50 protein-coding genes and 1 pseudogene (1 of these 51 cut by a window edge) are annotated in these 56,554 nt (G+C 72.0%); 26 read left to right on the forward strand and 25 right to left on the reverse strand.

Annotated features, from left to right (window positions below):
• A partial coding sequence (locus ACWEK3_RS13400; protein ID WP_453249708.1) for an ATP-grasp domain-containing protein occupies positions 1–705 on the reverse strand: 705 nt, incomplete at its 3' end.
• 186 nt (positions 706–891) lie between these two features.
• On the opposite strand from ACWEK3_RS13400, the gene ACWEK3_RS13405 reads away from it, so the two are divergent.
• Positions 892–1,908, forward strand: a complete 1,017-nt coding sequence (locus ACWEK3_RS13405; RefSeq protein ID WP_450547345.1) for a 2-dehydropantoate 2-reductase — start codon at positions 892–894, stop codon at positions 1,906–1,908.
• A 108-nt stretch (positions 1,909–2,016) separates the two neighbouring features.
• Here ACWEK3_RS13405 and ACWEK3_RS13410 read toward each other — a convergent pair whose 3' ends face one another.
• The 5 genes from ACWEK3_RS13410 to ACWEK3_RS13430 all read right to left on the reverse strand — a co-directional run bounded on the left by ACWEK3_RS13410 (position 2,017) and on the right by ACWEK3_RS13430 (position 8,178).
• Positions 2,017–2,271 carry a formate dehydrogenase subunit delta gene (locus ACWEK3_RS13410; protein WP_450547344.1) on the reverse strand — a complete coding sequence of 85 codons (255 nt, stop codon included), beginning with the start codon at positions 2,269–2,271 and terminating at the stop codon, positions 2,017–2,019.
• Positions 2,255–5,071 carry a formate dehydrogenase subunit alpha gene (fdhF, locus tag ACWEK3_RS13415; protein WP_453249709.1) on the reverse strand — a complete coding sequence of 939 codons (2,817 nt, stop codon included), beginning with the start codon at positions 5,069–5,071 and terminating at the stop codon, positions 2,255–2,257. Before fdhF ends, ACWEK3_RS13410 begins: the two co-directional genes overlap by 17 nt.
• On the reverse strand, positions 5,068–6,675 hold the full coding sequence (locus ACWEK3_RS13420; protein WP_450547347.1) for a formate dehydrogenase beta subunit: 1,608 nt from the start codon (positions 6,673–6,675) through the stop codon (positions 5,068–5,070). Before ACWEK3_RS13420 ends, fdhF begins: the two co-directional genes overlap by 4 nt.
• Before the next feature lie 2 nt (positions 6,676–6,677).
• Positions 6,678–7,148: a formate dehydrogenase subunit gamma gene (locus ACWEK3_RS13425; protein WP_450547342.1), complete on the reverse strand. Its 471-nt coding sequence runs from the start codon at positions 7,146–7,148 to the stop codon at positions 6,678–6,680.
• A gap of 277 nt (positions 7,149–7,425) precedes the next feature.
• On the reverse strand, positions 7,426–8,178 hold the full coding sequence (locus ACWEK3_RS13430) for an acyl-CoA dehydrogenase family protein (RefSeq protein ID WP_453249710.1): 753 nt from the start codon (positions 8,176–8,178) through the stop codon (positions 7,426–7,428).
• Positions 8,179–8,469: 291 nt separating this feature from the next.
• On the opposite strand from ACWEK3_RS13430, the gene frc reads away from it, so the two are divergent.
• Both frc and ACWEK3_RS13440 read left to right on the forward strand, forming a co-directional pair.
• Positions 8,470–9,699: a formyl-CoA transferase gene (frc, locus tag ACWEK3_RS13435; protein WP_361413995.1), complete on the forward strand. Its 1,230-nt coding sequence runs from the start codon at positions 8,470–8,472 to the stop codon at positions 9,697–9,699.
• Between the two features lie 3 nt (positions 9,700–9,702).
• Positions 9,703–11,859 carry an acetate--CoA ligase family protein gene (locus ACWEK3_RS13440; protein WP_450547340.1) on the forward strand — a complete coding sequence of 719 codons (2,157 nt, stop codon included), beginning with the start codon at positions 9,703–9,705 and terminating at the stop codon, positions 11,857–11,859.
• A 99-nt stretch (positions 11,860–11,958) separates the two neighbouring features.
• Here the strand turns inward: ACWEK3_RS13440 and ACWEK3_RS13445 are convergent, their stop codons facing one another.
• A complete protein-coding gene (locus ACWEK3_RS13445) occupies positions 11,959–12,642 on the reverse strand; it encodes a GntR family transcriptional regulator (protein ID WP_450537891.1) in 684 nt (227 codons plus the stop codon).
• Positions 12,643–12,882: 240 nt separating this feature from the next.
• Here ACWEK3_RS13445 and ACWEK3_RS13450 point away from each other — a divergent pair, with 240 nt between their 5' ends.
• On the forward strand, positions 12,883–13,056 hold the full coding sequence (locus tag ACWEK3_RS13450) for a hypothetical protein (protein ID WP_361413987.1): 174 nt from the start codon (positions 12,883–12,885) through the stop codon (positions 13,054–13,056).
• Positions 13,057–13,220: 164 nt separating this feature from the next.
• Here the strand turns inward: ACWEK3_RS13450 and ACWEK3_RS13455 are convergent, their stop codons facing one another.
• Positions 13,221–13,589, reverse strand: a complete 369-nt coding sequence (locus tag ACWEK3_RS13455) for a hypothetical protein (protein WP_450537889.1) — start codon at positions 13,587–13,589, stop codon at positions 13,221–13,223.
• A 281-nt stretch (positions 13,590–13,870) separates the two neighbouring features.
• Here ACWEK3_RS13455 and oxc point away from each other — a divergent pair, with 281 nt between their 5' ends.
• The 5 genes from oxc (at position 13,871) to ACWEK3_RS13480 (ending at position 19,101) form a co-directional block, all read left to right on the forward strand.
• Positions 13,871–15,604, forward strand: a complete 1,734-nt coding sequence (gene oxc / locus ACWEK3_RS13460) for an oxalyl-CoA decarboxylase (protein ID WP_453249711.1) — start codon at positions 13,871–13,873, stop codon at positions 15,602–15,604.
• A 561-nt stretch (positions 15,605–16,165) separates the two neighbouring features.
• Positions 16,166–17,038, forward strand: coding sequence for an NAD(P)-dependent oxidoreductase (locus tag ACWEK3_RS13465; RefSeq protein ID WP_453249712.1), 873 nt, complete (start codon positions 16,166–16,168; stop codon positions 17,036–17,038).
• 175 nt (positions 17,039–17,213) lie between these two features.
• Positions 17,214–17,447, forward strand: a complete 234-nt coding sequence (locus ACWEK3_RS13470; protein ID WP_361413975.1) for a hypothetical protein — start codon at positions 17,214–17,216, stop codon at positions 17,445–17,447.
• Between the two features lie 20 nt (positions 17,448–17,467).
• Complete coding sequence (locus ACWEK3_RS13475; RefSeq protein WP_453249713.1) at positions 17,468–17,929, forward strand: hypothetical protein; 462 nt, start codon at positions 17,468–17,470, stop codon at positions 17,927–17,929.
• Positions 17,930–17,973: 44 nt separating this feature from the next.
• On the forward strand, positions 17,974–19,101 hold the full coding sequence (locus ACWEK3_RS13480; protein WP_450537886.1) for a CapA family protein: 1,128 nt from the start codon (positions 17,974–17,976) through the stop codon (positions 19,099–19,101).
• Between the two features lie 128 nt (positions 19,102–19,229).
• Here ACWEK3_RS13480 and ACWEK3_RS13485 read toward each other — a convergent pair whose 3' ends face one another.
• Positions 19,230–20,684: a dihydrolipoyl dehydrogenase family protein gene (locus ACWEK3_RS13485; RefSeq protein WP_453249768.1), complete on the reverse strand. Its 1,455-nt coding sequence runs from the start codon at positions 20,682–20,684 to the stop codon at positions 19,230–19,232.
• Between the two features lie 216 nt (positions 20,685–20,900).
• On the opposite strand from ACWEK3_RS13485, the gene ACWEK3_RS13490 reads away from it, so the two are divergent.
• Complete coding sequence (locus tag ACWEK3_RS13490; RefSeq protein ID WP_453249769.1) at positions 20,901–21,638, forward strand: SDR family NAD(P)-dependent oxidoreductase; 738 nt, start codon at positions 20,901–20,903, stop codon at positions 21,636–21,638.
• Positions 21,639–22,258: 620 nt separating this feature from the next.
• Here the strand turns inward: ACWEK3_RS13490 and ACWEK3_RS13495 are convergent.
• Both ACWEK3_RS13495 and ACWEK3_RS13500 read right to left on the reverse strand, forming a co-directional pair.
• The gene (locus ACWEK3_RS13495) at positions 22,259–23,266 is read right to left on the reverse strand and encodes a 1-aminocyclopropane-1-carboxylate deaminase (protein WP_453249714.1); all 1,008 of its coding nucleotides are present in this window, start codon (positions 23,264–23,266) and stop codon (positions 22,259–22,261) included.
• Positions 23,267–23,275: 9 nt separating this feature from the next.
• Positions 23,276–23,947: a GntR family transcriptional regulator gene (locus tag ACWEK3_RS13500; protein ID WP_453249715.1), complete on the reverse strand. Its 672-nt coding sequence runs from the start codon at positions 23,945–23,947 to the stop codon at positions 23,276–23,278.
• A gap of 454 nt (positions 23,948–24,401) precedes the next feature.
• Between ACWEK3_RS13500 and ACWEK3_RS13505 the strand changes: the two genes are divergently transcribed.
• The 3 genes and pseudogenes from ACWEK3_RS13505 (at position 24,402) to ACWEK3_RS13515 (ending at position 26,453) form a co-directional block, all read left to right on the forward strand.
• On the forward strand, positions 24,402–25,607 hold the full coding sequence (locus tag ACWEK3_RS13505; protein WP_450537881.1) for a cytochrome P450: 1,206 nt from the start codon (positions 24,402–24,404) through the stop codon (positions 25,605–25,607).
• Positions 25,608–25,810: 203 nt separating this feature from the next.
• A pseudogene (locus tag ACWEK3_RS13510) lies at positions 25,811–26,167 on the forward strand (isochorismatase family protein); the annotation flags it as partial.
• Positions 26,168–26,210: 43 nt separating this feature from the next.
• Positions 26,211–26,453 (forward strand): hypothetical protein, encoded by a 243-nt coding sequence (locus ACWEK3_RS13515; protein ID WP_453249716.1) that lies wholly within the window; start codon positions 26,211–26,213, stop codon positions 26,451–26,453.
• Between the two features lie 41 nt (positions 26,454–26,494).
• Here ACWEK3_RS13515 and ACWEK3_RS13520 read toward each other — a convergent pair whose 3' ends face one another.
• The 4 genes from ACWEK3_RS13520 to ACWEK3_RS13535 form a co-directional block, all read right to left on the reverse strand.
• Positions 26,495–27,463 (reverse strand): LysR family transcriptional regulator, encoded by a 969-nt coding sequence (locus ACWEK3_RS13520; protein ID WP_450537878.1) that lies wholly within the window; start codon positions 27,461–27,463, stop codon positions 26,495–26,497.
• Positions 27,464–27,595: 132 nt separating this feature from the next.
• Positions 27,596–28,240 carry a hypothetical protein gene (locus tag ACWEK3_RS13525; RefSeq protein ID WP_450537877.1) on the reverse strand — a complete coding sequence of 215 codons (645 nt, stop codon included), beginning with the start codon at positions 28,238–28,240 and terminating at the stop codon, positions 27,596–27,598.
• Positions 28,237–29,964 (reverse strand): PHP domain-containing protein, encoded by a 1,728-nt coding sequence (locus tag ACWEK3_RS13530; RefSeq protein WP_450537876.1) that lies wholly within the window; start codon positions 29,962–29,964, stop codon positions 28,237–28,239. The genes ACWEK3_RS13525 and ACWEK3_RS13530 overlap by 4 nt, the downstream gene beginning before the upstream one ends.
• Before the next feature lie 238 nt (positions 29,965–30,202).
• Entirely contained in the window at positions 30,203–31,189 is a 987-nt protein-coding gene (locus ACWEK3_RS13535; protein ID WP_450537875.1) for an ArsR/SmtB family transcription factor, read from the reverse strand.
• Between the two features lie 335 nt (positions 31,190–31,524).
• On the opposite strand from ACWEK3_RS13535, the gene ACWEK3_RS13540 reads away from it, so the two are divergent.
• Entirely contained in the window at positions 31,525–32,871 is a 1,347-nt protein-coding gene (locus ACWEK3_RS13540; RefSeq protein ID WP_453249717.1) for an alpha/beta fold hydrolase, read from the forward strand.
• A 66-nt stretch (positions 32,872–32,937) separates the two neighbouring features.
• On the opposite strand, the gene ypfJ is transcribed toward ACWEK3_RS13540, so the two are convergent.
• Positions 32,938–33,822, reverse strand: coding sequence for a KPN_02809 family neutral zinc metallopeptidase (gene ypfJ / locus ACWEK3_RS13545; protein ID WP_453249718.1), 885 nt, complete (start codon positions 33,820–33,822; stop codon positions 32,938–32,940).
• A 212-nt stretch (positions 33,823–34,034) separates the two neighbouring features.
• Complete coding sequence (locus ACWEK3_RS13550) at positions 34,035–34,604, reverse strand: DoxX family protein (protein ID WP_450537872.1); 570 nt, start codon at positions 34,602–34,604, stop codon at positions 34,035–34,037.
• 244 nt (positions 34,605–34,848) lie between these two features.
• Here ACWEK3_RS13550 and ACWEK3_RS13555 point away from each other — a divergent pair, with 244 nt between their 5' ends.
• Entirely contained in the window at positions 34,849–35,046 is a 198-nt protein-coding gene (locus ACWEK3_RS13555) for an antitoxin (protein ID WP_453249719.1), read from the forward strand.
• A 180-nt stretch (positions 35,047–35,226) separates the two neighbouring features.
• Complete coding sequence (locus tag ACWEK3_RS13560; RefSeq protein ID WP_453249720.1) at positions 35,227–37,632, forward strand: FG-GAP-like repeat-containing protein; 2,406 nt, start codon at positions 35,227–35,229, stop codon at positions 37,630–37,632.
• A 56-nt stretch (positions 37,633–37,688) separates the two neighbouring features.
• Here ACWEK3_RS13560 and paaK read toward each other — a convergent pair whose 3' ends face one another.
• Together paaK and paaI are read right to left on the reverse strand one after the other, a co-directional pair.
• Complete coding sequence (gene paaK / locus ACWEK3_RS13565; RefSeq protein ID WP_453249721.1) at positions 37,689–39,035, reverse strand: phenylacetate--CoA ligase PaaK; 1,347 nt, start codon at positions 39,033–39,035, stop codon at positions 37,689–37,691.
• Entirely contained in the window at positions 39,032–39,463 is a 432-nt protein-coding gene (paaI, locus tag ACWEK3_RS13570; RefSeq protein ID WP_453249722.1) for a hydroxyphenylacetyl-CoA thioesterase PaaI, read from the reverse strand. The genes paaK and paaI overlap by 4 nt, the downstream gene beginning before the upstream one ends.
• A gap of 95 nt (positions 39,464–39,558) precedes the next feature.
• Between paaI and paaN the strand changes: the two genes are divergently transcribed.
• The 10 genes from paaN (at position 39,559) to paaE (ending at position 48,898) form a co-directional block, all read left to right on the forward strand.
• On the forward strand, positions 39,559–41,271 hold the full coding sequence (paaN, locus tag ACWEK3_RS13575; protein WP_450537868.1) for a phenylacetic acid degradation protein PaaN: 1,713 nt from the start codon (positions 39,559–39,561) through the stop codon (positions 41,269–41,271).
• Positions 41,264–42,487 (forward strand): thiolase family protein, encoded by a 1,224-nt coding sequence (locus ACWEK3_RS13580; RefSeq protein WP_453249723.1) that lies wholly within the window; start codon positions 41,264–41,266, stop codon positions 42,485–42,487. Before paaN ends, ACWEK3_RS13580 begins: the two co-directional genes overlap by 8 nt.
• Positions 42,484–43,239, forward strand: a complete 756-nt coding sequence (locus ACWEK3_RS13585; protein WP_361413925.1) for an enoyl-CoA hydratase/isomerase family protein — start codon at positions 42,484–42,486, stop codon at positions 43,237–43,239. Before ACWEK3_RS13580 ends, ACWEK3_RS13585 begins: the two co-directional genes overlap by 4 nt.
• Complete coding sequence (locus tag ACWEK3_RS13590; RefSeq protein WP_450537866.1) at positions 43,236–44,096, forward strand: 3-hydroxyacyl-CoA dehydrogenase family protein; 861 nt, start codon at positions 43,236–43,238, stop codon at positions 44,094–44,096. Before ACWEK3_RS13585 ends, ACWEK3_RS13590 begins: the two co-directional genes overlap by 4 nt.
• Positions 44,087–44,926, forward strand: coding sequence for an enoyl-CoA hydratase/isomerase family protein (locus ACWEK3_RS13595; RefSeq protein ID WP_453249724.1), 840 nt, complete (start codon positions 44,087–44,089; stop codon positions 44,924–44,926). Before ACWEK3_RS13590 ends, ACWEK3_RS13595 begins: the two co-directional genes overlap by 10 nt.
• Positions 44,927–45,087: 161 nt before the next feature.
• Entirely contained in the window at positions 45,088–46,101 is a 1,014-nt protein-coding gene (gene paaA, locus ACWEK3_RS13600) for a 1,2-phenylacetyl-CoA epoxidase subunit PaaA (RefSeq protein WP_453249725.1), read from the forward strand.
• Entirely contained in the window at positions 46,098–46,400 is a 303-nt protein-coding gene (gene paaB / locus ACWEK3_RS13605) for a 1,2-phenylacetyl-CoA epoxidase subunit PaaB (RefSeq protein WP_361413914.1), read from the forward strand. The genes paaA and paaB overlap by 4 nt, the downstream gene beginning before the upstream one ends.
• A gap of 13 nt (positions 46,401–46,413) precedes the next feature.
• A complete protein-coding gene (paaC, locus tag ACWEK3_RS13610; RefSeq protein ID WP_450537864.1) occupies positions 46,414–47,271 on the forward strand; it encodes a 1,2-phenylacetyl-CoA epoxidase subunit PaaC in 858 nt (285 codons plus the stop codon).
• Entirely contained in the window at positions 47,265–47,777 is a 513-nt protein-coding gene (gene paaD / locus ACWEK3_RS13615) for a 1,2-phenylacetyl-CoA epoxidase subunit PaaD (RefSeq protein ID WP_450537863.1), read from the forward strand. The genes paaC and paaD overlap by 7 nt, the downstream gene beginning before the upstream one ends.
• Positions 47,777–48,898: a 1,2-phenylacetyl-CoA epoxidase subunit PaaE gene (gene paaE, locus ACWEK3_RS13620; protein ID WP_450537862.1), complete on the forward strand. Its 1,122-nt coding sequence runs from the start codon at positions 47,777–47,779 to the stop codon at positions 48,896–48,898. Before paaD ends, paaE begins: the two co-directional genes overlap by 1 nt.
• Positions 48,899–48,955: 57 nt before the next feature.
• Here the strand turns inward: paaE and ACWEK3_RS13625 are convergent, their stop codons facing one another.
• From ACWEK3_RS13625 to ACWEK3_RS13650, 6 genes are all read right to left on the reverse strand, one after another.
• Positions 48,956–49,639 carry an adenosylcobinamide amidohydrolase gene (locus tag ACWEK3_RS13625; protein ID WP_450537861.1) on the reverse strand — a complete coding sequence of 228 codons (684 nt, stop codon included), beginning with the start codon at positions 49,637–49,639 and terminating at the stop codon, positions 48,956–48,958.
• 107 nt (positions 49,640–49,746) lie between these two features.
• Positions 49,747–51,255, reverse strand: coding sequence for a glycine betaine/L-proline transporter ProP (proP, locus tag ACWEK3_RS13630; RefSeq protein ID WP_450537860.1), 1,509 nt, complete (start codon positions 51,253–51,255; stop codon positions 49,747–49,749).
• 151 nt (positions 51,256–51,406) lie between these two features.
• Positions 51,407–52,660, reverse strand: a complete 1,254-nt coding sequence (locus ACWEK3_RS13635; protein ID WP_453249726.1) for an NAD(P)/FAD-dependent oxidoreductase — start codon at positions 52,658–52,660, stop codon at positions 51,407–51,409.
• Positions 52,657–54,093 carry an FAD-dependent oxidoreductase gene (locus ACWEK3_RS13640; protein ID WP_453249727.1) on the reverse strand — a complete coding sequence of 479 codons (1,437 nt, stop codon included), beginning with the start codon at positions 54,091–54,093 and terminating at the stop codon, positions 52,657–52,659. The genes ACWEK3_RS13635 and ACWEK3_RS13640 overlap by 4 nt, the downstream gene beginning before the upstream one ends.
• Entirely contained in the window at positions 54,090–55,523 is a 1,434-nt protein-coding gene (locus tag ACWEK3_RS13645; protein ID WP_450537857.1) for an FGGY family carbohydrate kinase, read from the reverse strand. The genes ACWEK3_RS13640 and ACWEK3_RS13645 overlap by 4 nt, the downstream gene beginning before the upstream one ends.
• A protein-coding gene (locus ACWEK3_RS13650) for an APC family permease (RefSeq protein ID WP_450537856.1) crosses the window boundary here: on the reverse strand, positions 55,520–56,554 show its 3' portion. Its footprint extends 501 nt past the window's final position; 1,035 of the gene's 1,536 nt are visible here — the last part of the coding sequence; the start codon falls outside the window, past its right edge — the gene reads right to left on this strand; it ends in the stop codon at positions 55,520–55,522. The genes ACWEK3_RS13645 and ACWEK3_RS13650 overlap by 4 nt, the downstream gene beginning before the upstream one ends.

The raw sequence follows: 56,554 nt of genomic DNA on the forward strand, positions 1-56,554 counted from the left end.
CGCCTCCAGCGGGTTGGCCGCGGCCCGGTCGTGGAGCTCCTCGAACTCGGGGTGACGGAACTCCGCGTTGTCGTCCAGCGACACCTTCCCGTCGATAGCGACGATCTCGCCCTCGCCGGACCTGACCAGCGGGTTGACCTCGACCAGGAGCGCGTCGGAGGCGACGAAGGCCTGCCACAGCAGCCGCAGCACCCCGGCCACCTGGTCGGCGACGTCGGCCGGGAAGGCGGCCTTCTCGACGATCTCGCGGGCCTTCTTCTCCGTCACGCCCTCGTGCGCGTCCACCGGGACCGTCGCCAGGGCCTCGGGCTTGGTCGCGGCGACCTCCTCGATGTCCATGCCGCCCTCGACGGAGGCCATGGCCAGGAAGGTGCGGTGGGTGCGGTCGAGGAGGAACGAGACGTAGTACTCGTCCCGGATGTCGGCCGTGGGGGCCAGCATCACCTTCTGGACCGTGTGGCCCTTGATGTCCATGCCGAGGATGTCCGTCGCGCGGGCGACGGCCTCGTCCGGGGTGGCGGCCAGCTTGACGCCACCGGCCTTGCCGCGGCCACCGACCTTCACCTGGGCCTTGACGACCGCCCGGCCGCCCAGCCGCTCGGCCGCCGCGCGGGCGGCCTCGGGCGTGTCGACGACCTCGCCGGCCGGCACCGGCACACCGTGCTTGGCGAAGAGATCTCGTGCTTGGTACTCGAACAGGTCCATTGAAGTGGCCTCCCAAAGCCGCTCACGGAAGCGTCGGCGGCTCTGCGAGCATAAAGTCAACTGAATACTGTATGCAATAGCTGGACGTGAGGCTCCCCGCCCCGCACGATGGCCTCCCCCTGAACCCTGGACACCGCACAGCGGTATTGCATACAGTATCCAGCCTCCTACTGAGAGGAGTCCATCGTGAAGATCGCGGTCCTCGGAGCCGGTGCGATCGGCGCGTACGTCGGGGCGGCTCTGCACCGGGGCGGCGCCGAGGTGCACCTGGTCGCCCGCGGTGATCATCTGCGGGCCATGCGGGCCGACGGAGTACGGGTGCTGAGCCCCCGTGGAGACTTCGTCGCCCGGCCGCACGCCACGGACGACCCGGCCGAGATCGGTCCGGTCGACTACGTCTTCCTCGGCCTGAAGGCCCACTCCTACCCGTCGTGCGGGCCGCTCATCAAGCCGCTGCTCGCCGACCACACGGCCGTCGTGGCCGGCCAGAACGGCATTCCGTGGTGGTACTTCCACCAGCTCGCCGGGCCCTACGAGGGCCGGCGGGTGGAGGCGGTCGACCCGGACGGCGCCACCAGTGCCGTCCTGGCGCCGGAGAGGGCCATCGGCTGCGTCGTCTACCCGGCGACCGTCATCGAGTCCCCCGGAGTGATCCGGCATCTGGAGGGCACCCGGTTCTCCCTCGGCGAGCCCGGGGGCCAAGTCTCCGAACGCTGCGCGGCGTTGAGCCAGGCCCTGATCGCCGGCGGGCTGAAGGCCCCGGTCGAACCGAACCTGCGCGACGACATCTGGATCAAGCTGATGGGCAACGTCGTGTTCAACCCGCTCAGCGCGCTCACCAGGGCAACCATGGCCGAGATCTGCCAACACACTCAAACCCGGCGCTTGGTCGTCCAGTTGATGGAGGAGACCCTCGACATCGCGGCGCGGGTGGGCAGCACGCCGGACATATCGATCGAGAAGAGGCTGCGCGGCGCCGAGGGGGTCGGGCACCACAAGACCTCGATGCTCCAGGACCTGGAGGCCGGCAAACCGCTCGAACTCGACGCCATCGTGACCGCGGTGGTGGAGCTCGCCGACATCACCGGCGCGGAGGCGCCCACGCTGCGCGCCGTCCACGCGGCCACCGACCTGCTGGCGCAGTGCAGTTCACAGGGCAGCAACGCACTGAACGGCGCCGCGCCGGGAGCCGTACCCGCCTGAGCCGGGCCGCCGCCACCGGCTCCGCCCCGCGGCGCCGCACACGGACCACCACCTCATCTCCCCGTCGCCACGAGGGGAGATGAGGCGGTGGTGTCGGGAACGGACCGGTCAGTCGCCGGCGGCCTCGTCCGTTCGGACGGCCGGCTTCAGCGCGGCGACGATCACGGGGGACAGTCCCTCCGCTCCCCCGTCGACGAACTCGGCCAGCCTCGCGCGCATCCTCGGGTCCCAGAACCGCTGGATGTGTCCCGCGACCGCCTCGGCGGCCTGCTCGTCCGGCAGGTGCCCGAAGGCCGCGGCGATGTCGTTCGCCATCCGCTGTTCCGGTGGCACGGCGCCCGCCATCTCAGTCCACCACCGCATGCCGGTCGTCCCGGAGCCGATCGGCTGCGTGCCCGGCGAGCGGGTGGGCGAGTCCGACCTGCACGGCGGTCACCTTGTACTCCGGGCAGTTGGTCGCCCAGTCCGAGTTCTCCGTGGTCACCACGTTGGCGCCGGTCACGGGATGGTGGAAGGTGGTGTACACGACCCCCGGCGGCATCCGGTCGGACACCTGGGCCCGCAGGGTCGTCTCCCCGACGCGGCTGGTCAGCGTCACCATGTCGCCGTCGCCGATGCCGCGCACCTCGGCGTCGTGCGGGTGCAGTTCCAGCAGGTCCTCGGGGTGCCAGGCCACGTTGCCGGTACGGCGGGTCTGCGCCCCGACGTTGTACTGGCTCAGGATGCGCCCCGTGGTCAGGACGAGCGGGAAGCGGGAGGTGGTCCGCTCGTTGGTCGGCAGATAGGTGGTGACCACGAACTTCCCCTTGCCGCGGACGAATGCGTCCACGTGCATGGTCGGCGTGCCCTCCGGCGCCTCCTCGTTGCACGGCCACTGGATGCTGCCGAGCTTGTCGAGGGAGGCGTAGGAGATACCGCGGAAGGTCGGGGTGACCTGGGCGATCTCGTCCATGATCTGGCACGGGTGGTCGTATTCCATGGGGTAGCCCATGGCGGCAGCGATCTCGCCGACGATCTGCCACTCGTGCTTGCCGGTCTTCGGCTTCATCACCGCGCGCACCCGGTTGACCCGGCGTTCGGCGTTGGTGAACGTGCCGTCCTTCTCCAGGAACGAGGCGCCCGGCAGGAAGACATGGGCGAACTTGGCCGTCTCGTTGAGGAAGAGGTCCTGTACCACGACGAGTTCCATGGCCTCGAGCGCGGCGGTGACGTGCTTGAGGTTCGGGTCGGACTGGGCGATGTCCTCGCCGTGCACGAACAGGCCCCGGAAGGAGCCGTCGATCGCCGCGTCGAACATGTTGGGGATCCGCAGTCCGGGCTCGGCGAGGATCGTGCGGCCCCACAGGTCCTCGAAGACGGTGCGGACCGCGTCGTCGGAGACATGGCGGTAGCCGGTGAACTCGTGCGGGAAGGAACCCATGTCGCACGAGCCCTGCACGTTGTTCTGTCCGCGCAGCGGGTTGACGCCGACGCCGTCACGGCCGATGTTGCCGCACGCCATCGCCAGGTTCGCCATACCCATGACCATGGTGGAGCCCTGGCTGTGCTCGGTGACGCCGAGCCCGTAGTAGATGGCCCCGTTGGGCGCCTGCGCGTACAGCCGGGCGGCGGCCCTCAGCTCCTCGGAGGGCACACCGGTGATGGGCTCGGTGGCCTCCGGGCTGTTCTCGGGGCGGGAGACGAACTCCGCCCACTCGTCGAACCCTTCGCAGCGGTCCGCCACGAAGGACTTGTCGACGAGGTCCTCGGTGACCACCACGTGCGCCATGGCGTTGATGACGGCGACGTTGGTGCTCGGGGTGAGCTGGAGGTGGTGTGCCGCCTCGATGTGCGGTGAGCGCACCAGGTCGATGCGGCGCGGGTCGATCACGACGAGCTGCGCGCCCTCGCGCAGCCGGCGCTTCATCCGCGAGGCGAAGACCGGGTGGCCGTCGGTGGGGTTGGCGCCGATCACCACGATCACGTCGGCCTGGGCCACCGAGCGGAAGTCCTGTGTGCCCGCCGACTCGCCGAAGGTCTGCTTCAGCCCGTATCCCGTCGGGGAGTGGCAGACCCGGGCGCAGGTGTCGACGTTGTTGTTGCCGAAGGCCGCGCGGACCATCTTCTGGACGACGTACACCTCCTCGTTGGTGCAGCGCGAGGAGGTGATGGCGCCGATCGCGCCGGAGCCGTGGCGCTCCTGGATGGAGCGCATCCCCCGGGCGACCGTGCGGATGGCCTCGTCCCACTCGACCTCGCGCCACGGGTCGGTGATCCTCTCCCGGACCATGGGCTTGAGGATCCGGTCGGGGTGGGTCGCGTAGCCGAAGGCGAAGCGGCCCTTCACACAGGAGTGCCCCTCGTTCGCCCCGCCGTCCTTGTAGGGCACCATCCGGACCAGTTCGTCACCGCGCAGCTCCGCCTTGAAGGAGCAGCCGACGCCGCAGTACGCGCAGGTCGTGACGACCGAGCGGGTCGGCATGCCGAGTTCGACGACCGACCGCTCCTGGAGCGTCGACGTCGGACAGGCCTGGACGCACGCGCCGCACGAGACGCACTCGGAGTCCATGAACAGCTCGCCCGCGCCGGGTGAGACCTTGGAGTCGAATCCCCGGCCCTCGATGGTCAGCGCGAAGGTGCCCTGCACCTCGCCGCAGGCCCGCACGCAGCGGGAGCAGACGATGCACTTGGACGGGTCGAAGTCGAAGTACGGGTTGCTCCGGTCGGCCTCGGCGTCCAGGTGGTTCTCGCCCTCATACCCGTACCGGACCTGGCGCAGGCCGACGACGCCGGCCATGTCCTGCAACTCGCAGTCGCCGTTGGCCGGGCAGGTCAGACAGTCCAGCGGGTGGTCGGAGATGTACAGCTCCATGACGCCCTGGCGCAGCTTCTCCACCTTGGGCGTCTGGGTGCGCACCCGCATGCCGTCGGCGACCGGCGTGGTGCAGGACGCCGGGGTGCCCCTGCGGCCGTCGATCTCCACGACGCACAGCCGGCAGGATCCGAACGCGTCGAGGCTGTCGGTGGCGCACAGCTTGGGTATGTCGATGCCGGCGAGCGCCGCCGCGCGCATCACCGACGTGCCCTCGGGGACCGTGACGGGCAGTCCGTCCACTTCGACCGACACGGTCGGCTCCCCGGGCCTTTCGGGGGTGCCGAAGTCGGGTTCCTTGAGAAGGGTCATGCCGTGTCCTCCGTCCTCGCGCCGCTCGTCCGCGCGGTGCGCACCGCCGTGCGTGCGTCGCGGGCGAGGAAGTCGTCAGAGAAGTGTGTGATGGCGCTGCGCACCGGCATCGGCGTCAACCCGCCCATGGCGCACAGCGAACCGTCGGTCATCAGCTCGCAGAGGTCTTCGAGCAGGGCGAGGTTGTCGTCGCGGTCCTCGCCCGCCACGATCCGGTCGATCACCTCGACCCCGCGTACCGAACCGACGCGGCAGGGCGTGCACTTGCCGCACGACTCCACGGAGCAGAACTCCATCGCGAAACGGGCCTGCGCGGCCATGTCCACGGTGTCGTCGAAGACCACGACGCCGCCGTGGCCGAGCATCGCGCCGGCCTCGGCGAACGCCTCGTAGTCCATCGGCAGGTCGAACATGGAGGCCGGCAGGTAGGCGCCCAGCGGTCCGCCGACCTGCACCGTGCGCACCGGGCGTCCGGAGAGTGTGCCGCCGCCGTAGTCCTCGACCAGTTCGCGCAGGGTGACGCCGAACGCCGTCTCCACGATGCCCCCGCGTGCGATGTTGCCGCCGAGCTGGAAGACCTGGGTGCCGCGCGAGCGCTGCACGCCGAGTTCCTGGTAGGCCTTCGCGCCGCGCGCCATGATCACCGGCACGGTGGCGAGGGTGAGGACGTTGTTGACGACGGTCGGCTTGCCGAAGAGTCCCTCCAGCGCGGGGATGGGCGGCTTGGAGCGGACCATGCCCCGCTTGCCCTCCAGACTCTCCAGCATGGAGGTCTCCTCGCCGCAGATGTACGCGCCGGCGCCGACCCGGACGTGCAGGTCGAAGGTGAGGTCGGAGCCGAGGATCCGCTCTCCGAGCCAGTTGTTCCCGCGCGCGATGTCGATCGCGGCGCGCATCGTGGCCACGGCATCGGGGTATTCCGAGCGGATGTAGACGTAGCCCTCGCGTGCCCCGACCGCGTGCGCGGCGATCGTCATGCCCTCGATCAGCATGAACGGGTCGCCCTCCATGACCATGCGGTCCGCGAAGGTCCCGCTGTCGCCCTCGTCGGCGTTGCAGCAGACGAACTTCAGCTCGTCGGAGCACTCCGAGACGGTCTTCCACTTGACGCCGGCCGGGAATCCCGCGCCGCCCCGGCCGCGCAGGCCGGACTCGGTGACCTCGGCGATCACCTCGGCGCGGGGCAGCCCCAGCGCGCACCGCAGCCCGGCGAGGCCGCCGTGCCGCAGGTAGTCGTCGGTGGAGAGGGGGTCGGTGATCCCGATCCTGGCGAACGTGACCCGCTTCTGCCGTGCCAGCCACGGCAGTTCGTCGACGACGCCGAGCCGCAGCGGATGGTCCCCGCCGTCAAGGAGGCCCGCGGCGAGGAGGCCCTCCACGTCCGAGGGCGTCACCGGTCCGTAGCCGACCCGGCCGGCGGGTGTCGCCACCTCTACGAGCGGCTCCAGCCAGAGCATGCCGCGGGAGCCGTTGCGCACCACTTCGATCGGCCGGTCCTGGCCGGCGGTGGCCTGTCGGAGGGCGTCCACGACCGCGTCCGCTCCCACGGACCGTGCCGCCGAGTCGCGGGGAACGTACACCGTCACCGGAGAGCGGGAATCCATCGTCACGGCGACACCGCCTCGTCGAGGATCGAGCGCAGGCGCTCCACGTTCACGCGTCCGTGCAGGGCGTCGTTCACCTGGATGGACGGCCCCAGCGCGCAGTTGCCGAGGCAGAAGACCTGTTCCACGGTGACCGAGCCGTCCGCCGCCGTCTCCCCCGGTGCGAGGCCGACCCGGTCGCGGGTACAGGCCACCAGGGCGTCCGCGCCGAGGGCCTGGCAGGCCTCGGCCCGGCAGATGCGCACGGTGGTGCGGCCCGCCGGTTCGCGGCGGAAGTCGTGGTAGAAGGAGACCACCCCGTGCACGTCCGCCCGGGACAGGTTGAGTTCGTCGGCGAGCAGCGCGACGCACTCCTGCGGCACATGGCCGAGTTCCGCCTGGATGGCGTGCAGTATCGGCAGCAGCGCGCCGCGTTGGCCGCGATGGGCGGCCACGATCGCGCTGATCGCGGCTCGCACCGGTACGTCACTCACGCTTGTGGTCATGATCGCCCCCAGTTACCGGCGTGCGCGGAAGTCGAGCGCGAGGCCCTCGCCGCTGTCGTACGAGTTTGGTTTCGCGAACACATGAACCCTTGCCCCTCGTCTGCGGATGCGCAGAGGCGGTGACCAGCGGCACTGCCGCTTCCGCCGACCCGGTCGGTGCACGGACAACGCTCCGCAGCATAATCGCCTACTTACAGTTTGTATACAGTGTTCAGCCTCATGGAGCGCGCCGTTCCAGGCCCCACGAGACACCGCGAGCCGGCGGCTACACGCGCACCTCGGCGCCGACCGGCTGGGCGACCGCCGCACCCGGGGCCGGCAGTGCGGCCAGCCACGGCAGCACCGCGCCCAGCACGGTGCTGATCCCGCCGCCGCTCGGCCCGAGCATCGCCCCCGCCGGCACCAGGACGGGGTCGGCACGGACGGTGGACGACGCGCTACCGCGCGGACCCTCCCCGTCCGGGCGTGCGGGCACGAACAGCCCGGGTGCGTCGGCCGGCACCAGCCAGAGGGTCAGTCCGTCGCGCCCGTCGGCCGGCCGGGAGGACCACACGTAGCTGTCGGCCTCCCCCGCCCCGACCACGTTGTGCTTCCGGGCGCGCAGCGCCACCACGTCCCCCGTGCGCGTCGCTGTCGAGGGCGGACCGGGAGGCGCGCCGTGCTCACCGGACTCGACGGCCTCCGCCAGGGCAAGGGTGCTCAGGTGGTGCCCGGTGGCGATCTTCCGGCGCACCCAGTGGATGCCGTGGGCCTCGATGACCGCGACGGCGGCGTAGTGGGACCTGAGCACGGCGCCGGTGGCCGGGCAGGCCCGGGACACCTCGGCCACCACCTCGGCGGCCTCCGCCAGACCGAGTCCCTGTCCGCCGAGGTCGGCGGAGACGGTGAGCGCCAGCAGTCCGGAGTGCCCCAGCGCGGCGACCGAGGCCCGGGGGAACGCGCCGTGCGTGCGGACCCGTTCGGCCTCGGGCTCGATGACGCTGCTCATGGCGTGGGAGAGAGCGGTGCGGTACGACATGGGGCGGCCCCTTGAAGTCACTTCCAGCGCAGATTGCATACAGTATGCTCTCTAGCGGGAGCGCCGACCACCCCCAAGTGTGCGAATCCACCGCCCGAGCAAAATCACACGCAGGCGACTGGACAGCCGCCACTCGGTCGGCCGATGATTGCATACAGTATTCGTTGCCTGTATGCAGGACGCGTCCGATTCAGGACGTCCGTGTTCAGAACGCCGGCATCCAGGAAGGGAGGGCTCGGCGACTCCCGTACGGCCAGACGCACCAAACCGTGTACAAGTGAGGTGATCCCCATGACCAGGGCTCTTGAGGGCGTGCGCGTCCTCGACATGACACACGTCCAGTCAGGCCCCTCCGCCACCCAGTTGCTCGCCTGGCTCGGTGCGGACGTCGTCAAGCTGGAAGCGCCGACCGGCGACATCACCCGCAGGCAGCTGCGGGACCTCCCCGACGCCGACTCCCTCTACTTCACGATGCTCAACTGCAACAAGCGGAGCATCACCCTCAACACCAAGACGGAACGCGGCAAGGAGCTGCTCACCGAGCTGATCCGGCGCTCCGACGTCATGGTCGAGAACTTCGGACCGGGCGCCGTCGACCGCATGGGCTTCACCTGGGACCGCATCCAGGAGATCAACCCGCGGATCGTCTACGCCTCCATCAAGGGGTTCGGCGAGGGCCCGTACACCACCTTCAAGGCGTACGAGGTCGTCGCGCAGGCCATGGGCGGCTCGATGGCGACCACGGGCTTCGAGGACGGCCCGCCGACGGCCACCGGCGCACAGATAGGCGACTCGGGGACCGGGGTCCACCTCGTCGCCGGCATCCTCGCGGCGCTCTTCCAGCGCGAGCGCACCGGGCGCGGCCAGCGGGTCAACGTGGCCATGCAGCACGCGGTGCTCAACCTCTGCCGGGTGAAGCTGCGCGACCAGCAGCGCCTGGCGCACGGCCCGCTGGCCGAGTACCCGAACGAGGACTTCGGCGAGGAAGTGCCGCGCTCGGGGAACGCCTCCGGCGGTGGCCAGCCCGGCTGGGCCGTCAAGTGCGCGCCGGGAGGCCCCAACGACTACGTGTACATCGTGGTGCAGCCGCCCGGCTGGAAGCCCATCACCGAGCTGATCAACCGCCCGGAACTGGCCGAGGACCCCGACTGGGCCAGCCCCGAGGCCCGGCTGCCCAAGCTGGACAAGATGTTCCAGTTGATCGAGGAGTGGAGCAGCACCCTGCCCAAGTGGGAGGTGCTTGAGGCCCTCAACTCCCACGGCATCCCCTGCGGCCCGATCCTGTCCACCAAGGAGATCATCGAGGACCGGTCGCTGGCCGCCAACGAGATGATCGTCCCGGTCGAGCACCCCGAGCGCGGCACCTTCAAGACCGTCGGCTCGCCCCTGAAGCTGTCCGACTCCCCCGTGACCATCACCAGCTCCCCGCTGCTCGGCGAGCACAACGAAGAGGTCTACGCCGGCGAACTGGGCCTCGACGACGAGGAACTGAAGCTCCTCAAGACGAACGGAGTGATCTGAGCGATGCCCCTGAACCATGCCTCAGCCGACCGCGACACCGTGGCGAAGGTGCTCGCCATCGTGCGCGCCGAGGGCCGCAGCGCCCTGACCGCGCCCGAGGGCAAGCGGATCGCCGACGCGTACGGCATCGCCACCCCCGGCGAGGCCCTGGCACGCGACGCGGACGAGGCGGTCGCCCACGCCGGCGCCTTCGACGGGCCGGTCGTCCTGAAGATCGTCTCCCCCGACATCCTGCACAAGACCGACGCCGGCGGGGTGGTCGTCGGTCTGCACACGGCGGACGAGGTGCGTGCGGCGTTCGACCGGATCGTCGCCAACGCCAAGAAGTACGACCCCAAGGCCCGGATCACCGGCGTGCAGGTACAGCAGATGCTGCCGCCGGGCCAGGAGGTCATCATCGGGGCGGTCACCGACCCCACGTTCGGCAAGGTCGTCGCCTTCGGTCTGGGCGGGGTGCTGGTCGAGGTCCTCAAGGACGTGACCTTCCGGCTGGCGCCGGTCGCCGAGGACGAGGCGGCCTCCATGCTCGACTCGATCGGGGCGGCCGAGATCCTGCGCGGCGTGCGCGGCGCGCCCGCGGTGGACCGCGGGGCGCTGGCCGAGCAGATCCGCAGGGTCTCGCAACTGGTCACGGACTTCCCGGAGATCGCCGAGGTGGACCTCAACCCGGTGATCGCCACGCCGGAGGGCGCGCTCGCGGCCGACATCCGCGTGATCCTCGCCGAGAACGCGCCGGCCGCGCGGCCGAAGTACAGCCGTGAGGAGATCCTGACGGCGATGACACGGCTGATGCAGCCGCGGTCGGTGGCGGTGATCGGTGCCTCCTCCGAGGCCGGCAAGATCGGCAACTCGGTGATGCGCAACCTCATCGACGGCGGGTTCGCGGGCGACATCCACCCGGTCAACCCGAAGGCCGACGAGATCGAGGGCCGCAAGGCGCACGCCTCCGTCCTGGACATCCCGGGCGAGGTGGACGTGGCCGTCTTCGCGATCCCGGCGAAGTTCGTGCCCACCGCGCTGGAGGAGGTCGGCGCCAAGGGCATACCCAACGCCGTCCTGATCCCGTCCGGGTTCGCCGAGACCGGCGAGCACGAACTCCAGGAGCGGATCGTCGCCATCGCCCGGGAACACGGCGTACGGCTGCTGGGACCGAACATCTACGGCTACTACTCGCCGTGGCAGGACCTGTGCGCCACGTTCTGCACCCCGTACGACGTCAAGGGCCCGGTGGCGCTGACCTCCCAGTCCGGTGGCATCGGCATGGCGATCCTCGGCTTCGCCCGCACCACCAAGACCGGTGTCTCCGCGATCGTGGGCCTCGGCAACAAGTCGGACATCGACGAGGACGACCTGCTCACCTACTTCGGCGAGGACCCGAACACCAAGTGCATCGCGATGCACCTGGAAGACCTCAAGGACGGCCGGGCGTTCGTCGAGGCCGCCCGTGAGACCGTGCCGAAGAAGCCGATCGTGGTGCTCAAGGCCGGGCGCACCTCGGCCGGAGCGAAGGCCGCCGGCTCCCACACCGGAGCCCTGGCCGGCGACGACGCCGTCTACGACGACATCCTGCGGCAGGCCGGCGTGATCCGCGCCCCGGGCCTGCACGAGATGCTCGAGTACGCGCGGGCGCTGCCCGTCCTGCCCACCCCGCAGGGTGAGAACGTCGTCATCATCACCGGCGCCGGCGGCTCCGGCGTGCTGCTCTCCGATGCCTGCGTGGACAACGGGCTGAGGCTGATGGAGATCCCGGACGACCTCGACGAGGCGTTCATGCGGTACATCCCGCCGTTCGGCGCGGCCGGGAACCCGATCGACATCACGGGTGGCGAGCCGCCCTCCACCTACGAGGCGACGATCCGCCTCGGTCTGGAGGACCCGCGGGTGCATGCCCTGATCCTCGGCTACTGGCACACCATCGTCACCCCGCCGATGGTCTTCGCCGAACTGACCGCGCGTGTGGTGGCCGAGGCGCGGGCCAAGGGGATCCACAAGCCGGTGGTGGCCTCGCTCGCCGGGGACACCGAGGTGGAGGCGGCCAGCGCCTACCTCTTCGAGCGCGGGGTCGTCGCCTACCCCTACACCACCGAACAGCCGGTGGCCGCTCTCGGCGCCAAGTACCGCTGGGCCAGGGCCGCCGGACTGCTTCCGGCCGACGGGTGACCACCCGGCGGTCGACGCGTTGATTCGACGGCCAGGGGGCGCCACCTTCGCGGTGGCGCCCCCTGGCCGTTCGGTGCAGGCGCGTGGCCGCGCCCGGCGTCACTCCTCGGAGCCGGCACGCTCGTGGTAGGTGACGCGGGTCTGCTCCGTGTGCGCCCGCATCAGCCGCTGCGCGCGCTGCTCGTCCCCCGCCTCGATCGCGTCGATCAACTCGCGGTGCTCGCGCCAGGAGTGCTCGCCGCGGGTCCGCGCGATGGGCGTGTAGAACCAGCGCATGCGGCGGTCCACCTGCGCGGACAGTTCGGCGAGCACGGAGTTCGCCGCGAGTTCCATGACGTACGAGTGGAAGGCGGCGTTGGCGGCGACCACCGCGTCGACGTCGTCGGACCGCAGGGCCCGCTCGCCCTCCTCGCACAGCTCGCGCAACCGCGCCGGCGCCTCGTCTCCGGCCCCGGCCGCCGCCAGCCGCGCCGCCTCGGCCTCCAACAGTCCGCGTACGACGAGTAGTTGGTCGGCCTCGTCCTCGGTGGGCTCGTGCACGAACGCGCCCTGGGCCGGGCGCAGATCGACCCAACCCTCGGTGTTGAGCCGCTGGAGCGCCTCGCGCACGGGCTGGCGGGAGACGCCGAGCTGCCCGGCGAGCTCGGTCTCGATCAGGTGCTGACCGGGCTTGAGCACCCGGGTGATGATGAGTTCGAGGAGGGCCTCGTAGACCCGCTCGCGCAGCGGACCCGGCCGCTCCAGCTTCGGCACGGTTCCGCTCGGCAAACCCGCGGAGAGCATGGCTTCCATCCCCTGATCAGCGGCCCGACCGAGCCTGGGAGTGAGATTGACTTTCGTCTACAGTCTACCGACGCACCGCCCCGCACAGGACTCACACCGACTGTGACCCAGTTCACATCACCCAGGAGTCGCGGAATGCCGGACGGCACCGGCGTCACCGGGTGCCCACCCTCGCGACGGGCGGTTTTCGCCCCGGGGTCGCGGGCAGGCGGGTGGGTGAGCGCCAGGGAAAGGACCGACATGAGCGCCGGAGAGAAGGCCAGGGCCACGACCGAGCAGCTGGTCGGGAAGGCCGTGAGGAAGGTGGCGCACGCGCTCCACAACGAGACCACGGCGGCCAAGGGAGCCGCACTGGAGGCCCGGGGCAAGGCCCGAGCCGCCAAGGAACGGCCGAAGAGCGGCCTCGGGAACTGAGCACGCGCGCCCGCGCGCACGGACGGGGGCTCGGCGCGCCACCGCGGATCCGGCACGCCGGACCGGGCGCGACGCGATGAACCGGACAGGATCCACGACACGACGCCGTCCGACGCGGCGGCACGACCGAGGGGGCCGGCAGCCCGTACCGCCGGCCCCCTCGGTCATGCCGCGAGGGCGCTCGTCCGCAGGGGGCGGCGCGGCGCGACCGGGGTGTCCGCGGGTCCGACGCGGTAGGTGGTCCTGGTGGAGTCGACGAGGGGCTCGCCGAGCGTGATCCGTCCGCTGGAGTGCAGCATGTCGCACATGTCCGTGGGCAACGCCACGTAGCAGCTTCCCCGGCCGGTGCGGCGGTCGAACGGCTGCCAGTAGCTGTACCTGCGGCGTCCGCCCGCGTGCACGGTGAGGAACACGAGCGTGGCCGGGTCGGAGATGATGCGCAGGAGGTCAGCACCCGTGGGGCTGAGGGCGGCACCGGCACGGCTGTGGTGGTGCAGGACGACGGCGTGGGCCGGGCCGGATATGGACTGCATCAGCGGGGGCCTTCCTCGATGCTGGGACTGAAGATCACTTACCCAGCTCGGGCGATGTTGATCTCTCTTTCCCGCGGCATTTTCCTGCATGTCACTGACAATGCGGCGGCGACACGCCGCACTGACGTCCGGTCCGCCGCGGCTCGCGATCACACGACGGCTCCGCGGGACGCGGGCCAAGAACACCGCCCCACGCGAATCCTTGCTAGCGCCTCCAACCTCGGGGATACTGAATACAGTATTCCCGAAGCCATTCGTGACGTTCAGGGAGGATCCCGACCATGACCAACGCTTCCTTGCCGGAAACAGGGCTGGGGGACACGGACGATCCGGCCGCTCTCACCGACGGGATCCACCTGGTCGTCGAAGCGCTCAAGCGCAACGGCGTCAAGAACATCTACGGCGTCGTCGGCATCCCGATCACCGATCTGGCGCGCGTCGCGCAGGCGTCGGGCATGCGTTACATCGGCTTCCGCCACGAGAGCGACGCCGGGCACGCGGCGGCGGCGGCCGGATTCCTCACGAAGAGGCCGGGCATCTGCCTGACGGTCTCCGCCCCGGGCTTCCTCAACGGACTCGTGGCCCTCGCCAACGCCACCACGAACTGCTTCCCCATGGTCCAGATCTCCGGATCCAGCGAGCGCCACCTGGTCGACCTCCAGCGGGGCGACTACGAGGAGATGGACCAACTGGCGGCGGCGAAGCCCTTCGTGAAGGCCGCCTACCGGATCCACCGGGCCGAGGACATCGGCCGCGGGGTGGCCCGCGCGATCCGCACCGCGGCCTCCGGGCGTCCCGGAGGGGTCTACCTCGACATCCCGGCCGCGGTGCTCGGAGAGGTCCTCGACAAGGAGCGGGGCGACGCGTCGCTGTGGGAGGTCGTGGACCCGGCGCCGCGTCAGCTGCCGGAACCCGCGGCCGTGGACCGCGCGATCGACCTGCTCGCCGGCGCGGAGCGGCCCCTGGTCGTCCTCGGCAAGGGCGCGGCGTACGCGCAGGCGGACGAGCAGATCCGGGAGTTCGTCGAGACGACCGGCGTGCCCTACCTGCCCATGTCGATGGCCAAGGGCCTGCTGCCCGACGACCACCCGCAGTCGGCGGCCACCGCCCGGTCACTGGCCCTGCGCAGGGCGGACGTCGTGATGCTCGTGGGCGCGCGCCTGAACTGGCTGCTCGGGCACGGCGAGGCACCGCAGTGGGACCCGTCCGCCAAGTTCATCCAGGTGGACATCGCGGCCACCGAGATGGACAGCAACCAGCCCATCGCCGCCCCGCTCGTCGGTGACGTCGCGTCGGTGATGGAGGCCCTGGTCGAGCGGAGCAAGCCCGGCCGGATCCCGGCCGCGCAGGAGTGGCGGGAGGAACTCGCGGCGCGCTCCGCGCAGAACGCGGCCAAGATGGCCAAGCGCCTCGATGCCGCGAAGACCGCGCACCCGATGAAGTTCCTCGGCGCGCTCCAGGTGATCCGCGACGTCCTGGCGGAGAACCCCCGCGCCTACGTCGTCAACGAGGGCGCCAACGCGCTCGACCTGGCCCGCAACACGATCGGCATGCGGACCCCGCGCCACCGGCTGGACAGCGGTACCTGGGGCGTCATGGGCATCGGCATGGGGTATGCCATCGCCGCCGCCGTCGAGACCGGAGACCCCGTGGTCGCCATCGAGGGGGACAGCGCCTTCGGGTTCAGCGGCATGGAGATCGAGGCCGTCTGCCGCTACAACCTGCCCATCGTCACCGTCGTCCTCAACAACAGCGGCGTCTACCGCGGCGACGAGGCCTCCACCTCCGCGGACCCCGCGCCGACCGCCCTCAAGGCCCGCCACGACCTCATGATCCAGGCGTTCGGCGGCAAGGGCTACCAGGCGACGACACCCGACGAGGTCGCCACCGCCCTGCGGGAAGCCCTGGCCTCGGGTACCCCGGCGCTCATCGACTGCGTGATCGACCCGTCGGACGGGACCGAGAGCGGCAACATCTCCCACCTCAACCCGAAGGGCATCACGGTCCAGCGCTGACCGAACCCGGCGACTCCCCGCACCCCCAGTCCCGTCGCGGTCTTCCGGGACGCTGAACAAGGAATGCCGCCGCACCCCGTGCTGACCCGCACCCTGGCGGGTCAGCAGGGGATCCTCCTCCATGCCCGGACGCCCACTCGGCGCATGGCCCGCGCCAAGGTGCCCCGGATGCGCACCGCCGGCGTCCGCCGCAACTCGCCCATCCGCGCGTCGGCGCGGTGCAGCCGCCCCACGAGGGGCCCGGGCTCACCGAGTGCGAGAGGCCGGTGCACCGCCTCCGCGTGCGGGCGCCCTCTGTGCTCTTCCGCCACCGCCGCGCCTCCGCGCCGTATGCGCGCGTGATCTCGCCGACGACTTCAGCCCGGTTCGCGCTCGACTGCACGAGCGGGCCGCACGGACGACGATCCCCGTCCGTCGGGTGACGGAGTCCCAACTGCGCCGTTCGGTGGCGCGTGGGCGGTCATGACGGCCTGCCGGACCACACCGAGAGCAAGATGATCGCCACCCGGTGTGACCGATGGTCCGCACGGACCGACCGGGCACGGGAGAGGAGCCACAGGGATGGATGGGATCGGGTTCGTCGGGCTCGGCACGATGGGCCGTCCGATGGCGCGCAGGCTGCTGGCCGCCGGGCACCGCGTGGTGGTGTGGAACAGGTCGCGGCCCGCGGTCGAGGAACTGCGCGCGGACGGAGCGGAGGCCGCGGCGGACCTCGCGGAGGTGTTCAGACTCCCCGTGGTGATGAGCATGCTGTCCGACGACGCCGGCATCCGGTCGCTCATCCTGGACAGCGGGGTGCTGGACGGCTCCGAGTGCCGCGTGCACGTGAACCTGGCGACGGTGTCGGCCGGCTTCGCCTCCGAGGCGGAACAGCGGCACACGCAGCGGGGCATCGGATACGTGGCGGCGCCGGTGCTGGGCCGGGCCGATGTGGCGGCGGCCGGAAAGCTGAACGTCCTGGCCGCCGGCGCCCCCGAGGCACTGGACCTGGCACGCCCCGTCCTCGAACCGCTGGCCGGGCGGATCTGGGAACTGGGAGACGACCCGGCACGGGCCAACGTGGTCAAGATCGCGGTCAACTTCCTGCTGGCCGCCGCGGTCGAGGCCACCGCGGAGGCGACGTCGCTGGTGGAGTCGTACGGCGTCGAGGCCGCAGCGTTCGTCGAGCTGATCAGCGGGACGCTGTTCCCCGGACCGGTCTACGGCACGTACGGCGGGCTCATGGCCCAACAGCGCTACGAGCCCCCCGGGTTCACGCCGCGGCTCGGGCTCAAGGACGTGGGCCTCGCCCTGTCGGCGGCGCATCGCCACGACCTGGCCCTGCCCACCGGCAGCCTCGTACGGGACGCCCTGCTCGAAGCCGTCGCGGCGGGCTGGTCCGAGCGCGACTGGGCCACGCTCGCCGAGGTCGCCCGGCGGAGGGCGGGCCGCTGATACGCACCGGCCGGGGTTGTGGAGCGTGGGGTCCGTCGGAGTGGTTGTGCCGCGGCGGCCGGTCCGACCGGTGCCGTTGGTGGAATACGGCTCGGGATACGCGACCCGACTCTCGGGATCCGCGGCCCGATCCGACGCCGGGGCACCGGTCCGGCACAGCGAGGAGTGAAGGCTCATGGCAGTGTGCGAGGTCTGCGACAACGACTACGAGATGGCATTCGAGGTACGCACGGGCAACGCCGTCCACATCTTCGACAGCCTCGAATGCGCGGCCCAGCGGATCGCCCCGACCTGCGACAACTGCCAATGCCGCATCCTCGGCCACGGTCTCCAGGCCGACGGACGCTTCTTCTGCTGCGCCAACTGCGCACGCCGGCGCGGATTCGCGCAACTCGTCGACCACGCCTGACCCCGCGGCGGGAGGAACCCATGGAACTGCCACTGAAGGCCCACCACATCGCTCCACGGCTGGCGACCGGGGCGTTCATTCTCCATTCGGGTCTGGGCAAGCTCTCGGCGGACGAGCAGACGGAGGAGGGTCTGCACGCGATGGCCACCCACGCCTACCCGCTCCTGAGCAGGCTCTCTCCCCACCGCTTCACCCGGCTGCTCGGCACCGCCGAGGTGACACTGGGCGCGGCGCTGCTGACACCGCTGGTGCCCAGCGGCATCGCCGGGGCGGGGCTGACGGCGTTCTCCTCGGGCCTGGTCGGGCTCTACCTGCGCACGCCCGGCACCCACGCCAAGGGCAGCCCGCTGCCCACCCAGCAGGGCATCCCGCTCGCGAAGGACTCCTGGCTGCTCGCCATCGGACTGGGTCTGATCAGCGACCGTGCGTCCTGGTCGTGTCCGCGCCCGGCCGGCCGGCGGCGGTGTGGCCGGCGCAGGTAGCCGCACCGGGCGGTGACGTGCCGTCCGGCCACTACTGTGGGGGTATGCGCGGCGGCGTGGTGACGCTGTTCCTGTGCGGCGACGTGATGCTCGGCCGCGGCGTCGACCAGATCCTCCCGTGCCCCGGTGATCCGGCCCTGCGGGAGGCCTGGGTCCACGACGCCCGGTCCTACGTCGAGCTGGCGGAGGCGGCGAGCGGCCCGATTCCCGCCCCGGTCCCACCGGCGTGGCCGTGGGGCGAGACCCTGCCGGTGCTGGCGGCCGCCGCCCCGGACCTACGGATCGTGAATCTGGAGACGTCCGTGACTCGCGGCGACGCGTTCGCGCCGGAGAAAGAGGTCCACTACCGGATGCACCCGGCCAACCTGCCCGCCCTGGAGGTGGCCCGGCCCGACGTCTGCGTCCTGGCCAACAACCACACGCTGGACTTCGGCCGTGCGGGGCTGCTGGAGACCCTGGACTCCCTGACGGGTGCGGGACTGCCGGTGGCGGGCGCCGGCCGGGACGCGGAGTCGGCGTACGCGCCCGCGGTGTGCCCGGTCGCGGACGGGGTCCGCGTGCTGGTGTTCGCCCTGGGGATGACGTCCAGCGGCATACCGGGGAGCTGGGCGGCGACCGCGGACCTCGCCGGTGTCGCGTACGTCCCCGCGGCGACGGCGGAGGCGGCCGCGGCGGTCGTCGAGCGCGTCCGGCGGGCGCGGTCTCCGGGTGACCTCGTGGTCGTCTCGGTGCACTGGGGGTCCAACTGGGGCTACCACGTCCCCCGGGAGCAGATCCGCTTCGCCCGCGCTCTGGTCGACGGTGGTGTCGACGTCGTCCACGGGCACTCCTCGCACCACCCCCGTCCCGTCGAGGTGTACCGCGACCGGCTGATCCTGTACGGCTGCGGCGACTTCATCGACGACTACGAGGGCATCTCCGGCTACGAGCAGTACCGCGACGACCTGCGGATCGCCTACTTCCCCTCGCTCACGGCGGCCACGGGACGGCTCGCGGACCTGCGCATGGTGCCGCTGCGGGCCCGGCGGATGCGGCTGGAACCCGCCACCGGGGAGGACCGCGCATGGCTGCGGACGACCCTCGGCCGGATCAGCACGGGCGTGGCCATCATCCCGGGGCCGGACGGCACGCTCAGAGCGGTACGGACGACGGCCCACGCACAGGAGCCGTAAGACCCGTGCGGCACGGAAGCGCCGCCGGGCGCACGGCCCGCCCCCTGAATGCCGGCCGGCGTGGCCGACCGGCCGCGACCGGGCGCCGATCAAGCGTGTCCGGCTGAGTGGGCGGCAGGCGCCGGGACTCAGCCGCGGTCCTTCTGGTAGGCGGCGAGGAGGAAGAGCCAGATCTCGCTCACGGTCGGGAAGCAGGCGACGGCGTGCCTGAGCCGTTTGAGCGGTACCTCGCCGGCGACCGCGACGGTGGCCGAGTGGAGCAGTTCGCTGACCCCGGGGCCGACGAAGGTGACGCCCAGGAGGACTTCGCGGTCGAGGTCGACCACCATCCGGGCGTGGCCCTCGTAGTCGTCGGCGTACAGGTCGGCGCCCTGGGCCGCGTCGAAGTCGAGGTCGACGGTCTTGACGCGGTAGCCGGCGGCGGCCGCCTGTTCGGCGGTCAGGCCGACGGAGGCCGCCTCGGGGTCGGTGAAGAACACCTGGGGGACGGCGTGCTCGTCGGCGGTGGTGGCGTGGTCGCCCCAGTCGGCGTCGTCCGGGCGGCCGGCGGCGCGGGCGCCGATGGCGTCGCCCGCGGTACGGGCCTGGTACTTGCCCTCGTGGGTGAGGAGGGCGCGGTGGTTGACGTCGCCCAGGGCGTAGAGCCATGCGCCGTCGACGCCGCGGACGAGGCACGTGGTGTCCACCTCCAGCCAGGAGCCGGGGGTGAGGCCGACGGTGTCCAGGCCGATGTCGTCGGTGGCGGGGGTGCGGCCGGTGGCGAACATGACCTCGTCGGCCTCCAGTTCGCTGCCGTCGTCGAGCGTGAGGGTGACCGGTCCGGTGGGATCCGGGCGGCGCAGCGCGGTGACCTGCGCGCCGATCCGTACGTCCGCGCCTGCCCGGGTGAGGCCGCGTTCGATCAGCTCGCCCGCGAACGGTTCCATACGGGGGACGAGGCGGCGTCGGACGAGCAGCGTGACCCGGGAGCCGAGGCCCTGCCAGAGGGTGGCCATCTCCACGCCGACTCCCCCGCCGCCGATGATGGCGAGCCGGGCCGGCACGGTACTGGAGTCGGTCCCGTGCCGGTTCGTCCAGGGCCGTGCCTCCTCCATGCCGGGGATGTCGGGCAGGGCCGCCCGGCTGCCGGTGGCGATGGCCACCGCGTGCCGGGCGGTGAGCGTCTGCCGCGCACCGTCGTCACGGGTGACGGTGACCCGGCGGGGACCGTCGATCCGGCCCTGCCCGCGGAAGAGGTCCGCGCCGATCGACTTGACCCCCTCGGTCTGTCCGCTGTCGTCCCAGTCGGCGACGTAGTGGTCGCGGCGCGCGAAGACCCGGTCGGTGTCGAGCCGGCCGGTGACGGCCTGGCGGGCGCCGTCCACGCGTCGGGCGTCGGCGACGGCGATGACCGGCCGCAGCAGCGCCTTGCTGGGGACACACGCCCAGTAGGAGCATTCACCGCCGACGAGTTCCCGCTCCACGACGGCGACGGTGAGTCCGGCGGCGCGGGCGCGGTCGGCGACGTTCTGGCCGACCGGACCGGCACCCAGCACGATCACGTCGTACGTGGCGCTTCCCTGGTTCTCGCGTGTTTCGGTCATCGGTCCCTCGCTGGTGGTCATGCGGACGCGGCCCCTGTCGTTCATCCCACCTGCGCCAGGCGCCTCACGACGAGCCGACACAAGTCCCACCATTGGCCGCACGATCCGCCGCCGCCCTGCCTCATGGCGGGCGGCGGAGGTGCCGATGAGGCGGAACGGAATCTCGTACCGGATCTTGTCTCACCGCGGAGAACGACACTCATCGGTCCTTTTGAACTGACCGGACGCGTAGCCCTGGTGACCGGAGCGACCAGCGGCATCGGAGCCGCCACCGCGGCGCTGCTCGCCGAGCGGGGCGCGCACGTCCTGGTCGCGGGCCGGGACCGCACCCGCGGCGAGGCCGTGGTCGCCGGCATCCGCGACCGCGGCGGCAGGGCCGACTTCGTCGCCGCCGACCTGCGCACCGCGGAGTCGGTGCGGCAACTGGCCGGGAAAGCCGTCGGCGCGGGCGGCGGCCGGGTCGACATCCTCGTCAACAACGCCGGCGTGTACCCGTTCGGCCCCACGGAGCAGGTGCCGCAGGACGAGGTGGACACCGTCTACGACCTGAACGTGAAGGCCCCGTTCCACCTGGTGGCGGCCCTCGCCCCGGCGATGGCCGCACGCGGGCACGGCGCGATCGTGAACGTCAGCACCATGGTCGCGGAGTACGGCGTCTCCGGGATGGCGCTGTACGGGTCGAGCAAGGCGGCACTGAACCTGCTGACCAAGGCGTGGGCCGCCGAGTTCGGCCCCCACGGGGTGCGGGTCAACGCCGTGGAGCCCGGTCCGACCCGTACGGAGAGCACCGTCGGCATGGGTGAGGCCCTCGACGCCCTGGCCGCGGAAGCCCCCGCCGGGCGCCCGGCCGCACCGGAGGAGATCGCCGAGGCGATCGCCTACCTGGCCAGCGATGCCGCGAGCTTCGTCCAGGGCGCGGTGCTGCCCGCGGACGGCGGCCGCACGGCCGTCTGACCCCCGGGCCGACGGGCCCGCACCGCCGTCCGATCCCCGGCCGGCCAAGGCCGCTCCGCCCGTCCGGTTCCTGACCCGCAGAGACCTGCAGCACCGTCTGACCCATGGCCCGCCGGAGCCTCACCGCCGTCTGACCCACCGCGCACTGGGGCCGTACCGCCCGTCCGCCCCCGGCCGACCGAGGCCGCACCGCCCGTCCGGTTCCTGTCTCGCAGAGACCCGCAACACCGTCTGCCCCACGGCCCGCCATGGCCGCACTCCATCACAGTCCATCGCAGCCGCACCGCCGCCGGACCCACAGCCCTCAGTGCCGCACCTCCGACTGACCAACAGCCCCGTGCCGGGCCGCCCTCTGCCCCGCTCGCCGGGTCGGCGGCAGGGCGTCGCCCGATCAGGTTCCGCGGCGGGGCCGGGTGCCCCACGGCCCGCCGAGGCCGCACCGCCCGCCTCATACCCCGCGCGCAGGGACCCGCAACACCGCCTGCCCCACGGCCCGCCGCAACCGCACCGCCGTCCGACCCACAGCCCCCGTGCCGGGCCGCCGTCGGTCCCGGGACCACGGGGCGACGGCGGGGCGGCTCCCGATCAGGTTCCGCGGCGGGGCCGGGTGCCTGCCCGGGTCAGTGGAAGGCGCCGCTGTAGGCGTTGAGGGCGGGCTGGCCGCCCAGGTGGGCGTACAGGACGTTGGAGTCCTTGGGGATGTCTCCGCGTTGGACGAGGTCGATGAGCCCGGCCATGGACTTGCCCTCGTAGACGGGGTCGATGATCATGCCTTCGAGGCGGCCGGTGAGGCGGATGGCGTCCAGGGTGGACTGGACGGGGATGCCGTAGAAGTCGCCGGCCCAGCCCTCCAGGACGATGATCTCGTCGTCGCGCAACTCCCGGCCGAGGCCGATGAGTTCGGCTGTGTTGCGGGCGATCTTCTCCACCTGGGCGCGGGTCTCGTCGATCTTGGCCGAGGCATCGATGCCCAGCACGCGGCGGGGCCTGTCCTGGCCCGCGAAGCCGGCGATCATGCCCGCGTGCGTGCTGCCGGTGACGCTGCACACCACGATCGTGTCGAAGAAGACCCCGAGTTCACGTTCCTGCCGCTGGACCTCGTAGGCCCAGTTGGCGAAGCCGAGGCCGCCCAGGGGGTGGTCGGAGCCTCCGGCGGGGATGGCGTACGGAGTGCCGCCGGCGGCGCGGACGTCCTCCAGGGCCTGGTGCCAGCTGTCCTTGAACCCGATGCCGAAACCCGCCTGGACCAGCCGTACGTCGGCGCCCATGACGCGGGACAGCAGGATGTTGCCGACCTTGTCGTTGACCGCGTCCGGCCAGTCCACCCAGCTCTCCTGCACCAGGACGGCCTTCAGACCCACCCTCGCGGCGACCGCGGCCACCTGCCGGGTGTGGTTGGACTGGACGCCGCCGATACTGACCAGGGTGTCCGCGCCCTTGCTGAGCGCGTCGGGGACCAGGTACTCGAGTTTGCGGGTCTTGTTGCCGCCGAAGGCCAGCCCGCTGTTGCAGTCCTCCCGCTTGGCCCAGATACGGGCACCGCCGAGATGGTCACTGAGCCGGTCCAGCGGGTGGACGGGGCTGGGGCCGAACAGCAGGGGGTGGCGCTCGAAGGACTCGAGGGACATCTGTGGCTCCTAGTCGGTGTCGGGGAGCAGGGTGTCGAGCAGCGGCAGCAGCGTCTGCCAGTTGGTGCGGGTGGCGGCCACGGCCCCCTCGACGTCTCCGGCCTCGCACAGCGCGATGATCCGGTCGTGCTGGGCGACCGAGCCGCGGCCGCTCAGTGAGGAGAAACGCAGTCTCTCCACGCGCCGCAGCACCGGCGTGAACTGCTCCAGGACGGAGCGGACGGCCGGGTTGGCACAGGCGGTGACGGCGACGCCGTGGAAGGCGTCGTCGGCGGCGATCGCCGCGTCGACGTCGTTGCGGCGCAGCGCGTCGGCGAAGCGCGCGTTGGCCTGGCGCATGGAGTCCAGCTCGGCGGCGGACAGGTTGGGCATCGCCTCGCGGACGGCGAGTTCGTGCATGGCCGCCGTCACCGACTGGGCCGCACGCGCCGCCCGGACGTCCAGGGGGCTGACCATGGTGTAGCGGCCGGGCTTCGTCCGCACCAGGCCGGCCTGCTCCAGACGTGCCAGGGCCTCCCGCACCGGTGTGCGGCTGACGCCCAGCCACTCCACCAGGTCGCTGTCGTTGAGGCGCTCCCCCGGTGCGAGGGTGCCGTCGACGATGGCGTCCCGGATGGCCCGGTAGGCGTTGTCGCGAAGGAGTGACCTGGAGACGAGCCCCCGGCTCTGCGGCACTGGCATGCAATATATTGCACGCTGCATGACGGATAGCTGTCAAGAGTGCGCCGTCGGAGGTCCTTCCGTTACCGGCCGATACCGGCGCCGCCGTCGCGCAAAGGCTTGTTAACCCACCTGGCTGGACTGACGGAGCGGGTCACCGGCTCGCGTGTTTCCATCAGCAAGGAGGCAATGGGGCCGCGGCGGCCCTGGCGCCCGCACTCACCGGGGTACCGGCCGGCGCGCGCTCCGTCCGCCGTCCCGGAGGATCGCGCGCACCTCGGGGGCCCGGTGCCACCGCCTCCGTCACCTTCCCACCGCTCGGCGGCGGATGGGCCGCCGCGCTCAGCGGTGGCCCGGTGTCGATCGCCAACGAGGGACGGCCCGCCTCGTTCTGCTCGGCGGTCGGCGGCGCCGTGAGCCTTCGCCGGGCCTGGACACCACCGACGTCGTACCCATGCCCGAAGGAAGCGACCTGATGACCACGGACAACGAGACGGCCGTCTGCCCGTTCGACTTCAGCGAAGCCCTGGAGTTCGATCCCTCCCTCGCGGACCTGATGTGCCGCGACACCCCCGCACGGATCCGGCTGCGCTACGGCGACGCGGACGCCTGGCTGGTCACCGGCTTCGACGCCGTCAAGCAGGTGACCACCGACCAGCGGTTCAGCCGGGCGGGCATCATCGGACGCGACTACCCCCGGATGACGCCGGAGCCCATCGTGTCGCCCGAGTCGATCAACGTGATGGACCCGCCGTACAGCAGCCGCGTCCGTCATCTGGCCTCACAGGCCTTCACCCAGCCGCAGGTGGAGAACATGCGCCACCGGATCGTCCGGCTCGCGGACGATCTGCTGGACCGCATGGAGGAGGAGGGCCCACCGGCGGACCTGATCCGGCACCTTTCCGACCCTCTTCCCCAGCACACCGTCCTGGACCTCCTCGGCATCGAGCGGGAGGAATGGCCCCGGATCCAGAAGGCGGTGCACCAACTGCTCGTCGTCGGCGCGGACACCAAGGAGGCCGCGGCGGACGCCAAGAGGGATCTGACGGCCTACTTCGGCGAACTCGTCGCACAGCGGAGGAAGTCGCCCGGCAGCGACCTCATCAGCGCGATGGCCGCGGCGCGGGACGGCAAGGAGCAGCTGGACGACCGGGAACTGGCGGTCATGACGCTCATGCTGGCGCTCAGCGGCCAGGACACGGCGACCTGCGAGATCAGCGACATCGTGTACCTGCTCCTGACCCGGCCCGAGCTGGCGGAACGCGTCAGGAGCCGGCCCGAGGCCCTGCCCGAGGTGCTCCACGAGTTGCTCCGCCACATCCCGTTCCGCAAGGGGGTCGGCATCCCCCGGGTGGCTCTCGAGGACGTGGAGCTGGGCGGTGTGCTGATCCGGGCGGGCGACTACGTCCACGTGTCGTACCTGACGGCCAACCGCGACCCGGAGCGCTACACGGACCCGCACGACATCGACGTCGACCGGCCGAACTCCCCTCATATGACGTTCGGCTGGGGCGGGCACCGGTGCATCGCGATGCCTCTGGCCATGGCAGAGCTCGAAGTGGCCATCGGGCGGCTCATGGAGCGCTTCCCGGGGCTGCGGCTCGCGGTGCCGCCGGAGGAGGTGCGCTGGGACCAGAAGACGATCAGGCGGTTCCCCCTGGAGCTGCCGGTGGCCTGGTAGGGACGCCCGCCGGGCAGGGCAACGCGCACGCCGCACGGCCTCGGCTGATCGGACCGCGGACGCTCGGTGCCGCACCGCGACGGTATAAAGAATTCCTATGACTGGCAGGGTGCGTTTCACGGTTAGGCTCTGGCCCAATCCTCGGGCCATGTTCTCCGGCCTTCCGTATTCGAAACGCAAGAGGAGTTCATCCGTTGAACGCGATGTGGCGCGTGAATCCGCAGAAGACGGCTCTGCTCGTGATCGACATGCAGAACGACTTTGTCCTCGAGGGATATCCGATGGAAGTGCCGATGGCACGCCATCGGATACCCCGGATGCAGGAGGTCGTCGCCGAGTGCCGGGCGGCCGGTATTCCGGTCGTCTACACCCAGCACATTCTGCTGGACACATTCAATGTGTCTCCGCTGGAATCCACCTACAACCCGGCGCTGCTGAGCGCGGGAATGCGCGAGGGCACTTTCGGTGCGCAGGTCGTCGACGACCTGAAGCCGGAGGCCCACGACGTCGTCGTCGTCAAGCACCGCTACGACGCGTTCCACAACACGCGACTGGAGAACGTGCTGACCAGCATCTCCGGCCTGCGCCGCCGCGGCGGGCACCGTGATGGGTGTCGCGGAGATCTTCGGCGGCGGCGTGGCCCCGTCCGTCGCCGGGTACCTGGCCCAGCACCACGGCATCCACACCGTGCTCTACCTGGCACTCGGCGGACTGCTGCTGTGCGTGGTGGCCGCGTCCTTCCTCCAGGAGACGGCGCCGAAGAAGACCGGCCGTACCGGCGACGAGGACGCCGCCGTCACGACGGCCGCGGGCGTCCAGCCGGAACCCGGTCCCGCCACGCGCTGAGGACCTGCCCGGGAAGCGGAGGACCCGCGCGTCGGCGCGGGTCACCCCGTCCCGGGCGGACCGCCGTCCGGGGCGCCGGGCGGGTCCTCGTCGAGGAACCGCGCGACGGACGCCGCGAACGCCTCGGTCACCCCGTGGTCCCGGCCCGCGTCGCTGACCCCCACCGTGACGTTGATCTGCGGAAGCAGTCCGGGCAGCCGGGCCGAGGGCAGGTCCGTCGCCCGCTGCCCCCGGTCGCCGAGGACGACACCGGCCGGAACCACGGTGATGTACTCCCCCAGCCGGATCAGCGCGTGCATGGTCCGGTAGTCGTCCACCACGTGGAAGCGGGAGATCTCGTACGTCTCGATCAGCGTGGTCGTGATCCTCGCATGGTGCGTCAGCACCGGATTGTCGAACAGCACGAACCGGTAGCGGGACAGCAGCTCCTTCAGGGCGGGGGCGCTGACCTCCTCGAGAACCGTCCCCGGCGGATGGACGAGCGCCATGTCCTCGATGCCGACGACGTCGGTGTGGAACGGGTGGTCCGCTTCCGTGGAGTAGAACAGCCCGGCGTCCAGCTGGTTGAGTTCCAGCAGGTCGATCACCGTCGTGGCCGGCCGGCTGGTCACCCGGAACTCGTCCGCCCCGTACACGTCCAGCGCGCTGCTCACCACGGCCCGCACGGACCGCTCCGACAGCCAGTTGTCCACGCCGAAGACGACCTTGTGCGGATGGCCGGCCACCTCGGCGAAGCTCCGCGGCCGGGACGGGTCCTTCTTGCCCAGGACCGCGGAGGCGTTGGACAGATCCCGGATGAGCTGGGTGGCGTACGGCAGGAAGTACGCGCCCTGCGGGGTCAGCACCGCGCCCTTCCACCCCCGCTCGAACAGCGCGAAACCGAGACTCTCCTCCAGCCGCCGCAGCCGCTGGCTCATCGTCGGCTGCGTGACGTACGAGCCGGCGGCGGCCTTGGAGATACTGCGGTGCTTGGCCACGGCCAGGAAGGAACGAAGCGCCTCGAGATCCACGGTTGCCCCTCCTTCGACCACGACACGGGGCTGGATGGATCGGACCCTACTGCCCCGCGGACCCGTTGTGACCTGCTGGGACCGCGAGGCGGAAGGACTTCTTCCGGGGCATGCCGCCGACCGGGACGGGCGTCAGCCGTGATCGGCGCAGCAGGGCGTGGGGTCGGGCACCTCGAAGGGGGCGAGGACGCCGCCCGCGGCGGGCACGAGCGGCAGCACGAGCTGTCCGTCCTGCCACAGAGGGCGCACGTGATCGCGGGTCGTCACCGAGGTGTCCGGTTCCGGGCCGCTGCCGGGGCCGGACGGCGCCCCGATGACGGTGACCCGATCGATCGCGGTGTGCTGGAGGAGGAAGCTCAGCGGGACCGTGCCGACGAGACGCTGGACACCGGGGTAGACGACGGCACGTCCCTGCTCGCGGGTCTGCTGCTCGGCCGCGGCCAGGGCGGAGCCGTTCGCGTACGGCTCCGGGCCGTGCCGCAGCGCGCCGAAGGCCGCGCCGGACGGCGGCCGGCCCTCGTCCGCGAGGACCGCGAGGAGGGCGACGAGCCGGGGCCACACCGAGGCCGCGGTGTCCGCGTCCGCCAGCGCCAGGGAGACGGCGATGTGCGGCCGCTCGCCGCTGCGGACCGGGTGCGTGCAGACGACAGTGGCGTCCGGCAGGCCGAGCCGCGCCACCAGCTCCTGGGCGAGGTGGTCGGCGCCGCGCAGGTCCGCCGACCCGGCGTCCACACCGATCACGGTGGGGACGCCGGGTCCGCCGGGCGTACCGGTCATGCGGGCAGGACCCACATCGGGTTGGAGTAGAACCACAGGTCCTTCCACGGGTCGGCGTCGCCGACCACGTCCATCGCCGGTCCGGCCGGGTCCACGGAGGCACCGCGCAGACCGACCGCCGTGCGGTTGCCGTCCGTGCCGCGCAGCCGCACGTACACCGGCTTGTCCACGGGGCCGAGGGAGTACGTCAGACGCACCGAGCCGGTGGACTTGTCCACCTCGAAGGACTTCACGACCTTGGTGTCCGGGGTGATGAAGGCGTCCTTGTCGGAGACCCGGCCGGTGACGTCGCCCTGGATCACGTCGACCCGGGCCAGCTTCGGCACGAACTGCGCCCAGTTCGGGCCGTTGGCGAGGCTGATCTCGACGACCAGGTCGACCTGGCTGCCGCGGCGCACGTGCAGCACGTCGCCGAGGGTGACGGCCTTGCCGCCGGAGCGCAGCTGGGCGTTGAGGCCGCTGATCAGCCCGCCGTGGTCGACCCAGACGCGGCCGGCGCGGATGCCTTCCATGACCGCCTGGTAGGAGAAGGAGGCGGCACCGACGTGGGTGCGGGAGTACTGGCCGGGCCAGAAGTCGCCGTCGCCCAGGTTCAGCGCGCCGCCGTGGACGGGGTCCTCGTAGTGGCCGTTGGCGTTGAAGTTGCTGCCCGGCCCGCGGACGGAGGAGTCGGCGTAGACGCTGTGGGAGTCGGAGTTGGCGGTGATCCACCAGGGCTTGCCCTCGGCCAGCAGGCTGTCCCAGAGACCGCCCACGGTCGCGGTCATCCAGTCGAAGCCGCCCCAGGTGCGGTAGCTCTCCAGCGGGTAGCCGGAGAAGGAGTCGGCGCCGGGGCTGCCGTCGTAGTAACCCCGGCCCGAGCCGGGGCCGCCCGGCGCGCGCAGGCCGGCGGCCTGGTGGCCGGGGGCGCCCTCCATGCCGACGGCGATCGTCGGCTGAGCGTCGCGCCAGGCACGGATCTCGTGCGGGGAGTCGATGCCCTTGCGGGCGGGGTGGTTGGCCAGGAACAGGGCGTCCTTGACCTTGCGGCGCTGGACCTGCTCGGCGAGGAAGTTGACGCCCGCGATGGCGAGCGCCTCGTTGGCGGGGGTGTTGGCGGTGGCCTTCTTCACGGCCCCGTCGAAGGAGTTCTCGAACTCCTTCAGCACTGCGACCTCATTCGAGCCGGGGTGGACGAAGACGGTGCCGTGCTCGGCGGCCGGGATGTTCCACTCCAGGCCCTGGAAGACCAGCGTGTCGGAGATCTGTCCGCGGGCGGCGACGATGTCCGGGTTGACCTTCTCCACACCGATCTTGGCGTGCTGCTCGCTGCCGTGGTCGGTGATGACCATCCAGTCCAGGCCGTGCGCGTTGGCCTGGCGCACGTGGTCGACGACCCGGTACTTGCCGTCGGAGCTGTACTGGGTGTGGATGTGGTGGTCGCCGGCCAGCCACAGGTATCCCCCGGAACGGGAGGATTCCGCGGACTGCCGGCTCTGGTTCTGACCCTGGTCCTGGCCCTGGGACGCGGCCGCCTGTCCGGCGCCGGCGAGCACGCTGCCCGCCGCCAGTCCGGCACCGAGCAGGCCGGTGCGGCGCAGCATGGACCTGCGGGACAGCTGATCGGGCGTCAACTCGGTGTCGGGGACCTCCAGGTCCAGCGCCGGCGGCAGGGACCCGCCGCCCGTGCCGTGCCCGTGGTCGTGGTGGTGGTGCCCGTGGGCGTGACTGTGGCCGTGGCCCATGTCCGAACTCCTGCCGTCTGTACGTTAAAAGCGTGTTCGAGCGGCGCCCATGCTGGGCCCCTGCCGCCAACACGGCGGGAACGGCTGGTGACAACGGCGGGTACGGCAGGCGGCACCCGGACGTGGCACGGGGCCACCCGTGGTTTCGGCCCTCGCGCCGGCGCCGTCGGACCGAGCGGAACAAGCCACTTCCGGAGTCGAGGGCGCACGGTGCTCGCATGACGGCCGGCGCCCGGGCCTATCGGGTGCCCGCCAGCCGGGAGCCCGCCGGGGTGCGGTGGTAGAGCACCGCGCGGCCGGAGCGGGCGCGGGTGACGAGGCCCGATTTGTGCAGTACGCCCAGGTGGTACGAGACCGTGGCGGGACTGAGGAAGTGATGTCGTGCCAGCTCGGTGGTGGAGGCCGGGCGCGCCAGCGCGGTGAGCAGTCCGGCCCGGGTGGGACCGAGCAGTCTGGCCAACTCGTCGGACGGAGGCCGCGGAACGGCGGCCCGGTCGCGCACGGGACAGGCGACCATGGGCGGCCTGCGTCGACCGCGCACCGGGTCCACGGCCACGGACGGCTGTGGCACCACCAGTGACGGCACCACGATGAGCAGGGGCACGGCCAGTTCCACGGTGAACCGGCTGTCGACGCGCAGCGTGCCGTCGGACCACGCGATGCCGGGATGCAGGGAGTTGAAGAGCGCGGCCGCGCCATGCCGGGCCAGCACACCGGCGCAGCGGTCGACCTCCGCTTCGAGGACCGCCCGTGCGGCCTCCCAGTACGGGGCGAAGGCCAGGTCCCAGTAGCGCCGCAGTTCCTCCGCGACCTGCCGGGCGACGTATCCGCCGCCGCGGTCCATGGCCCGGCTCACCCTCGGGGGCACCTCCGCACCGGCCAGGCCGTTGTGCGGGCGGCCGTCGCGCAGCGCCTCCAACTCGAACAGGACCCGGGCGGGCGGGGTGTTCCGGACCTGTTCCAGTTCCTCCTCGACGGTGGGCGAGGGTCCGGTGGGGTGCGGGCTGAGGAAGTCCGGTACGTAGCCGCCGCGGTCCAGGGCCAGTTCCGACAGCAGGGGCAGCCGTGCCCGGCGCAGCACGCGCCGGGCGTGCGCGACCCACGGATCGGTGCCCGTGGCCGGGCGCAGGCCCCACGGGAGCAGCGTCGCCGTGACCTCGTGCAGCGGCGAGACGGCGAACCGGGTGCGGGCCAACCCCTCTGCGTCCACGATGAGTTCGATCACCGCCCGTCCCCCTGCCGCCGCCTCGTTCCGCTTCGGTTCTGCTCTCGTTCTGCTCTTGTTCTGCTTCGAACGTGCTCGAATCGTCGCACGGAAGCTCGCGCCGGCAGGCCTGTTCGGCGCAGGCTGGTGCGGCGCCGAAGGCCGGACACCGGAACACGGAGGAAACGGGGATGCCGGAAACACGGGGGACGCCGGGGACGCCGACGACACGGGCCGACGACACGGGGGTGCGGGGAATGCGGGGTTGGCAGGGGATGCGGAAGGTCCCGAGGGGGCGCGGGAGCGGGAGACCCGCGAGGCTGGGGACGGCCCTACTGGCCGCCGTCAGCCTGCTGATGCTGTCGGGGACGTGCACGTCCGCGGCACAGGACCGGGCAGCCGCGGCGCCGGCCGGGGAGAGCGGGGGACTCTCCGGCGCCGCGGCCTGCCCGGGACTGAAGGGCTTCACCTGCGCCACGCTGACCGTCCCGATCGACCACGGCGGCGGCGTGCCGGGCCGGTTGGGCCTGAGGGTCGCGATGGCGGACAACGTCAAGGCCCCCAAGGGCGTACTGCTCTTCCTCACGGGCGGTCCGGGGCAGCCGGGCGTGCCCTTCGTCGAGCGGCTGAGCCAGAGGCTGACGCCGGTCCTGAAGGACTACCGGCTCGTCATGATCGACCAGCGCGGCACCGGCGAAGCCGCCTTGCGGTGCCCGCAGTTGCAGGAGGAGATGGGGTCGTCCGACCTGACCCCGCCCACGGCCCGGGCGGTGACGGACTGCGCCGCGGCCATCGGTCCCGACCGCCGCTTCTACGGCACCGGTGACACGGTCGCGGACCTGGACCTGCTGCGCCGGGCCCTGGGCGTGCGCAGGATGACGCTCGACGGCGTCTCGTACGGCACGTACACCGCGGAACGGTACGCCCTGGCCCACCCGCAGCACGTGGCCCGGCTGGTCCTGGACTCGGTGGTGCCGCAGACCGGATACGACCCGATGGACCGCGCCGCCCTGCGCGCCGCGCCGCGCGTGCTGACGGCTGCCTGCCGGGCGACGGGCTGCACCACGGACCCGGCGGCGGACCTGGCCGAGGTGGTCGCCCGGTACGGCAACGGCGTCGACGTGATCGACGCGCTGACCACCTGGGAGTTCGTGGACCCCGACTACGCGGAGATGATCGACGCGCTGCACAAGGCGGCGAACGGCGACCCCGGGCTGCTGCGGGGCCTGATCGCGGGTGTGCGGGAGGGAAGCGCGGCGAGCGCCGAGGAGCTCAGCCAGGGGCTGCACGCCTCCACGCTGTGCCTGGACGGGCGTTACCCCTGGGGCAGGGCGGACGCTCCGCCGGCCGGACGCCGGGAGGCGCTGGAGAAGGCCGGTGCGGAGCTGACACCGGCCGACTACGGCCCCTTCGACGCCGCCACGGCGACAGGCCTCGGCTCGATGCTGAGCTGTCTGCACTGGCCGCGCACGCCGGTGCCGCCGCTGCCTCCGGAGCACCGCAGGCTGCCGGGCGTACCGGTCCTGCTGCTCGGCGGTGACCGGGACCTGTCGACCCCGCTGGAATGGCTCTACGACCAGAAGAGGCTGACGCCGCGGGCCCAGGTCGTGGTGGTGCCGGGTGCGGCGCACTCGGTGCAGAGCAGGGCGGCCGACGACAGGGGCCGCCAGGCGGTGTACGACTTCCTGCTGGACCGGCGCTGACGACAGCAAGGCCCGCACGGACGGTGAAGGCCCCGGCCGGGTTACCCGGCCGGGGCCTTCACTTGGTCAGATGGCGCCGGTGAAGGTGTCGCACCGGGCCGGGGAGCCCGTGGTGTACCCGGTGGTGAACCAGTGGACCCGCTGCTGCGAGCTGCCGTGGGTCCAGCCTTCCGGGTCGACGCGGCCCTGGGTGCGTTCCTGGATGCGGTCGTCGCCGACGGCCTCCGCGGCGTCGAGGGCTTCGCGGATGTCGGTGTCGGTGAACGGCTTGTCGAAGAAGCCGGTGGTGACGGCGTTCTTGGCCCAGACCCCGGCGTAGCAGTCGGCCTGGAGCTCCAGCCGGACCGAGCCGCTGTCGGCTCCCGTGCGGTCCCGGCCGGCGCGGTTCATGGTGCCCAGCAGGTTCTGCACGTGATGCCCGTACTCGTGGCCGATGACGTACGCCTGCGCGAAGGGGCCGCCCTTGGCGCCGAACCTGTCCTCCAGGTCACGGAAGAAACCGAGGTCGAGGTAGACACCGCGGTCGGCCGGGCAGTAGAACGGGCCCATGGCCGAGGAGGCCCGGCCGCACCCCGTGCTCCAGGTGCCGGAGACCAGATGGGTTCCGGCCTTGCTGTAGGACTGCTGGTAGTGCTCGGGGAGAGCGCCCTGCCAGTAACGCTGGATGCTGTTGACCACGCCCACCACACGGCACTTCTCCGACTGGTTGGCGTCACTGCCCTTCCGGCACTTCGCGCTCAGGTCCTCTCCCTGCTGCTGCGTCGCGGAGTTCGAGCCGCCGCCGTTCAGGAGACCCGCCGGGTTGACACCCAGGAGCAGTGCGACGACCACGACGACGACGCCGATGACACCGCCGCCGATGGTGAGCCCGCCTCCGGGAATGCCACCGCCGCCGCTGCCGCGGTCATCGACCTGAGAAGCATCAAGATCCACGTCATCGCGGAATTCCATGGGTCGTTCGTCTCCTGGGGGTTGGTGATCACCCCCATTCTGCCCGGTGTCGCGGACTGGTCGTGTGAGGGTGGGCGGCGACGCCCCACGGACGCCTCACAGACCGTCAGTTCCGCGGCACGCAGACGGCCCAGGACCCTACGGCTCCGCGCGCCACGGGGTTTTCGGCGTTTCCCCGGCGCCGCGGGCTAGTGCTGTGTCCGGTCGCAGCACTAGAGACTGAGCGTGACCGCGGCGCCCGCGCCGCCCAGGGCCAGGGCGAGGGCCGCCTCGCTCCAGCCGCCCGCGCCCCATCGGAAGAACCGGTCGACGGCCAGCCGACCCGGCCCGATGGCGGCGATCCCCAGGGCGACGACGGCGATGCACACGTTGTATTCCACTCCGCCGTCCGTCTCCCACAGTCCGTGGACGCCGGTGACGGTCGCCATCGCATTGATCATGACTCCGATCAGGGCGGCGGCCGCGAGCGGGGTCAGCAGCCCGAGGGCGAGACCGAGGCCGCCCAGGAACTCCGACAGACCGCCGATCGCGGCGAACAGCTTTCCCGGGCGGTAGCCGAGGGCCGCGAACCCCTGACCGGTGGCGGTCAGGCCGCGCCCCCCGAAGAGCCCGAACAGCTTCTGCGCGCCGTGCCCGGCCATCAGCAGGCCGAAGGTGAGCCTGATGAGCAGCAGACCGCAGTCGGCGGCGGTCGCCGTGACCGCGGCGGCGTGCCGAGCCACCGGCTCGGTGGAACGATCCGTGGAACGAGTGGGTCGGTACAGAATGCGCTTCGACAACATGGGAGTGCTCCGGTAAGAACGCCGGAACGGGCGTTGCCCCCAGCTCGGGCAGGCCGAGGCACCGGTCGGGGGTGAGCCGCGCGGCGGCGCGCGTCCGCTCCGCCCCCGGTACCGATCCTTCCGCAGCCTGCACGGTCGTGCATCTGGGCCTGGCCAAACCCAGCCGGGCCTGGCCGGGCCTGGCCCCCGTCGTGAGATCATGACGCCCCGAGCTACTACAGCCCCGTAGAGGAGCCGCACGCGCATGTTCGACCAGCTGAAGAACCTGAAGGGCAAGGTCGAGGACATCGCCGAAGCCCACGGTGACAAGATCTCCGACGGACTGGAGAAGGCCGGCGACTTCATCGACGGCAAGACCGGGCGCAAGCACAGCAGCACGATCGACACCGTCGTCGACAAGGCACAGGACGCCGTGGACAAGCTGGGCAAGCACAAGGACTGAGCACACGGCGGCGCCCACGGGTGTGACACCTGGTGAGGTCCGTGCGCTTGGCTAGTGGCACCTGTGACACGCGTGCCGAGCGTCGGACTTTCTTGGGGTGGGATGGTGGGTCGCCGAACTGGGCGGTCGAACGTGTTACGGAGCCTGAACCGGCGAGTGTGGCTGACGGGTGGGGCCGCCGTGCTGACGGGGGCCGGAGTCGTCACCTACGCGATGGCGTCTCCGCCCGAACAGCCGCGGGGACATGGGCGGATACCGGCCGTGCAGACGCTGCGGCCGGCAGACCCGGGCGAGGGGCACTGGGCGCTGCCTCAGTGGGACACGGACCGGTTCAGTGCCGCGCTGCTGACCTGGGACGACCCGCGTGCCGAGCTGGGCGGCACCGCCGAGCTGCGCTCCCGCTCGGTGGCGACCGGCGAGTGGTCGGACTGGCGGAGGCTGCCGGACGACCCGTTGTCCGCCGACGGGGCGGAGGCCCGGCGGGCCGGGATCCGGGGCGGCACCGCTTCCGTGTGGACCGGTGACGCGGACGGTGTTGAGGTGCGGGTCCTCAAGGACGACGGCACGCCCGCCACGGGTCTGCCCGCGGGGCTGGACGTGAAGCTGCTGGACCCCGGCACGGGGTCCGGGGGCACGACTGGGTCCGAGCCCGCCTCGTCCACCGGGTCCGCCCAGGCCACCGGGTCCGCGCCGGTCGGCGCACCGCGCACCGTCCCGGCCGCGCGCCCGTCGACGGTGGTGCGGCCGCCGGTCATCACTCAGGCGCAGTGGGGCGCCTGGACCGGACACGGCAGCACACCGAGGTACGGAACGCGGATCGAGGCCGCGGTCGTCCACGACACCGGGGCAGGCAGCGACAACGAGCTCTCCTGCGCCCAGTCCGGCGCACGGCTGCGCACCCTCCAGCAGGGTCACCTCGCGCGCGGCTACGAGGACATCGGCTACAACTTCGTCGTCGACCGCTGCGGTCAGGTCTTCGAGGGCCGCGGTGGCGGCACGGACCTGCCGGTGGTCGGCGCGCACGAGCGCGGTTCCAACACCGGCACGGTCGGCATCTCCTTCATCGGCGACTTCACGACCGCAAAGCCGAGCCCGGTCGCGCGGGACGCCATCGCGCGGATCGTGGCGTGGAAGTTCGGGATGTACGGCATCGACCCGGCCGGCAAGGTCGCGCTGGGCACCGGCAGCGTTACCCGTGCCGACGGCGGCGGTACCGCCGGGGAGGCCGCCCGGATCGCCGAGCTGGCCGGGACACCGGGGATCTCGCACGCGCCGCCCACCTCCGACTTCAACCGCGACGGCACCGGCGACCTGGCCGCCGGCATGCCCAGGGCGTCGGGCGGCGCCGGCGGCGTGACGGTGATCCCGGGCGGCCTCGACGGCCCGGCCGCAGCCTCGAAGGTGACGATCACCCAGGACAGCCCCGGGGTCCCCGGCTCCTCCGCCCCCGGCGACAACTTCGGCGCCGCTACCGCGTGGGGCGACGTCAACGGCGACGGCTACGCCGACCTCGCGATCGGTGTGCCCGGCAAGGACGACGGCCACGGGCACGCCGACCGGGGCGCGGTCACCGTCCTGTACGGGCCCGGTCTGGACTCCGGGTTCTCGTACACCACCTCCGGCGTCGAACCGGCCGGGGCGCGGTTCGGCTCGGCGGTCGCCGTCGGCGACTTCGACGGCGACGGCCGCGCGGACGTCTTCGCGGCCGGTACCAGCAACGGCGGCACCTGGAGCGTACGGCTGACCGCGGGCGCCACCACCGCCGGGCCGCTGACCACCGCCAACGGCCCGGTCTCCCACCTGGACGCCACGACCGGCGACTTCAACGGGGACGGCTACGCGGACGTCGCCCTCAATTACACCGACACCGGCGGCACCGGGCGTGTTGTGTGGTTCGCCGGCTCCGCGCGCGGGCTGACCGAGCGGGGAGTCCTCCCGGTGCGGGGCGGCCGCTGCGTCGCCGCGGGCGACATCGACGGCGACGGGTACGACGACCTCGTCATCGGCCAGCCCCACGCCCCGGAATCGGGCGGTGCGGCAGGGGGCCAGGTCACCGTGGTCCGCGGTGCGGCGACCGGGCTCACCACCACCGGAATGAAGGTCGTCCACCAGGACGGTGTGGGCGTGGCGGGCACCGACCGGGCCGGTGACGGTTTCGGCGAGGCGGTCTCGGTCGAGGACCACGACGCGGACGGCTACGCGGACGTCCTCGTCGGCGCCCCCGGAGAAGGCCTCACCCGCGACGGCGTCCACCACCGCGACGCCGGGCAGGCGACCCTGCTCCGCGGCTCCGCGTCCGGTCTGACGACCACCGGCTCCTTCGCCCTCAACCAGGACACCCCTGGGATCCTGGACGCGGCGGAGACGGGCGACCGGTTCGGTTCCTCCGTCGCCCTGACGGACATGACCGGCCACGGACGCGCGGGGCTCGTCTTCGGCGCGGAAGGCGAGGACGCGGGCAACGGCCTGCTGCTGTACACACCCGTCAGCGGCACCGGCTTCGGCCTCGCCCGGACCGTCGCCCTGCGCGACACCGCCCTGGGCACACCCGCCGGCGCCCACCTCGGGCAGAACCTGGCGCCCTGACCGTCACGCCGCGACCGGTGGTCGTGTCCACCGGTCGCGGCGGCCAGGGCCGGGCCTCATCCCCGGCGCAGATCCCGGACCCGGCGAATCTTGCCCACCGAGCGCTCCAGGCTCTCCGGATCGACCACGCACACCTCGACGCTGATGCCGACCGAGTCCTTCACACCCTTGGTGATCGTCCTGGCGGCCGCCTCGCGCTGCTCCGGCCCGGCGCCGGGACGGGCCTCGATGTGGACCGTCATGTGGTCCATGCGACCGCGCTGGGTCAAGTGGATCTGGAAGTGCGGCGCGACGTCGGGCACGCGCAGCACGACCTCCTCGATCTGGCTCGGGAAGACGTTCACACCCCGCAGGATGATCATGTCGTCGCTGCGGCCGGTGATCTTCTCGATGCGGCGGAAGGCGGGCCGTGCGGTGCCGGGCAGCAGGCGGGTGAGGTCACGCGTGCGGTAGCGGATGATCGGCAGGGCTTCCTTCGTCAGCGAGGTGAACACCAGCTCGCCGCTCTCGCCGTCGGGCAGCACCTCACCGGTGATGGGGTCGACGACCTCGGGACAGAAATGGTCCTCCCAGACGTGCAGTCCGTCCTTGGTCTCCACGCACTCCTGCGCCACACCCGGGCCCATGACCTCCGACAGTCCGTAGATGTCGACGGCATGGATGTCCATGCGCTCCTCTATTTCGCGGCGCATCGCCTCCGTCCAGGGCTCGGCGCCGAAGATGCCGACTTTCAGGGAGCTGGTGCGCGGGTCCACGCCCTGCCGCTCGAACTCGTCGAGCAGGGTCAGCATGTAGGAGGGCGTGACCATGATGATCTCGGGCTCGAAGTCCCGGATGATCTGCACCTGGCGCGCGGTCATGCCGCCGGAGGCGGGGATCACGGTGCATCCGGCGCGCTCGGCTCCGTAGTGCGCGCCGAGGCCGCCGGTGAACAGGCCGTAGCCGTAGGAGATGTGGACCTTGTGGCCGCGCCGGCCGCCCGCGGCGCGGATGGACCGGGCGATGAGGTCGGCCCAGGTCGACAGGTCGTTCTCGGTGTAGCCGACCACGGTGGGGCGGCCGGTGGTGCCGCTGGAGGCGTGGATGCGCCGGACCTCGGACATGGGGACGGCGAACATGCCGAAGGGGTAGGTCTCGCGCAGATCGGCCTTGGTGGTGAAGGGGAAGCGGGCCAGGTCCTCGAGGGAGCGGCAGTCGTCGGGGGCCACGCCGGCCTCGTCGAACTTCCTGCGGTACAGCTCGACGTTGTCGTAGGCGTGGCGGAGGGTCGCGCGGAGCCGGCTGAGCTGCACATCGCGGAGCTGCTCGCGGGTCATGCGCTCGCCGCTGTCCAGCAGCTCGTCCGGGAGGGGCTGTCCCAGCCGGGGCCCCTGATCCACCGGGGCCGTCACTTCGCTGCTCATTGCGACTCCTTCGTCTTCTCGCTTCGTAGGCTGCGGCTGCGCCGGCGGAACTCCGCGATCACCTCTTCGCCGCGCCGCACGCTCACGTCGTAGATCCCGCTGCGGCCGTACCGGGTGCGCTCGCAGGCCGTCGCCACGAGGACGTCGCCCTCATGGGCCGGGGCGATGAAGACGATGTCGGCCGCCGCCGCGACCGTCACGGGTCCGTGGCTGTTGCAGGCACAGGCGAACGCGGTGTCGGCGAGCAGGAAGAGAAAGCCGCCGTGGGCGATCCGATGCCCGTTGACCATCGCCGGTGTCACGGTCATCCGCACCTCGGCGGTCCCTTCGCCGTGGTGCGTCAGCTCGATGCCGAGATTCCGGGAAGCCAGGTCCGCGGCGAACATCGTCTCGACCGGACCGGGAGAGACGTCAGTGGCCTGCGTCACGTTTTCCACCACCTTGTGTACCGACCGAACATTCGGTTAGCGTCGGCAAAGCCAAGTAATCAAGCATCACCACTGCCTGTCAAGAGGTGGACCGCATGCCCCGCACCACTCCCGAGCCCGTCGACTTCTTCGCCCGCCACCGTGAGCTGCTGGAGGCGGCGGTCGCGGCCACCGAGAGCCGGGACCACTGGACTCCGTACCCGGAGTCGCCCAGCAAGTCGGTGTACGGCGAGGAGGCCCCGAAGCTCGGTGAGGCCGCTTTCCGGGACCAGTTGGGCAAGCCGTTCGCGCTGCCCGGGCACCCCGGGGAAGGGACCGTGCAGGCCGCAGAGACCTCCCCCTACGGCTTCGGCCTCGGCATCGGCTACCCCCGGGTCTCGCCCGAGGAGGCGGTGGCAGCCGCCAAGGCCGCCACGGGCCCCTGGCGCGACGCGGGCCCCGATGTACGCGCCGGCGTCGCCGCCGAGATCCTGGCCCGGCTGAACGCGGCCAGTTTCGAGAACGCGCACGCCGTGCAGCACACCACCGGACAGGCCTTCGTCATGGCGTTCCAGGCGGGCGGCCCGCACGCGCAGGACCGCGGCCTGGAGGCCGTCGCCTACGCCTGGGCGGAGCAGAAGCGGCACCCGCGCTCGGCGCGCTGGACCAAGCCCCAGCGCAAGGGCGGGGCGCTGGTGATGGACAAGAAGTTCACGCCGGTCGGACGCGGTGTCTCCCTGCTGATCGCCTGCAACACCTTCCCCACCTGGAACGGCTATCCGGGCCTGTTCGCCAGCCTGGTCACCGGCAACCCCGTGGTGGTCAAGCCGCACCCGGGCGCCGTGCTGCCACTGGCGCTCACCGTGCGAACCGCCCGCGAGGTCCTCGCCGAGGCCGGCTTCGACCCCGATCTCGTGATCCTCGCCGCCGAGGAGCCCGGCGAGCGCACCGCGAGCTCCCTCGCGCTCCACCCGGACGTCCGCATCATCGACTTCACCGGCTCCACGGAGTTCGGCGACTGGCTGGAGACCAACGCCCGCCAGGCCGCCGTGTACACCGAGAAGGCGGGCCTGAACACGGTCGTCCTGGACTCCACCGACGACTACCGCGGGCTGCTGCGCAATCTCGCCTTCTCGCTGTCCCTCTACAGCGGCCAGATGTGCACCACCCCGCAGAACCTGCTGATCCCCCGCGCCGGCATCGCCACCGACCAGGGCGTCAGGACCGCCGACGAGTTCGCCGCGGACCTGGGCGCCGCGCTGGACAAGCTGCTCGGCAACCCGGAGCGGGCGGCCGGCACGCTCGGCGCCATCGTCAACGACGGCGTGCTCGACCGGCTGGAGAAGGCGGTGGCGCTGGGCACCATCGTGCACGCCTCGCAGCCGGTGGAGCACCCCGAGCACCCGGCGGCCACCGTCCGTACGCCGCTGGTGGCGCGCCTGGACGCGGGGGCGGACGAGGAGACGTACACCCGCGAGTGGTTCGGGCCCGTCTCCTTCGTCATCGCCACCGACTCCACCGAGCACAGCCTGCGGATCTTCCGTGAGACGGTGCGCGCCCACGGCGCGCTGACCGCCGCCGTGCACTCCACGAGCGAAGAGGTCCTCGCCGCCGCCGAGTCGGCGGCCCTGGAGGCGGGAGTCCACCTGTCGGAGAACCTCACCGGCCAGGTCTTCGTCAACCAGTCCGCCGCGTTCAGCGACTTCCACGGCAGCGCCGCCAACCCCGCGGCCAGCGCCACCCTGTCCGACCCCGCGTTCGTCACCGGCCGCTTCGCGACGCTCCAGTCGCGCCGCCCCGTCGCCATCGAGGAGAGCACCCATGCCTGACGAGGTCTATCTGATCGACGGGGCCCGCACCCCGCAGGGCCGCTATGGCGGCGCCCTGGCCTCCGTACGCCCCGACGACCTGGCGGCGCTGGTGGTCGGTGAGGCCGTCCGCCGCGCCGCGATCCCGGCCGAGGCCGTGGACGAGGTGATCCTGGGCGCGGCCAACCAGGCGGGTGAGGACAACCGCGACGTGGCACGCATGGCCGTCCTGCTCGCCGGGCTCCCGCACACCGTGCCCGGCTACACCGTCAACCGGCTGTGCGCCTCGGGCCTCACCGCGGTCGCCTCGGCGGCCCAGGCGATCCGGTCCGGCGAGGCCGACCTCGTCGTCGCGGGCGGCGTGGAGTCGATGACCCGCGCCCCGTGGGTGATGGAGAAGCCGGGCACCCCATGGGCCAAGCCGGGCGAGCTGCACGACACGTCCCTGGGCTGGCGCTTCACCAACCCGCGTTTCGCCGCCGCCGACCGCGCGGTGCCCACCGGGGCCGGTCCGGAGACGGTGAAGACGACCCTGTCCATGGGTGAGACGGCCGAGGAGGTCGCCGCCCTCGACGGCATCACCCGCGCCGACTCCGACGCCTTCGCGCTGCGCAGCCACCGGCGGGCCGTCGCCGCGCAGGAGGCCGGGCACTTCGACCGCGAGATCGTCCCGGTCCCGGTGAAGGACGGCCTGGTGGAGCGCGACGAGGGGCCGCGCCCGTCGACGACGCCGGAGAAGCTGGGCTCCCTACACACCATCTTCCGCAAGGACGGCATCGTCACCGCGGGCTCGGCCTCCCCACTGTCCGACGGCGCGGCGGCCCTGGTCGTGGCGAGCGCGGCGGCCGTCGACCGGTACGGGCTCACCCCGCGCGCCCGTGTCGTCACCTCCGCCTCGGCCGGCGTGCAGCCCAACCTCATGGGCCTGGGCCCGGTTCCCGCCACGCAGAAGGCGCTGGGCCGGGCCGGCTGGCAGACCGCCGACCTGGACGCCGTCGAGCTCAACGAGGCCTTCGCCGCGCAGGCGCTGGCCGTCGTACGCCGGCTCAAGCTCGACGAGGACAAGGTCAACGCCGACGGCGGCGCCATCGCGCTCGGCCACCCGCTGGGCTGCTCGGGCGCCCGCATCCTGCTCACGCTGCTCGGCCGCCTGGAGCGCGAGGACGCGCGCCGGGGCCTGGCGACACTGTGCGTGGGCGTGGGACAGGGCATGGCGATGCTGGTGGAGCGGGTGTGAGCCGGGACGCGTACGAGACGCTGCTCGTCGAGGAGCGCGAGGACCGGGTCGTGGTGACCCTGCACCGCCCCGAGGCACGCAACGCGATCAGCGGGCTCATGATCCGCGAACTGCACGCGGTGTGCGACCTGTTGGAGGACGATCCGAAGCTGCTGCTGCTCACCGGCCACGGCAACGTGTTCGCGGGCGGCGCGGACATCGCGGAGCTGCTGCGGCGGGGCCGGGACGAGGCGCTTCAGGGGATCAACAGCCGCCTGTTCGAGCGGGTGCGCAGGCTGCCCATGCCGACCGTGGCCGCCGTCGACGGCTGGGCGCTGGGCGGCGGGGCGGAGCTGTCCTACGCCTGCGACATCCGTATCGCGGGCCCCGACGCCGTCTTCGGCAATCCGGAGCCGGGGCTCGGCATCCTGGCGGCGGCCGGAGCATGCTGGCGGCTTCCGGAGCTGGTCGGCGAGTCGGTCGCCAAGCAGGTGCTGCTCGCCGGGCGGAATCTGGACGCCCCGGCGGCCCTGGCCGCGGGTCTGGTCATCGACGTCGTACCGGCGGAGAGGCTGCTGGACGAGGCGCACGCGCTGCTGGACCGCATGGCTCGGTCCTCAGCCACCGCGCTGCGCCTGACCAAGCTTGTCGTCGACGCGCCGGGCGCGCACCCGGTCGCCGACGACCTGGCGCAGGCCGTGCTCTTCGAGGGCCAGGACAAGCAGGACCGCATGACGCGTTTTCTGGCGAAGAAGAACAGGAGCAAGGCATGAGCAGTCCGACCGTGCCCGCCGTCGTCGGTGTGATCGGCGGCGGCCGGATGGGGGCCGGCATCGCGCAGTCGTTCGCGGCCGCCGGCTCGTCGGTGACCGTCGTGGAGAGCGGCGCGCAGGCCGCGGCCGCCGCCGTGGACCGGATCGCCACCGGATTGCGGCGGGCCGCCGAGCGCGGCCGCCTGGCCGAGCCCGCCGAGCAGGTGCTCGCCCGGGTCACGACCGCCGAGTCCGTGGAGGGGCTGGCGCCGGGCACCGAGCTGGTCGTCGAGGCCGTGCCCGAGAACGCGGCACTGAAGGCCGGGCTGATCGCCGCGGCCGAGGCGGCGGTGGACGACACGACCGTGCTGGCCACCAACACCAGTTCCCTGTCGGTCACCGACCTGGCCGCGGCGCTGAAGGTGCCGGGCCGCTTCCTGGGCATGCACTTCTTCAACCCCGTGCCCGCCTCCGAACTGATCGAGATCGTCGTGGCGCCGGAGACCTCGCCCGAGGTCGTACGGGCCGCCCTGGACTGGACCCGGGCGCTGGGCAAGAAGGACGTCGTCGTCAACGACTCCCCCGGCTTCGCCAGCAGCCGTCTCGGCCTGGCGCTCGGCCTGGAGGCGATCCGCATGGTCGAGGAGGGGGTGGCGGAGCCGGAGGCGATCGACGACGCGATGAGCCTCGGCTACAGGCACCCCATGGGCCCGCTGCGCCTGACCGACCTGGTCGGGCTCGACGTCCGCCTGGCCATCGCCGAGTACCTGCACGCCACGCTCGGGGAGCGGTTCGCCCCGCCGCAGCTGCTGCGTGACAAGGTGGCCCGGGGCGAACTGGGCCGCAAGTCGGGACAGGGGTTCTACACATGGAAGTGACCCCGCCAAAAGGGGCCTCGCCCGACGCGGCGGGGCAGGGTGTCGGCTACCGCGTCGAGGACGGCGTCGCGGTCGTCGAACTGCGCAGGCCCGCCGCGGGCAACGCCCTCGACGCGGCCCTGCGGTCCGGGCTGCTGGCCGCCGTCCGCCGGGTGGCCGGCGACGGGGACGGCGAGCCGGTCCGCGCGGTGCTGCTGACCGCCCAGGGCCGGAACTTCTGCGTCGGACAGGACCTCAAGGAGCACGCCGAGGCCCTGGAGCGCAACCCGGCGTCGGCTTTCGCCGTGGTGCGCGCCGAGTACAACCCGCTGGTGGAAGCGCTGCACGCGCTGCCTGTGCCGGTGGTCGTGGCGGTCGAGGGCGCGTGCGTCGGGGCCGGACTGGGGCTCGCGCTGTGCGCCGATGTGCGGGTGGCGTCGGAGGGAGCGCGCTTCTCGACCGCGTTCACCGGGATCGGGCTGGCCGCCGACAGCGGTCTGAGCCTGTCGCTGGCCCAGGCGGTCGGCCCGTCGCGCGCCGCCGCCCTCATGCTGCTCGGCGACCGCTTCGACGCCGAGGACGCACAGCGGTCGGGACTGGTGCACCGGGTCGTGCCCGATGGGCAGGCGGCGGCCGAGGGACTGGCGCTGGCCCGGCGGCTGGCGGCCGGACCCACCGCCGCGTACGGCGAGGTCAAGGCGCTGCTGCGGTACGCGGCGGCCGGGGCGGCGCTGAGCGGGGTGCTGGAGCGTGAGGCGGCGGCCCAGGAGCGCCTCGGCGCCACCGACGACCACCGCGGCGCCGTGCGGTCCTTCCTCGCCAAGGAGAAGCCGTCCTTCGAGGGCCGCTGAGCAGAAGGCCGCTGAAGCGAGGGGCGCCGCACGCGGCGGCGGCCCTCGCACCGCCCGGCGGCCGCCTGCGGTCGGGGCGATCCCGGACCAGGGGTTGCCGGGGCCGGGAAAATTCGACAGACTATTACCCGAACGAATGGTCGGTAGGGAAGCTGGTATCGATGACCACGTCACACGGCGCAGTGTCGAGCGGCGACAGCGCGGAGCAGCGGCTCCAGGAGCAGTTCGACGCGACGATCGCGAAGGACCAGCGGATCGAGCCCCGGGACTGGATGCCCGAGGGCTACCGCAAGACGCTGATCCGGCAGATCGCGCAGCACGCCCACTCGGAGATCATCGGGATGCAGCCCGAGGGCGAATGGATCACCAGGACCCCCTCGCTGCGCCGCAAGGCCATCCTCCTCGCGAAGGTCCAGGACGAGGCCGGGCACGGCCTGTACCTGTACTCGGCGGCCGAGACCCTGGGCGCCGACCGCGCTGACCTCACCGAGCGCCTCATCGAGGGCCGGCAGAAGTACTCGTCGATCTTCAACTACCCGACGCCGACCTTCGCGGACGTCGGCGTGATCGGCTGGTTCGTCGACGGCGCGGCGATCTGCAACCAGGTGCCGCTGTGCCGCAGTTCGTACGGCCCCTACGCCCGCTCCATGGTGCGGATCTGCAAGGAGGAGTCGTTCCACCAGCGGCAGGGCTACGAGCTGCTGATGACGATGATGCGCGGCACCGACGCCCAGCGCGAGATGGTGCAGGACGCGGTGAACCGCTGGTGGTGGCCGTCCCTGATGATGTTCGGCCCGCCCGACGGCGACTCCCCCAACTCCGCGGCCTCGATGGCCTGGAAGATCAAGCGGCACAGCAACGACGAACTTCGCCGGCGCTTCGTCGACATGACCGTCCCGCAGGCCGCCAAGCTGGGCGTCACCCTGCCCGACCCCGAGCTGCGCTGGAACGAGGAGCGCGGCCACCACGACTTCGGCACCCCCGACTGGTCCGAGCTCAAGCGCGTGATCAGCGGCGACGGGCCGTGCAACGAGGAGCGCATGGCACGGCGGAAGGCCGCGCACGAGGACGGTGCCTGGGTGCGCGAGGCGGCGTCCGCGCACGCGGCCAAGCGGGCCGCCCGGTCCGGGGCCACCCGGGACGCTGGGAACAACGAGGAAGGAACGGCGGCATGAGCAACACCGAGGGGAAGAAGGACAGCTGGCCGCTGTACGAGGTGTTCGTCCGCGGCAAGCGCGGCCTGAACCACGTGCACGTCGGCTCGCTGCACGCGGCCGACGACGCCATGGCGCTCACCCACGCCCGCGACCTGTACACCCGGCGCAACGAGGGCGTGAGCATCTGGGTGGTGCGCTCGGAGCACATAGCCGCCTCCACCCGCGACGAGAAGGACCCCTTCTTCGCGCCCAGCGCCGACAAGGTCTACCGGCACCCCACCTTCTACGACATCCCCGACGATGTCCCCCACATCTAGGAGCAGGACGGACATGAGCGACGACCACGTCTACCTGTCCCTGGCCGAGGACCACGGGGAGTCGGACGCCCGCTGGGCCTTCGGCACCGGTTTCGAGGACCCGCTGCACGGCGTCGACACCACCGTGCCGGACACGGTCGAGCCCGCCGAGCTGGCCGCGTACTGCCTCGCCCTCGGGGACGACGCCCTGGTCGGCGCGCAGCGCCTGGCCCAGTGGTGCACCCGGGCCCCGGAGCTGGAGGAGGAGGTCGCCCTGGCCAACATAGGCCTCGACCTGCTCGGCCAGGCACGGCTGCTGTACGCACGCGCCGGCCAGGTCGACGGCACCGGCCGGGACGAGGACGCCTACGCCTACTTCCGGGACCCGGCGGACTTCCGCAACGTCCGGCTCGCCGAACTCCCCAACGGGGACTTCGCGTTCTCCGTCACCCGGCTGCTGGTCCTGTCCTGCTGGCGCCTGGCCCTCTTCCAGCGGCTCGCCGCCACCACGCAGGACCCGGTCCTGAAGGCGATCGCCGCCAAGGGCGTCAACGAGCTTGCCTACCACCGGCAGTTCGCGGCGGACTGGGTGGTGCGCCTGGGCGACGGCACGGAGGAGTCCCACCGGCGGATGCGGGCGGCGCTGGCCGCCGTGGCCCCGTACACGGCCGAACTCTTCGCGCCGCGACCGGGCTTCGGCGTCGACCCGGCGGACGTGCGGGAGGAGACGGCGGCCGTGCTCGGGCAGGTCCTCGACGCCGCCGGTCTTGAGTCACCCGAGGCCGAGGCGCTGCCCGGTCAGGGCAGGGAAGGCGACCACACCGAGCATCTGGCCCCGCTGCTGGAGGAGTTGCAGAGCGTGGCCCGCGCGCACCCGGAGGCGACATGGTGAGCGCACTGGACGAGCGGCGTGCGCGGCACGTGGCCGAGCAGGTCCCGGACCCGGAGCTGCCCATGCTCACCCTGGCCGACCTCGGCGTGCTGCGCACCGTCGAGCTGCGGCCGGACGGCACGGTCGTCGCCGGGCTGACCCCCACCTACTCCGGCTGTCCCGCGATGGCGGAGATGCGCGCCGACGTGGCCGCGCGACTGCGCGCGGCCGGCTTCTCACAGGTGGAGATCCGTACCGTCCTCGACCCGCCGTGGACGACGGACTGGATCACGGCCGAGGGCCGGCGCAAGCTCACGGAGGCGGGCATCGCGCCTCCCGGCAGCGCGCCCCGGCGGGCCGGCGGACCCGTGCCGCTGGAGCTGTCCATCACCCGGCGCGCGGTGGCGTGCCCCCGCTGCGGGTCGTCGGACACCGAGGAGACGTCCCGCTTCGCCGCCACCTCCTGCAAGGCACTGTGGCGCTGCCGCAGCTGTCTTGAGCCGTTCGAGTACGTCAAGGAGATCTGATGGCCCCGACCACCACGACGACGGAGACCGACGTGTCCGCCGCCCCCGCGCGGCGGCGCCGCCGTCCGGCCTTCCACCCGCTGCGGGTCGCCGCGGTGCAGCCGCTGTGCTCGGACGCGGCCGCCGTCAGCTTCGACGTACCCGAGGAGCTGGCGCAGGAGTTCGCCTACCGTCCTGGCCAGTCGCTCACGCTGCGCCGCGAGGTCGACGGGCGCGACGAGCGCCGGTCGTACTCCATCTGCTCCCCCGTCGGCACCCGCCCCCGCATCGGCGTGCGCGTGGTGCCCGGCGGCCTGTTCTCCTCCTGGCTGGTGGAGAACGTCCGCCCCGGCGACACCATCGAGGTGATGGCCCCCACCGGCGCCTTCACCCCCGACCTCGCCGAACCGGGCCACCACGTCCTGATCGCCGCCGGCTCCGGCATCACCCCGATGATGTCCATCGCCGAGTCCGTCCTGGCCGCCGACTCCCGCTCCCGGGTCACCCTCTTCTACGGCAACCGCCGTACCGACACGGTGATGTTCGCCGACGAGCTCGCCGACCTGAAGGACCTCTACCCCACCCGCTTCCAGCTCGGGCACGTCCTGTCCCGCGAGCCGCGCGAGGCCGAACTCCTCTCGGGGCGCCTGGACTCCGAGCGCCTGGCCGCACTCATCGACGGGCTCGTCGACGTGAAGAGCGCCGACCACTGGTGGCTGTGCGGCCCGCACGGCATGGTCCGCGACGCGCAGAAGCTGCTCGGGGACCTCGGTGTCCCGGCGGAACGCGTCCACCAGGAACTGTTCTTCGCCGACGACGAGCCGATCCGCACGGTCCGCCACGAGGACGCCACGGGCGACGGCCCGGTCAGCCAGGTCACCATCACGCTCGACGGCCGCTCCACCACATCCCCGCTCTCCCGCGAGACGACGATCCTGGACGGGGCGACGCGGGTACGCCCGGACATGCCCTTCGCCTGCAAGGGCGGCGTGTGCGGCACCTGCCGCGCCCTGGTCACCGACGGCGAGGCCGACATGCGCCGCAACTACGCACTGGAGCCCTCCGAGGTCGACGCCGGCTACGTCCTGACCTGCCAGACGTTCCCCGTGTCCGACTCCCTGACCGTCGACTTCGACAGCTGAGGCCCACGTGAGGGCGGCGCTCGGCGGTGGCGGCGGCCTGCCGGCTGGACGCGCTGCTCACTCCCCGGGAACGGGCAGGGCCGTACGCACCGCCCCGTGAACAGCGCGGGCCAGGCGCGCGCCCCACAGCGAGCGCGGTCCGGCGAAGGTGTGGAGTTCGTCGCCGTCGCCCGGGGTACGGGCGGCCACGCACACGGCGTCGGTGGGGGTGCCGGAGCAGTCGTAGCCCGCCTCCAGCAGCGCCTGGACCTTGGCCTCGGTCGCGGTGATCACGGCGTTGACCAGTGCGGCGTCCGACAGGACGGCCGGGAGCGCGGCGACGACGTTGATGGTGCCGGGCGCGCCAGGGCCATCCGTCCCCCGTGCCGGGGAAGCGGCCCATCCGCGCACCCGGATGCCCGCGGTGGCGACCGCGGTGACACCGCCGTCCTCCGCGCTGCCGTGAGCCGTGACATCGGCGGCGGTCATCAGACCCACCCCCGCGCCGTCCAGACCGGCTGCCCCGGCCAGCTCGGCGAGGTGCCGTTCGGGGTCGGTGCGCCGATAGCCGTGGGCCACCTGCGCGTTGAGGATCCAGGCGCGCTCTCCGATACCGCCGCCGAGCACGGCGTTGCTGACCATCCGCCACCCCGGACCGACATGCCACACCAGCGCGGGCAGCCGCAGCCCGTCCTCGGTACGGGTCAGCCACCGCGGGGCCGGCAGACCGGCAGCTGTGAACGGCGCGACGACGGAGGTCACGAACTCGGCACTCCTTGCTGACGGAACGGGCCCGCTGATGGTACGCGGAGGGGCCCGGGTCCGACGGGCCGGGTCCGGCTGCCCGCCCGCACTCTCGCGCCGGCCGGTCAGAACTTCGGCAACGGGGCCTGGCTCTCGACCAGTTCCGCGGCCTCCTCCGCCGTCGCGACGGACGGTGGGGAGCCGTCCAGCGGTCGGCGGGCCGTCTCCTTCATGCACGCCACCGAGATCACGCCGACGAGCGCCGCGGCCATGGAGTAGTACGCGGGCATCAGGTCGCTGCCCGTGACCGAGATCAGCGCGGTGATCACCAGCGGGGTCGTCCCGCCGAAGAGGGAGGCGGAGAGGTTGTAGCCGATGGACAGCGAGCCGTAGCGCACCTGGGTGGGGAACAGGGCGGGCAGCGCCGCGGACATCGTCCCGAGCAGGCACACCAGCGACAGCCCGAGCATCAGCATGCCCGCGGACACCGCGGCCAGGCTGCCCTGCTCGACCAGCAGGAACGCCGGTACGGAGAGCAGCAGGAAGCCGAGCATGCCGGTCATCAGGACCGGTTTCCGGCCGAGCCGGTCGGACAGCTTGCCGACCTGGCTGATCAGCAGCATCAGCACCACCATGGTGGCGATCAGGATCAGCAGGCCGTGCGTCTCGGAGTACCCCATCCGGTCCGACAGGTAGGTCGGCATGTAGGACAGCAGCATGTAGTCGGTGATGTTGTAGGCGCCGACCAGGCAGACGCACAGGATCAGCGTCGGCCAGTGGTTCCGGAAGATCTTCGCCACGTCTCCCCTGGCGGTCGCCTCCACGGTGGAGGCCGCCTCGGACGCCCGGTGCACGGAGTCGTCCTCCAGTTTCCGGAACGCGGGCGTCTCGTCCAGTCGCAGTCGCAGATACAGGCCGATCAGCCCGATCGGGCCGGCGACGAGGAACGGTACGCGCCAGCCCCATGAGTCCACGCCGCCGTTGCCGAGCAGCGCGGTCAGGAGCGTCACCAGGCCGGCCGCGCCGACGTAGCCTGCCAGCGTGCCGAGTTCGAGGAAGCTGCCGAAGAAGCCACGGCGCCGGTCCGGCGCGTACTCGGCGATGAACGTGGACGCGCCTCCGTACTCACCGCCCGTGGAGAAGCCCTGCACCAGCCGGAAGAGGATCAGCAGGGCCGGGGCCCAGAAGCCGATGGTGGCGTAGGAGGGGATCAGGCCGATGGCGAACGTGCCGATCGCCATCATGATCATGGTCAGGGCGAGGACCTTCTTACGGCCGATCCTGTCGCCCATCGGACCGAAGACCATGCCGCCCAGGGGACGCACCAGGAAGGACACCGCGAAGGTCGCGAACGACGACAGCAGCTGGACGGTGCCGTTCCCGGACGGGAAGAACACGTGCCCGATGGTGACCGCCAGGTAGCTGTAGATGCCGAAGTCGAACCACTCCATGGCGTTGCCGAGCGAGGCGGCCTTCACGGCCCGCTGCACGGCGGCCTCGTCGGTGACGGTGATGTCGGTGCGCCGCAGTGGAGGGTTCCGGCGGCGTCTGACGGCCCTGAACAGCGTCCGGTGGCGTTTGAGAGCCTCGGGATCGGCATCGGCCGCGGCGGCGCCGGCTTCCTTGTCCACCATCTGGGTCTCCTCTCTCTCTCGGGCGTCTTCTGGGCGCGCGGACGTCCATGGCTCCGCTTGCTCACTCATGTCGGCAGCAAACGGTTCACCCGGGAGAGAGCGACATTCCCCACACGGACACCGGATGTGCCCGCGAGCGGCCGTCCGGGGGTCAGTGCAGACCGATGCGGACCGGGCCGCCGGTGGGCGAGACGTCGTCGAGCAGGCCGGCGGGGACGCGGAAGACGCGACCGGGGGCGGCCGGCCAGGCGAGGGTGCGGCGGGCGAGGGTGCGTCCGTCCTGGCGGACGGTCACCTTGGGGAAGCGGACGAACTCGTCGGTCCACAGCAGCAGGCGCCCCCGGGCGGGTGCGGGGTCGTTCGGCCGCAGGATCTGCGGGGCGACCCAGCGGAAGGGGGCGTCGGCGGTCAGTCGGACGCCCTCGGCCGACCGGTCCTCGCCGTTCAGGTGGTGGACGACCTGCTGGGCGACATGCCTGCCGTCGAGGGCGGCGACGTCTGCGGTGTCGACGGGGTGCAGCAGATTGCCGGCGGCGAAGACGCCGGGGCGGCTGGTGCGCAGCGCCGTGTCGGTGAGGGGGCCGAGGGTGCCTTCGTCGAGGGTGATGCCGGCGGAGCGGGCGAGTTCGTGGTCGGGGATCCAGTCGCCGGTGAAGACGACGGTGTCGCAGGCGACCGTGCGGCGCCGGCCGGTGTCGAGGTGCTCGATCTCCACGGCCTGGCAGCGGCCCTTGCCGATGACGCGGGTGACGCGGGTGCGGGTGGCGACAGGGACGCGCAGCACGGTGCGACCGGCCGCGTTGAAGGCGGCGTAGGACTCCGCCTTCGGGTACTGGCTGACCATGAGGGCGGGGGTGCAGCCGACCTCGCGCAGGGTGACGGCCGCGGACCAGCTGACGAGTTCGCCGCCGACGATGACGGCCCGCTTGCCGACGGGCTGGTGGTGCAGATGGACGAGGTTCTGCAGCTGGCCGGTGGTGTAGACGCCGTGGGGGCGGTCGCCGGGGATGCGGCGTGCGGTGCGGGGCCGTTCGCGGGCGCCGGTGGCCAGCACGATGGCGCGCGGCCGGATCCGGTAGCGCCCGTCGGGGCTGGTGACGTCGACGGTGTCCTCGTCGGCCCAGCCGGTGACCATGGTGCGGGTGCGGATCTCCGCTCCGGCCCGGGTGGCCTGCCCCACGAGGTGGCGGGCGTAGGCGGGTCCGGTCATCACGCGGCGCAGGTCGCGCAGGCCGTAGCCGGTGTGGTCGCTGTGCCGGGGGATGCCGCCGGCGTCCTGTTCCCGGTCGACGACGAGGACACGGCCGGCCCGGCGTCCGGCCAGTTCGGCGGCGGCGGTCAGGCCCGCGGGCCCGCCGCCGATGATGAGGACGTCGGGCGTGGTCAGGGGCGGCTGGTGGGTCATCGGTTGTCCTTGTGCTGGCTGCGGCAGCCGTCGTGGGTGTGGTGCTTCTCGCGCAGGGCGGCGACGGCCGCGCCGCAGAAGAAGCCCTGGCAGCGGCCGTTCATCGCGCGGGTGCGGCGGCGCAGTCCCTCCAGGCTGCGGGCGGGTACCGGGGCGTGGCAGGCGTCGCGGATCTCGCCCTCGGTGACCCGTTCGCAGAAGCAGACGATGGTGCCGTAGGCCGGGTCGCGGGCGATGAGGTCGGCGTCCTGGTAGGGGCGCCGGGTGGCTTCGCCGATGTTGGGCATCCGCGGCGGCTCGGGCAGGTCTGGGCGCGGGCGCAGGGTCAGGCCGGCCTCCTCCAGCAGGGTGCGGGCGTGTTCGGCGATGGCGATGCCTGCGGTCAGGCCGGTGGAGCGGATCCCGCCGACGAGGAGGTAGCGCTGCCGGCGGGTGGCTTCGACGAGGTAGTCGGGGTGGTCGATCGCGGCGCGCAGCCCCGCGTAGCTGGCGGTGACCTCTTCGGCCAGCAGACGCGGCATGAGGCGTTCGCCCTTGGTGAGCAGGAAGTCGAAGCCGTCTTCGGAAGTGGCGGTGTCGGTCCGGTCGGTGAGGTCCTCGGCGGTGGGGCCGAGCATGACGTTGCCGTAGATGGTCGGGGAGATCAGTACGCCCTTGCCCCGGGAGGAGGGCACCGGCAGCACGATCTTGTTCACCATGGGGCGGGTGAGTTTGTCGAAGACGAAGAGTTCACCGCGGCGGGGGGTGACGGTGAAGCGGTCGTGGCCGAAGAGCCGGTCGATGTGGTCGGCGCCGAGACCGGCGGCGTTCACGACCCAGCGGGCCCGTACGTCACCGGCCGAGGTGTGCAGGGTGGTCTCCTCGTCCCCTGTGTCGACGCCGGTCACGGCGTGTTCGAGGAGGATCGTGGTGCCGCGCTGCCGGGCGTCGGTGGCCAGGGCGAGGTTCGTGGTCCAGGTGCAGATGATGGACTCGTCCGGCACGGTCAGGCCGCCCAGCACTCCCTCGCCGAGGTCGGGGACCAGTCGGTAGACCTCGTCGGCGTCGATGATCCGGCAGTGCGGGTAGCCGTTGGCCTCGGCCTTCTCCTTCAGTCCGGGCAGCGCGCCGACTTCCTCGTCGGTCCAGGCAACCAGCACGGCGCCGGTGTGTTCGACGGGGATGCCGGTGGCTTCGGCGTAGGCGCTCAGCAGGTGGTAGCCGCGGGCGACCAGGCGGGATTCGAGCGTGCCGGGTTTGGCGTCGAAGCCGGTGTGCAGGATCGCGGTGTTCGCCTTGCTGGTGGCGTCGCCGACGTCGTCGCGGGCGTCGAGCAGCGCGACGCGGACGTCGTAGCCGGACAGTTCGCGTGCGATCGCCGCGCCGACGATGCCTCCGCCGATCACCGCGACGTCGTAGACGTCGTCGTGGGGGCGGTGCGGGGTGGCGGTCATGAATGGTCTCCCTCGGTGGCGCGGGCCGTCGCGGCCTGCGCCCATGCGGTGCGGAACTCCTCGGCCCGGTCGGCGGACCAGCGGGGTTCGTAAACGGTGGTCGGCTGCCAGTCGCCGACGGCTTCTTCGAGCCCGAGCGCCGGATCGAGGGCGCAGCGGGCCAGTGCGGCCGCCCCCAGGGGGGTGGCGTGGGCGTGGGGATAGATGTCGACCGGCATCTGTGCGATGTCGGCCTGGGCCTGCATGAGGACGGCGGAGTTGGTCAGTCCGCCGTCCGCGCGCAGCCGGGTCAGGGGCCGGCCGAGGTCCTTGGCGACCAGGGTGCCCAGCTCGGCGACCTGCGCGGCGATTCCCTGGAGCACGGCGAGGACGAGGTGTTCGCGTCGGCTGGCCAGGGTCATGCCGGTGAAGGAGGCGGTGGCCTCCGGTGCCCACCAGGGGGCGGCGAGGCCGGCGAACGCGGGCACGCACAGCACCCCTTCGGCGTCGGCCGCCGCCAGCGTGTCCAGGTCGGTCGCGGACTGGATGAGGCCGAGGTCCTGGAGCCAGCGCACCGCCGAGGCGACGGTGTAGACCTGGCCGTCCACGCAGTACGGCGTCCGTCCGGCCGCCCGCCAGGCCACCGAGGTGGTCAGTCCTGCGCTGGAGCGCACCGGGTTCAGGCCGGTGTTCGCCAGCAGGAACGCGCCGGTGCCGTACGTGCATTTCGCGGTGCCCGGCTCCAGGCAGCGCTCCGCGACCAGGGCCGCCTGCTGGTCGACGATCAGCCCGGCCACCGGCATCTCCTGGCCGAAGGCCCGGGTGGTGCCGACGACCTCGTCGCAGGCGGCGATGCGGGGCAGCCGTTCGCCGCCGAGACCGAACAGGTCCAGGAGTCCCTCGTCCCAGGCGGCGGTGTCCAGGTCGAGGACGAGTGAGCGGCTGGCGGTGGAGGCGTCGGTGACGAACTCCCCCGTGAGGTGGTGCACCAGCCAGGTGTCGGTGGTCGTCACCACCCCGTCGCGGGTGAGGTTGCGCCGCAGCCAGGCCATCTTGGGCGCGGAGAAGTACGGGTCGAGGACGAGGCCGGTGCGCCGGGCGACGCTCTCGGCGTGCTCGGCCAGTTCGTCGCAGACGCTCTGCGCGCGCCGGTCCTGCCATACGAGCGCCTGGGTCAGGGGTGTTCCGGTGGCCGGGTCCCAGGCCAGGACCGTCTCGCCCTGGTTGGCGAGGGCGACGCAGGCGATGGGACGGCCGGCCGCGCTCACCGCGCGGCGGCCGGCGTTGAGGACGGAGTCGAGCAGTTCGTGCGGGTTCTGCTCGACCCCGCCGCCGTTCAGGTAGGTGGGGCGGACGGTCTCCTCGGCGATGGCGACGGTGCCCTCCTCGGGGTCGACCACGATGGCCTTCGTGCCCGAGGTGCCCTGGTCGATGGCGAGGATCGCGGTCATCGTGCGCTCCCTTCCCCGGCGGCGCCCGCGGAGGTGCCGTCGGCAATATCCAGGGCGCGGTCGACGTCGGCCATGTCCGGCATGGTCAACCCGTCGCGCCCGCGCCGGATCAGCAGACCGGTGAAGTAGGCGGCACCGATCGCGAACAGGACGAGGACGTAGGTCCACGGGGCACGGAAGGAAGCATCCCGGAAGATCAGCAGCTCGTACACCAGCCAGACGCCCGCGACGACCAGCACCGGCACCTCCCAGCGGCCCAGCGAGAAGCCCTGGGACGCGGGCAGGGAGCGGCGCTTGATGGCGTACATCGCGACGGTTCCCGCGTAGATGAGGGCGGGCAGCAGGGTTCCGGCGGAGAACAGCTGGAAGAGTGCGTCGGTGGAGCGGGAGAAGACCGCGAGGATGATCTGCGCGATGAGCATCATGAACACCGAGGCGTTCAAGGGCGTGGCGGTGCGCCGGTCGAGGCGCTTGAGGAGTCGCCAGCCGGGGAAGCGCTCGTCGCGGGACATCGCGTAGACCAGCCGGGTGCCGCTGAGGGTGATCACCAGTCCGCAGGAGAAGATCGACACGACGACCAGGACCAGCAGGATCTTGCCGACGACCGAGCCGAGCACGGCGGTGATGACGGTGGCCACGGGAGTGGCCGACGCGCCGACACCGTCGACCCGGCCGGCCGCCGCGGTGACCGCCACCAGGAACAGGAAGCCGAGCACGCCCAGCGAGAGCACGGCCTGGACCATGGCCTTGGGGATGACCCGGGCCGGGTTCTTGGTCTCCTCGGCCAGGTTGGCCGCCGACTCGAAGCCGACGATGGTGAACGCGCCGAGCAGGAACGCCAGGGCGAACGGTCCGGCCGTGGTGCCGCCGCCCAGGGCGTAGTAGCCGCTCTCGGGGACGGTCCCGGTGTCGAAGAGGTGCCCGAAGTCGAGCTTGCCGGTGAAGGCGCCCACCGCGAACAGCAGCACGGTCAGGGCGATCATGCCGACAAGCTGCACGGTCACGGCCACGCTGTTGACCCGGTGGGTGGT

The organism is Streptomyces sp. NPDC004721 (assembly GCF_053601495.1).

Excerpts from the sequence above, each read along its gene's own strand:
- ACWEK3_RS13580 (WP_453249723.1), top strand. The coding sequence starts at position 41,264 with ATGCCTGACGAGGTCTATCTGATCGACGGGGCCCGCACCCCGCAGGGC.
- paaN (WP_450537868.1), top strand. The coding sequence starts at position 39,559 with ATGCCCCGCACCACTCCCGAGCCCGTCGACTTCTTCGCCCGCCACCGT.
- ACWEK3_RS13550 (WP_450537872.1), bottom strand. The coding sequence starts at position 34,604 with ATGTTGTCGAAGCGCATTCTGTACCGACCCACTCGTTCCACGGATCGT.
- ACWEK3_RS13540 (WP_453249717.1), top strand. The coding sequence starts at position 31,525 with ATGCTGTCGGGGACGTGCACGTCCGCGGCACAGGACCGGGCAGCCGCG.
- ACWEK3_RS13635 (WP_453249726.1), bottom strand. The coding sequence starts at position 52,660 with ATGACCCACCAGCCGCCCCTGACCACGCCCGACGTCCTCATCATCGGC.
- ACWEK3_RS13640 (WP_453249727.1), bottom strand. The coding sequence starts at position 54,093 with ATGACCGCCACCCCGCACCGCCCCCACGACGACGTCTACGACGTCGCG.
- ACWEK3_RS13475 (WP_453249713.1), top strand. The coding sequence starts at position 17,468 with ATGGAACTGCCACTGAAGGCCCACCACATCGCTCCACGGCTGGCGACC.
- ACWEK3_RS13450 (WP_361413987.1), top strand. The coding sequence starts at position 12,883 with ATGAGCGCCGGAGAGAAGGCCAGGGCCACGACCGAGCAGCTGGTCGGG.
- ACWEK3_RS13645 (WP_450537857.1), bottom strand. The coding sequence starts at position 55,523 with ATGACCGCGATCCTCGCCATCGACCAGGGCACCTCGGGCACGAAGGCC.
- ACWEK3_RS13465 (WP_453249712.1), top strand. The coding sequence starts at position 16,166 with ATGGATGGGATCGGGTTCGTCGGGCTCGGCACGATGGGCCGTCCGATG.
- paaA (WP_453249725.1), top strand. The coding sequence starts at position 45,088 with ATGACCACGTCACACGGCGCAGTGTCGAGCGGCGACAGCGCGGAGCAG.
- ACWEK3_RS13595 (WP_453249724.1), top strand. The coding sequence starts at position 44,087 with ATGGAAGTGACCCCGCCAAAAGGGGCCTCGCCCGACGCGGCGGGGCAG.
- ypfJ (WP_453249718.1), bottom strand. The coding sequence starts at position 33,822 with ATGGAATTCCGCGATGACGTGGATCTTGATGCTTCTCAGGTCGATGAC.
- ACWEK3_RS13455 (WP_450537889.1), bottom strand. The coding sequence starts at position 13,589 with ATGCAGTCCATATCCGGCCCGGCCCACGCCGTCGTCCTGCACCACCAC.
- paaB (WP_361413914.1), top strand. The coding sequence starts at position 46,098 with ATGAGCAACACCGAGGGGAAGAAGGACAGCTGGCCGCTGTACGAGGTG.
- ACWEK3_RS13410 (WP_450547344.1), bottom strand. The coding sequence starts at position 2,271 with ATGCGGTGGTGGACTGAGATGGCGGGCGCCGTGCCACCGGAACAGCGG.
- ACWEK3_RS13530 (WP_450537876.1), bottom strand. The coding sequence starts at position 29,964 with ATGGGCCACGGCCACAGTCACGCCCACGGGCACCACCACCACGACCAC.
- frc (WP_361413995.1), top strand. The coding sequence starts at position 8,470 with ATGACCAGGGCTCTTGAGGGCGTGCGCGTCCTCGACATGACACACGTC.
- ACWEK3_RS13470 (WP_361413975.1), top strand. The coding sequence starts at position 17,214 with ATGGCAGTGTGCGAGGTCTGCGACAACGACTACGAGATGGCATTCGAG.
- ACWEK3_RS13525 (WP_450537877.1), bottom strand. The coding sequence starts at position 28,240 with ATGACCGGTACGCCCGGCGGACCCGGCGTCCCCACCGTGATCGGTGTG.
- ACWEK3_RS13480 (WP_450537886.1), top strand. The coding sequence starts at position 17,974 with ATGCGCGGCGGCGTGGTGACGCTGTTCCTGTGCGGCGACGTGATGCTC.
- ACWEK3_RS13445 (WP_450537891.1), bottom strand. The coding sequence starts at position 12,642 with ATGCTCTCCGCGGGTTTGCCGAGCGGAACCGTGCCGAAGCTGGAGCGG.
- ACWEK3_RS13495 (WP_453249714.1), bottom strand. The coding sequence starts at position 23,266 with ATGTCCCTCGAGTCCTTCGAGCGCCACCCCCTGCTGTTCGGCCCCAGC.
- ACWEK3_RS13485 (WP_453249768.1), bottom strand. The coding sequence starts at position 20,684 with ATGACCGAAACACGCGAGAACCAGGGAAGCGCCACGTACGACGTGATC.
- ACWEK3_RS13590 (WP_450537866.1), top strand. The coding sequence starts at position 43,236 with ATGAGCAGTCCGACCGTGCCCGCCGTCGTCGGTGTGATCGGCGGCGGC.
- ACWEK3_RS13430 (WP_453249710.1), bottom strand. The coding sequence starts at position 8,178 with ATGTCGTACCGCACCGCTCTCTCCCACGCCATGAGCAGCGTCATCGAG.
- proP (WP_450537860.1), bottom strand. The coding sequence starts at position 51,255 with ATGGTGGACAAGGAAGCCGGCGCCGCCGCGGCCGATGCCGATCCCGAG.
- fdhF (WP_453249709.1), bottom strand. The coding sequence starts at position 5,071 with ATGACCCTTCTCAAGGAACCCGACTTCGGCACCCCCGAAAGGCCCGGG.
- ACWEK3_RS13555 (WP_453249719.1), top strand. The coding sequence starts at position 34,849 with ATGTTCGACCAGCTGAAGAACCTGAAGGGCAAGGTCGAGGACATCGCC.
- ACWEK3_RS13500 (WP_453249715.1), bottom strand. The coding sequence starts at position 23,947 with ATGCCAGTGCCGCAGAGCCGGGGGCTCGTCTCCAGGTCACTCCTTCGC.
- paaD (WP_450537863.1), top strand. The coding sequence starts at position 47,265 with ATGGTGAGCGCACTGGACGAGCGGCGTGCGCGGCACGTGGCCGAGCAG.
- ACWEK3_RS13420 (WP_450547347.1), bottom strand. The coding sequence starts at position 6,675 with ATGGATTCCCGCTCTCCGGTGACGGTGTACGTTCCCCGCGACTCGGCG.
- ACWEK3_RS13440 (WP_450547340.1), top strand. The coding sequence starts at position 9,703 with ATGCCCCTGAACCATGCCTCAGCCGACCGCGACACCGTGGCGAAGGTG.
- oxc (WP_453249711.1), top strand. The coding sequence starts at position 13,871 with ATGACCAACGCTTCCTTGCCGGAAACAGGGCTGGGGGACACGGACGAT.
- ACWEK3_RS13505 (WP_450537881.1), top strand. The coding sequence starts at position 24,402 with ATGACCACGGACAACGAGACGGCCGTCTGCCCGTTCGACTTCAGCGAA.
- paaC (WP_450537864.1), top strand. The coding sequence starts at position 46,414 with ATGAGCGACGACCACGTCTACCTGTCCCTGGCCGAGGACCACGGGGAG.
- paaK (WP_453249721.1), bottom strand. The coding sequence starts at position 39,035 with ATGAGCAGCGAAGTGACGGCCCCGGTGGATCAGGGGCCCCGGCTGGGA.
- paaE (WP_450537862.1), top strand. The coding sequence starts at position 47,777 with ATGGCCCCGACCACCACGACGACGGAGACCGACGTGTCCGCCGCCCCC.